The organism is candidate division WOR-3 bacterium, assembly GCA_029858255.1.
Lineage (GTDB): Bacteria > Hydrothermota > Tepidihabitantia > SM23-42 > SM23-42 > SM23-42.
Genome location: JAOUFJ010000020.1, coordinates 1 through 48,183 on the forward strand (window position 1 = coordinate 1; position 48,183 = coordinate 48,183).

The 48,183-nt window shown below is 46.0% G+C and carries 39 protein-coding genes and 1 tRNA gene; 14 read left to right on the forward strand and 26 right to left on the reverse strand.

The window, feature by feature from the left end:
* Positions 1-185: 185 nt before the first annotated feature.
* Entirely contained in the window at positions 186-923 is a 738-nt protein-coding gene (locus OEV79_08745) for an energy transducer TonB (GenBank protein ID MDH4211523.1), read from the reverse strand.
* 103 nt (positions 924-1,026) lie between these two features.
* Between OEV79_08745 and hisC the strand changes: the two genes are divergently transcribed.
* The 4 genes from hisC to OEV79_08765 all read left to right on the forward strand — a co-directional run bounded on the left by hisC (position 1,027) and on the right by OEV79_08765 (position 6,217).
* Positions 1,027-2,112: a histidinol-phosphate transaminase gene (gene hisC, locus OEV79_08750; protein MDH4211524.1), complete on the forward strand. Its 1,086-nt coding sequence runs from the start codon at positions 1,027-1,029 to the stop codon at positions 2,110-2,112.
* Entirely contained in the window at positions 2,113-3,009 is an 897-nt protein-coding gene (locus tag OEV79_08755) for a phosphate acyltransferase (GenBank protein ID MDH4211525.1), read from the forward strand.
* Between the two features lie 235 nt (positions 3,010-3,244).
* Positions 3,245-5,872 (forward strand): transcription-repair coupling factor, encoded by a 2,628-nt coding sequence (gene mfd, locus OEV79_08760; GenBank protein MDH4211526.1) that lies wholly within the window; start codon positions 3,245-3,247, stop codon positions 5,870-5,872.
* Positions 5,873-5,914: 42 nt separating this feature from the next.
* Positions 5,915-6,217: a hypothetical protein gene (locus OEV79_08765; protein MDH4211527.1), complete on the forward strand. Its 303-nt coding sequence runs from the start codon at positions 5,915-5,917 to the stop codon at positions 6,215-6,217.
* Positions 6,218-6,292: 75 nt separating this feature from the next.
* On the opposite strand, the gene OEV79_08770 is transcribed toward OEV79_08765, so the two are convergent.
* From OEV79_08770 to OEV79_08810, 9 genes are all read right to left on the reverse strand, one after another.
* Entirely contained in the window at positions 6,293-6,475 is a 183-nt protein-coding gene (locus OEV79_08770) for a hypothetical protein (protein MDH4211528.1), read from the reverse strand.
* A 43-nt stretch (positions 6,476-6,518) separates the two neighbouring features.
* Complete coding sequence (locus OEV79_08775) at positions 6,519-6,977, reverse strand: ACT domain-containing protein (GenBank protein MDH4211529.1); 459 nt, start codon at positions 6,975-6,977, stop codon at positions 6,519-6,521.
* A gap of 17 nt (positions 6,978-6,994) precedes the next feature.
* Positions 6,995-10,816: a C25 family cysteine peptidase gene (locus tag OEV79_08780; GenBank protein ID MDH4211530.1), complete on the reverse strand. Its 3,822-nt coding sequence runs from the start codon at positions 10,814-10,816 to the stop codon at positions 6,995-6,997.
* Positions 10,809-10,979 (reverse strand): Trm112 family protein, encoded by a 171-nt coding sequence (locus OEV79_08785; protein ID MDH4211531.1) that lies wholly within the window; start codon positions 10,977-10,979, stop codon positions 10,809-10,811. The genes OEV79_08780 and OEV79_08785 overlap by 8 nt, the downstream gene beginning before the upstream one ends.
* Entirely contained in the window at positions 10,958-12,427 is a 1,470-nt protein-coding gene (locus tag OEV79_08790; protein MDH4211532.1) for a glycosyltransferase, read from the reverse strand. Before OEV79_08790 ends, OEV79_08785 begins: the two co-directional genes overlap by 22 nt.
* Positions 12,424-13,632, reverse strand: coding sequence for a hypothetical protein (locus OEV79_08795; protein ID MDH4211533.1), 1,209 nt, complete (start codon positions 13,630-13,632; stop codon positions 12,424-12,426). The genes OEV79_08790 and OEV79_08795 overlap by 4 nt, the downstream gene beginning before the upstream one ends.
* 439 nt (positions 13,633-14,071) lie before the next feature.
* Positions 14,072-15,091, reverse strand: coding sequence for a tRNA epoxyqueuosine(34) reductase QueG (gene queG, locus OEV79_08800; protein ID MDH4211534.1), 1,020 nt, complete (start codon positions 15,089-15,091; stop codon positions 14,072-14,074).
* Positions 15,092-15,109: 18 nt separating this feature from the next.
* Positions 15,110-15,331, reverse strand: a complete 222-nt coding sequence (locus OEV79_08805) for a hypothetical protein (protein MDH4211535.1) — start codon at positions 15,329-15,331, stop codon at positions 15,110-15,112.
* A gap of 76 nt (positions 15,332-15,407) precedes the next feature.
* Positions 15,408-17,054: a penicillin-binding protein activator gene (locus OEV79_08810; GenBank protein MDH4211536.1), complete on the reverse strand. Its 1,647-nt coding sequence runs from the start codon at positions 17,052-17,054 to the stop codon at positions 15,408-15,410.
* Between the two features lie 298 nt (positions 17,055-17,352).
* Between OEV79_08810 and OEV79_08815 the strand changes: the two genes are divergently transcribed.
* The 3 genes from OEV79_08815 (at position 17,353) to arcC (ending at position 20,558) form a co-directional block, all read left to right on the forward strand.
* Positions 17,353-17,667 (forward strand): DUF1844 domain-containing protein, encoded by a 315-nt coding sequence (locus OEV79_08815; protein MDH4211537.1) that lies wholly within the window; start codon positions 17,353-17,355, stop codon positions 17,665-17,667.
* A complete protein-coding gene (locus tag OEV79_08820) occupies positions 17,654-19,375 on the forward strand; it encodes a DUF2723 domain-containing protein (GenBank protein MDH4211538.1) in 1,722 nt (573 codons plus the stop codon). Before OEV79_08815 ends, OEV79_08820 begins: the two co-directional genes overlap by 14 nt.
* Before the next feature lie 247 nt (positions 19,376-19,622).
* Positions 19,623-20,558, forward strand: coding sequence for a carbamate kinase (gene arcC / locus OEV79_08825; protein MDH4211539.1), 936 nt, complete (start codon positions 19,623-19,625; stop codon positions 20,556-20,558).
* A gap of 6 nt (positions 20,559-20,564) precedes the next feature.
* Here the strand turns inward: arcC and OEV79_08830 are convergent, their stop codons facing one another.
* The 8 genes from OEV79_08830 to smpB all read right to left on the reverse strand — a co-directional run bounded on the left by OEV79_08830 (position 20,565) and on the right by smpB (position 27,618).
* Positions 20,565-21,155 (reverse strand): YIP1 family protein, encoded by a 591-nt coding sequence (locus tag OEV79_08830; protein ID MDH4211540.1) that lies wholly within the window; start codon positions 21,153-21,155, stop codon positions 20,565-20,567.
* A 52-nt stretch (positions 21,156-21,207) separates the two neighbouring features.
* Entirely contained in the window at positions 21,208-21,531 is a 324-nt protein-coding gene (locus OEV79_08835) for a DUF4870 domain-containing protein (protein ID MDH4211541.1), read from the reverse strand.
* A 204-nt stretch (positions 21,532-21,735) separates the two neighbouring features.
* On the reverse strand, positions 21,736-23,190 hold the full coding sequence (locus OEV79_08840) for an NFACT RNA binding domain-containing protein (protein ID MDH4211542.1): 1,455 nt from the start codon (positions 23,188-23,190) through the stop codon (positions 21,736-21,738).
* 74 nt (positions 23,191-23,264) lie between these two features.
* Positions 23,265-24,248 (reverse strand): RluA family pseudouridine synthase, encoded by a 984-nt coding sequence (locus OEV79_08845; protein ID MDH4211543.1) that lies wholly within the window; start codon positions 24,246-24,248, stop codon positions 23,265-23,267.
* Positions 24,229-24,954, reverse strand: coding sequence for a ribonuclease PH (gene rph, locus OEV79_08850; GenBank protein MDH4211544.1), 726 nt, complete (start codon positions 24,952-24,954; stop codon positions 24,229-24,231). Before rph ends, OEV79_08845 begins: the two co-directional genes overlap by 20 nt.
* A gap of 65 nt (positions 24,955-25,019) precedes the next feature.
* Positions 25,020-25,823 carry a glutamate racemase gene (gene murI / locus OEV79_08855; protein ID MDH4211545.1) on the reverse strand — a complete coding sequence of 268 codons (804 nt, stop codon included), beginning with the start codon at positions 25,821-25,823 and terminating at the stop codon, positions 25,020-25,022.
* On the reverse strand, positions 25,823-27,172 hold the full coding sequence (locus OEV79_08860; GenBank protein ID MDH4211546.1) for an N-acetylmuramoyl-L-alanine amidase: 1,350 nt from the start codon (positions 27,170-27,172) through the stop codon (positions 25,823-25,825). The genes murI and OEV79_08860 overlap by 1 nt, the downstream gene beginning before the upstream one ends.
* Positions 27,169-27,618 carry an SsrA-binding protein SmpB gene (gene smpB / locus OEV79_08865; GenBank protein ID MDH4211547.1) on the reverse strand — a complete coding sequence of 150 codons (450 nt, stop codon included), beginning with the start codon at positions 27,616-27,618 and terminating at the stop codon, positions 27,169-27,171. The genes OEV79_08860 and smpB overlap by 4 nt, the downstream gene beginning before the upstream one ends.
* Positions 27,619-27,800: 182 nt before the next feature.
* Here smpB and ftsE point away from each other — a divergent pair, with 182 nt between their 5' ends.
* From ftsE to OEV79_08880, 3 genes are read left to right on the forward strand one after another with little or no spacing between them, the layout of a single operon-like run.
* Positions 27,801-28,460: a cell division ATP-binding protein FtsE gene (gene ftsE, locus OEV79_08870; GenBank protein ID MDH4211548.1), complete on the forward strand. Its 660-nt coding sequence runs from the start codon at positions 27,801-27,803 to the stop codon at positions 28,458-28,460.
* A 2-nt stretch (positions 28,461-28,462) separates the two neighbouring features.
* Complete coding sequence (locus OEV79_08875) at positions 28,463-29,311, forward strand: ABC transporter permease (GenBank protein ID MDH4211549.1); 849 nt, start codon at positions 28,463-28,465, stop codon at positions 29,309-29,311.
* A complete protein-coding gene (locus OEV79_08880) occupies positions 29,308-30,417 on the forward strand; it encodes a peptidoglycan DD-metalloendopeptidase family protein (protein ID MDH4211550.1) in 1,110 nt (369 codons plus the stop codon). The genes OEV79_08875 and OEV79_08880 overlap by 4 nt, the downstream gene beginning before the upstream one ends.
* Positions 30,418-30,745: 328 nt before the next feature.
* On the opposite strand, the gene OEV79_08885 is transcribed toward OEV79_08880, so the two are convergent.
* The 3 genes from OEV79_08885 to secA form a co-directional block, all read right to left on the reverse strand.
* Positions 30,746-31,549: a tRNA (adenine-N1)-methyltransferase gene (locus OEV79_08885; GenBank protein ID MDH4211551.1), complete on the reverse strand. Its 804-nt coding sequence runs from the start codon at positions 31,547-31,549 to the stop codon at positions 30,746-30,748.
* Positions 31,550-32,048: 499 nt separating this feature from the next.
* Positions 32,049-33,146, reverse strand: a complete 1,098-nt coding sequence (locus OEV79_08890; protein MDH4211552.1) for an aminotransferase class I/II-fold pyridoxal phosphate-dependent enzyme — start codon at positions 33,144-33,146, stop codon at positions 32,049-32,051.
* Positions 33,143-36,157 carry a preprotein translocase subunit SecA gene (gene secA, locus OEV79_08895; protein MDH4211553.1) on the reverse strand — a complete coding sequence of 1,005 codons (3,015 nt, stop codon included), beginning with the start codon at positions 36,155-36,157 and terminating at the stop codon, positions 33,143-33,145. Before secA ends, OEV79_08890 begins: the two co-directional genes overlap by 4 nt.
* A gap of 403 nt (positions 36,158-36,560) precedes the next feature.
* On the opposite strand from secA, the gene OEV79_08900 reads away from it, so the two are divergent.
* Both OEV79_08900 and OEV79_08905 read left to right on the forward strand, forming a co-directional pair.
* Positions 36,561-37,091, forward strand: a complete 531-nt coding sequence (locus tag OEV79_08900) for an NYN domain-containing protein (protein ID MDH4211554.1) — start codon at positions 36,561-36,563, stop codon at positions 37,089-37,091.
* Between the two features lie 316 nt (positions 37,092-37,407).
* Positions 37,408-37,480: transfer RNA gene (locus OEV79_08905), tRNA-Thr, on the forward strand.
* A 227-nt stretch (positions 37,481-37,707) separates the two neighbouring features.
* Here OEV79_08905 and OEV79_08910 read toward each other — a convergent pair.
* The 3 genes from OEV79_08910 to OEV79_08920 form a co-directional block, all read right to left on the reverse strand.
* Entirely contained in the window at positions 37,708-38,697 is a 990-nt protein-coding gene (locus OEV79_08910; protein ID MDH4211555.1) for a GNAT family N-acetyltransferase, read from the reverse strand.
* Between the two features lie 335 nt (positions 38,698-39,032).
* Positions 39,033-40,505: a T9SS type A sorting domain-containing protein gene (locus OEV79_08915; GenBank protein MDH4211556.1), complete on the reverse strand. Its 1,473-nt coding sequence runs from the start codon at positions 40,503-40,505 to the stop codon at positions 39,033-39,035.
* Between the two features lie 448 nt (positions 40,506-40,953).
* Positions 40,954-42,267, reverse strand: a complete 1,314-nt coding sequence (locus OEV79_08920) for an NTP transferase domain-containing protein (GenBank protein ID MDH4211557.1) — start codon at positions 42,265-42,267, stop codon at positions 40,954-40,956.
* A 741-nt stretch (positions 42,268-43,008) separates the two neighbouring features.
* On the opposite strand from OEV79_08920, the gene OEV79_08925 reads away from it, so the two are divergent.
* Positions 43,009-43,248: a KH domain-containing protein gene (locus OEV79_08925; protein MDH4211558.1), complete on the forward strand. Its 240-nt coding sequence runs from the start codon at positions 43,009-43,011 to the stop codon at positions 43,246-43,248.
* Between the two features lie 432 nt (positions 43,249-43,680).
* Positions 43,681-43,977 (forward strand): RNA-binding protein, encoded by a 297-nt coding sequence (locus OEV79_08930; protein ID MDH4211559.1) that lies wholly within the window; start codon positions 43,681-43,683, stop codon positions 43,975-43,977.
* A 428-nt stretch (positions 43,978-44,405) separates the two neighbouring features.
* Here the strand turns inward: OEV79_08930 and OEV79_08935 are convergent, their stop codons facing one another.
* Together OEV79_08935 and OEV79_08940 are read right to left on the reverse strand one after the other, a co-directional pair.
* Positions 44,406-45,857 carry a T9SS type A sorting domain-containing protein gene (locus OEV79_08935; GenBank protein ID MDH4211560.1) on the reverse strand — a complete coding sequence of 484 codons (1,452 nt, stop codon included), beginning with the start codon at positions 45,855-45,857 and terminating at the stop codon, positions 44,406-44,408.
* Positions 45,854-48,055, reverse strand: a complete 2,202-nt coding sequence (locus OEV79_08940) for a T9SS type A sorting domain-containing protein (protein MDH4211561.1) — start codon at positions 48,053-48,055, stop codon at positions 45,854-45,856. The genes OEV79_08935 and OEV79_08940 overlap by 4 nt, the downstream gene beginning before the upstream one ends.
* Between the last annotated feature and the right edge of the window lie 128 nt (positions 48,056-48,183).

Genomic DNA, 48,183 nt, shown 5'->3' on the forward strand with positions numbered 1-48,183 from the left:
CGGTTTGCTGCAGGTCGATACACCATGCCCATCGTTCTTCAATGACTCGCTGATAATATCGATGAGTCCCAAATCCTGGCTAATTACGAATATTTTGGCCACCGTACTATCCTGCGCAGTTCAAGCAACCGAGGTACGAGAACGCAAAAATCGGCAAATGGTTCTTGCTGCTGACTGTGTTCATACTATTGGTGATCGATTGCCCTTTTTATCCGACTCATAAGCGTGTCGGTCCGAACAGCACCGAGACTAAGCCGCATCTTGATCTTCTCCTGTTCGAGAAAACGGTTCAGATCAGCACGAGCTTTCAGCGCCGTGAACGAATCAGGATACCGGTTTATGATATCGACAAACAAAACAACGCGAGCCGGGTATACTGACCAATGGCTTTCCCACACAGCGACGGCCCGTTCAGCAACAATATCTTTGATGTATTGATTGAAATCCAAGTCATCAACATCCCACGGCGAAAATATCATCTGGCGATACAATTCATACAGCTCTTCGATAGCCTCCTGATCGCCCGTCTTTGCGATTCTCCGCTGCAATACTTCAACCTGCGCAAACCATTCGCCATAGTCAACCTCACGGAATTTGAATTCGATTGGGACCATGACCCATGTCTGCAACTTCTCTTCACCGACGACTGCAGGAGAAAAAACGAATGTTTTGGCGGTCCGCACGGCCGCAGAATCAAGCAGCATATTGTTTGATGACTTCGCAATGCTTACCTCTTCTGCTCTGCCACTCCGATTGACTAAAACCTTCACATGAACGGTACCCTCCATACCCTGCCGCCTGGCTTCGTCTGGATAATCCAACTGGTAATCAAGCAGGACAGGAACCAACAACGCCTTTTTTGCTGAACATGATACTAAGAGCACCCCTAAAAATGCGCAAATTGCGTAGCTTTTTATGCTCATTCATAAAATATAGCCATTTCGTGAGCGCTCGTCAATAGCAAACCTTGCGATACGCATCCCTTGAACTTTAGTGCGAACCGAATATAATTACGTCGGAGGTACCGTGATTGAACTGAGGAACTTTGTCAAGAATATCAGGCCATACAAACCCGGAAAACCTATAGAAGAAGTAACAAAGGAACTGGGGCTAAGCGGTGATATCCTGAAATTGGCTTCGAACGAGAACCCCCTGGGTGCTTCACCACACGCGATCAGGGCCATGAACGAGAAGATAAGCGACTCTTTTCTTTATCCTGATGACAATTGCTACTATCTGAAGCAGCGATTGAGTGAGAAATCCGGCATTCCTGTGTCAAATGTCATTGTTGGAAGCGGATCAGTTGAGCTGATCGAATTGATTTTCAAAGCATACGTAAATCCAAGAGATCAGGTCATAATGAGTGAACCTTCATTCATCATGTACAAGATCGCCTGTCAGATTTTTGGTGGCGAGCGTGTTGCCATACCGCTGAAGGATTATCAACATAACATAGAGGCCATGATCGAGAAAATCAACGCAAAAACCAAAATCATCATCGTTGACAATCCTATAAATCCAACCGGTACTATCATTAAAAAAGTGGAAATGGACCATTTTGTTGACTCGGTACCCGCGAATGTCATCCTGGTCATTGATGAGGCGTATCATGAGTATATCAAAGAAGCCGACTATCCGCACGGGCTGGATTATCTTAAGAAACACCAAAATATCATCGTCCTCCGTACGTTTTCAAAAATTTACGGACTGGCGGGACTGCGCGTCGGCTATGGGTTCGGCAGCGAAGAAATCATAGGTGCCATGATGAAAGTCAGACTACCATTCAACGTAAACCGCATCGGTCAAATTGCCGCCGGCGCAGCACTCGGCGACACCGATTTCGTCAGGGCCAGCATGGAAAGCAACGAAAACGGCAAGGCCTATCTGTATCGCGAATTCGCACGTCTGGACCTGAAGTACACACCATCGTTCGGGAATTTCATCCTCGTCGATTTCAAGAGGGACGCTAAAGAGGTATTCGAAGCAGCACAGAAAAAAGGTATCATTCTGAGAACAGTATACGAGTACGGTCTACCCACGTCACTACGCATCACGATAGGGTCAATGGGCCAAAACGAAAGGCTTGTCAAGGTTTTGCAGGAAATAGTATAGATGAAATCTTTCGATGATGTCTTAAACCTGGCACGGGACAAAGGCAAGAGGAGATGCGTGGTCGTCAAGGCGGAAGACGAAGCGGTTTTAGAGGGCATCAGGCTGGCCCAGGAACTGGAATTGATAACGCCGGTGCTGGTCGGCGATGCTCAGGCAATCACCACGATCGCAAAAAAAATACAGCTGCAAACGGCAGATTGTGAAATACACAATTGTCCAGACGAAGCTGAAGCCATCGTCGAAGCGAACACGCTGGTCCGGGAAAAAGGCGATTTTCTCATGAAGGGCATGTTGTCAACATCCTCGTTCCTGAAGGGTGTCTTAGATAAAGAGACGGGATTACGAAAAGGAAAGATCCTCAGCCATATCGCGGCACTCGAGATCCCAAGTTACCACAAGTTAATATTCATGTCGGATGGAGGAATGAATCCACGGCTAGATCTTAATATCCGCATCGAGATAATAAAAAACGCAATTGAGACATTGAATCTCATGGGTATTGAGCAACCGAAGATCGGCTTAGTTGCCGCAAGTGAAACCGTACACCCCGACATGCCTGAGACCGTAGATGCGGCCAGGATAGTCGAAATGAACCAGTCCGGACGGCTTACTGGCGCAACGATTGCCGGTCCTTTCGGATTCGATGTGGCGATCTCCAAGGAGGCTGCCGCGATAAAGAAAATTGACAGTCCTGTTGCTGGAGATGTTGATTTCATACTTATGCCCAACATCTCTGCAGCCAACATCTGGGCAAAAGGTTTGATCTACTTCGGCAAGACCAGGGCGGCGGGCTTGGTGGCTGGTGCGCTCCATCCCATTATTATGCTATCACGCGCTGATGAACCAGTAACCAAACTCAACTCAATTGCCCTGGGTGTAATAATAGCAGCGACCTAACATCACGATTCGTCGAGAAAAGAACACATACATTTCTGGCCAGGTAGGAAGCAATGTCGGAGACCTCCAGCTTTTTTCAGGCACCGAGATACTCAAAAGACTGTCCAAAGAAAAATCACTGCGAATTGGCGGTCTTTGTGGATCATCAACGACCATCTTCGTCCACGAATTGGCCCGACAAAGACCGATTGTGTTAGTACCTTCAGGAGAAAACACAGAACGATACCGACGTGAATTGAGAAAAATCGGGAATGATATCACTGCCGTCGATCCTGATCACCCATTCTTTCTGGATTCGAACATAATCGTCGTTGATCCGGTGATGCTTTCCAGGCAGATAACAAAAAAAGAAGTCATTAACCTCGCCGTGCACCGGAATATTAACGTCGAACAATTCATCGCACAACTTGAAACGACGGGATATTCACGAGAGGACAACGTTGAGGAAGAAAATGAATATGCCGTCCGCGGTGGCATCATTGATGTCTTCGAATCAGATGGATTCCCGGTTCGGATCGAGTTGTACGGCAATAAGGTGTTCTCGATCCGAAAATTCGACACACAAACCCAGAGATCAACGGAAAACATAGAACGCACCAGACTGAATCTCGCAAGTGTGGGAACCCAATCAAAATCACTCATCCACCTGATAACCGAAAATCACATAATGATAACTGAAGTCGATATCCAACCGACCGTACAATCAGTTTTCCTCGTTGACCGGGGTGACATTCAATACAACTTCAGTGCACCCAGACCGTATTTCGGTGATTTCAGAACGCTCGTTGATGAGATGAAACAAGAAAGACTTAGATTTAAATTCCTCGTCTCGGCTTCTCTGGGCAGAAAACTACGTTCATTGTTGGGAGAGATCGAGGTCTACCGTGCACCGTTGGAATGCGGCTTCGTCGACAACACCAATAGAATCGTCCACCTGACAGAAAAAGAGATATTCGGTTCGATAAGAAAACGCAAAGTTGTTTATAAAGGACCATTTGTTGACGATCTCATGGGGTTCAAGGAACTTGATTATGTTGTGCATAGCGATTTCGGCATTGGACAATACAAGGGACTCACGCTAGTGGACGTCGAAGGCAAGAAGATAGAATGCCTTGAAATTGCCTACGCAGGAAACGACAAACTATTTCTACCGGTCGAGCGCATGAACCTTCTGGAAAGGTTCGTAGCGACCGATGACCGGCCCCCGCGTCTATCCAAATTGGGAGGGGAATTATGGCTGCGCACAAAGAAGCGAGTAAGAAAAGCAACCGAGCGATTGGCCGTTGAATTATTGAAACTCTATGCACAGAGAATGCAGGAACCCGGTTTTGCATTCTCCGGTGACTCTTCAGAAATGAAAGCACTGGAAACAACCTTTCCATATGAAGAAACTGAAGATCAGCTTCAGGCCATCAATGATGTCAAAAGAGAGATGGAAACGAAAAAACCCATAGAGCGATTGATCTGCGGAGATGTCGGCTATGGAAAAACCGAGATCGCACTCCGCGCTTCATTCAAAGCAGCGCTCGACAGCAAACAGACAATGATCCTGTGTCCGACAACACTGCTTGCTTTTCAACATTACAACACATTTACGAGTAGACTTGACCCATTCCCCGTTCGTGTCGAAATGGTATCAAGATTCCGCAAAAAAAATGAGCTGCTAAGGATCATGCAAGAACTAGCAGATGGCAAAATCGATATTGTCATCGGTACCCACCGCCTGCTGCAACCCGATGTTCAATTCCACGACCTTGGTTTGTTGATCATCGATGAAGAACAAAGATTCGGCGTGGCTCAAAAGGAAAAGATCAAGAAAATAAAACCGGGTATCGATGTCATATATCTTTCGGCTACACCGATACCCCGTACGCTTTATATGGCGCTTTCCGGACTCAAGAACATATCAAATATATACACCCCGCCGCTTGGCCGGAAAGATGTGGCGACACATATAATCCATTTTGACGAAGATACGATCGAAGATATTATCCGCCGCGAACTCGAGCGGGGCGGCCAGATTTTTTTCGTACATAATCGAATACAGACGATCGAAACAGTACTAAACAAACTGCTGAGCATCATACCCGATCTTCGCGTTTGTCTGCTGCACGGCAGGATGCGAGAGGACATCACTGCAAAGAGGATGCTAGCATTCATCGATGGTGGATATGATATCCTTTTGTCAACTGCGATCGTGGAATCCGGGCTTGATATTCCCAGGGTCAACACGATCTTCGTGGATCAGTCACACAAGTTCGGCCTTGCAGACCTGCATCAATTACGGGGGCGTGTTGGAAGGGGCGAGCTTCAAGGCTACGCCTATTTCATAGTCCCATCTCACGGGAGAATAACCGCCGAAGCGAACAAAAGACTGGGTGCTTTGGTATCATACACATCTCTTGGTTCGGGTTTCCGCCTCGCACTCCGCGATATGGAAATAAGGGGAGTGGGCAACCTGCTTGGGCGCGAACAATCGGGTCACCTCAATGCCATTGGCTATCATCACTACATAAGACTCCTCAGTGAATCGGTAAATGAATTACAGGGAAAGAAGGTCGTACATGAACCGATTCTTGACCTCAAGCTGAACGCCTATTTCCCGAGCGAATATATTCCCAGTGCTTACGAAAGAACCGCTCTCTATAAGAGATTGCTTGAAATCGACTCACAACACGAACTGGATTCTATAAAGGATGAAATCGTCGATCGTTTCGGAAGATATCCCGGAGAAGTCGAGAATCTGTTCACCCTTTCTGCAGTGCGGCTCAAAGCCAGAACGCTCGGAGCTTCCGAAGTGACCCGCTACGGCAAACAGTATATCTTCTTTAAGGAAGGGACTGTAGTACACAAAACAGGTTGACTTGCCACTAATCCATATATATAATCAGCCAAAGGAGGAAAAGTGGAGAAGAAATTTCGAACATTGAGAACTGTTTCTCTGATCCTCAAGGTTGTCGCATGGGTAATCGCCGCCCTGACAGTCATTGGCTTTATTGCCCTGCTCGTTGGTGGCGCGGCTCTTGCGCAATTTGGTGGACGCTACGGAGGAATGGGATCGTTCGGTCCATTCGGAGCAGTCGGGGTTGCGTTCTACATCCTGATAATCGGTATAATCTGGTTTCTCAGCATACTGGCAGGTGCTGAGCTGATATTGGTAATCCTGGCAATCGAGGAAAATACGCGGGCCTGCAAGCCCACGACTTAAACAGCCGTTCAATCCGGAGCAGAGATTTTAGAGGGCAGTAAGTTCCGATCGGTCTGCTGAGCGCAATACTACTGCTTACCGTTCCGGAAAAAGAAAATGGAAAGTTAGAGCGAAGAGTAGCATGGTAACGGTAAGTCGCAGATAGGTTATACCTCCTAGCCCAAGAAGTACATTCCCCGGCGTCAGCACTCGAGAGACAACACCCATCACGATCATTACCAACGCTGCCGCTAGTGCGACATATTTGAATACCTTCATTACCTCCTCCTCTCACAGTACATGCGGGACGTCCTCGGCGAAATTATTTCGGGAATTCTTCTCTCAAAGCATCCACCGCGTTCGTAACCCTATCCTCCCCTACAACAATGCTAAGCACGGAAAGTGAGGCGCTGATCATATCTATATTAATACCGTTCTCGGACAAAACCTTGAATATTCTTCCCGCAATTCCCGGCGTTGTTGCCAACTTTGTGCCGTAAATCGTAATAAGAGCGCGATCCTTATCCACCGCAATCGTTCGGGCGCCGAAAGTGGTTTTTATCGCCTCTAGAAGCTTAACCACTTCATCAAGATCAGACTCAAGAACAGCAAATGATATATCAGCACGTCCGCGCCCCATTGAACTGGTCGAGATCAGTTCAACATTAAGACCATGCTCGCCGAGCGCACTGAAGATCTCAGCAGCCACGCCATAACGATCCGCAACACCCTGTAGTGTAACCTTGGCGATATTTTTGTTATGCTCAATGGATTCTATCACTTTTTGTACTCCTAGTATTATCTGGCAATTATGAATTTTTCTACCACATCATCTTGTGAATTATCAGCTTCAACAGACGCCTTCACAATATAGACCCCGTTACTGATCTCATCGCTGTAATTGTCAAGCCCACTCCAAAATATCTGATTGTAACCGGCAGCGCAAGGGACATTGTCGATAGTCTTGATCATACGGCCCGCGATAGTGAAAACCTTCAGCCGCACTGTACCCGAACGCGAAAGAATGAAAGTGAACCACAGACCGCCATCATCCCGTACTGGATTCGGGTAAATCAGAAAATCACTTATTTCTACATTGCCGTATAATTCAGTATTTAGGATCAATCTCCTTACGGTTTGGTTAAAATTATTGTCGACGACGTTGACTGTCAACGTATCGACCGCCTCAGGCAGTTCGATCCCCACAACAAACTCACCGCTCGTGAAAGAATTTTTATCATAGTAGAAACGATCCCTGAGATCGACCTTGCTATCAAGGTCACTGTTTATATAAGCGTAAAACCCATTCGTGCTCTCGACAGAATATAGAAGGTTTATTCCACTGCTATCTGCGACATGTCCTGTCAGCAGAAATTTGTTATCAACCCAATCACCATCGTTGAGCTCTCTGCCACCTTCGTAAAGGACAACTTCGGGTCCGGTCACATCCGTAGATGCAGGTGCTGTGCCGAAGACACGTATCGAATCAAGAACGCCGCTTTGGTCTCCATATATGCTGCTCAACTTGAGGACGGGCAGATTCACAGTGGAAACTCTTGGCGCAATGATCGTTGCCGTATCGGCGTCCCAATACCCCAAATAGACATCTTTTCCGTCGATATAGTAGCCGTAATCAACCCAAGCACTTGTACCCACCTGTACCGAACGGAACACATAGCCACTGATCCTGTCGGCCGTGCTCGCATCAAACTTCTCGATATGGGTCGTGTCACGAACGAAAGTCTTCAAATGGTACCGGTTGTTATCAGCAGTGACGGCCAGCCTTTCCACTGGTCTCACCGAATCCGGAACGGCGGTCAGGTGCATTGAACGATACATTTTGCGGAACTTCGTTGCCGGATCGCCAATAAGCAGATACTGCTGATACCAATAGCCATCACGGGCGATCACGCTACACTCTCCCATTGTCAACGTGGTGTCTGGACTGGTAATGTTGCGACACAAACGTTCGCCAATGATCTCGTTGCTGGTTGGATACGTGCCGGCCGTAGCCGCCATAGTACCGATGGCGCCGTCATGCATACGCACAAACTCTTCACCCAGACATTCGTAGTCCGAGTCATCGAAGCGGCCTACATTGCATGAGCCAAAATAAAAGAAAGGAAGCCTGCGGTCGTTGTTGAGACGGCCAATATAGGGACTGCTAAACAGCACCTCATGTGCGAGTTGATGCGTGTTGCCGTGGCCGTAGAAAAGGCCCAAAAGACCACCTCTGTTGAACTCCCGAATGAAAGCTTCACGGGCATTTGGCTTCTCAGCGGTGCCGGCACCGAGCGGTGGATAGCTGATCATATAAACTTTTGCGAAATCATACAGAGAATCAGGAATACGCTGGCTGTTACGTTCACAGGCGCCTGTATGTAATGTGGGGTTCTCAAAGCCATACGCATACTCATCATCTGCCGTCAGTATCACCCGTTTTGCCCAGTGTCCGATGTTATCCCCGGTTTCATATGTGATCAATTTGTCGATGAAATCCCTCACTTCCTGGCGGTTGCGGACCGTGATCCTGCCCAGACACATTGCCTCGCCCTGACCGAAGTTGACGTATTCGCCTTCATAAAGAAGATTATTAGAGAAGACCGGACTGCCCGAGAGGTAAGTACCATACTCGTACATGGGTACAAAGTCTGGTGGATTTTCCTTGCCCAGATTATTCCTGTAATCATATGTAGCATCACCGACGAGCAAGACGTATTTTGGATACGGGGACCAATTATTCGTCGTGTAGTGTAGGAAATGTTTTATCGCGAGAGGATCGAATCGGCCGAATGAGAAATCATCGTATATATCGTCAACGACGACAACTTTCGTCAAATATTCTCGGCTTCGGTACTCCGCAAGCGGCATGATCGCATTATAGAAATCCTCGTGTACGACAATGATATACTCGCAGCCGTCGATCTGCGTCCGAAGTCTGCCCGGATCCGTAGCAACGAGCTCGGCAGAACGGACAAAAGATAACTCGGAGAAATACACCATCTGGAAGGAATCAACCGCATTCGACAAACGCATTGTACTGCCATCGATCGTAAGATTCGAAAATAATATTGGCGCGTTCAAATCCGTTACATCTATCACAAACGGCTGTGCCCCGACGCCGCGGTATTGTATTGAATAGTCTTGCGGTGCACCGAACAAAACATGGTGTGGCGCATCAAGGGTAGCACTGCGCTGGTAGTTTATGTCTACCGCGTTGAGATAGGCACTAAGGCTACTCGATACACCATCCAGCCGTATGACGTCGAACACAAGCACCGACGAGTCCCCGGACAAAGAACCATTACCGGTCAGGTATGCCGGCGGCATGTTCGTGTACGCCGCGAGGGACAACGTATCGCTGAAAAACGTCATTCCGTCAACTGTGAAGCGGTACCAGAAATTTCCACTTTCCAGAGTGAATAGGCCAACTCTTGTCCTTCCAGCGCCAATAGCGCCGGGGTGTCCAACTTTAATCTGAGCAGTCCCAAGATTCCCGGTCAGTGGCGACACGTCAGCCCAATACCAATTTGTCCCGGAGCGACTGGGATTGCCATTATCGATCTCATTATGGGCGATGGCGTTGACTGTGGTGTCAGGCGCTGCGCCGTCCCATGATACATCTACTCCTGTCATGCGTTTGCCTTCATTGCCTCCGAACGTGAACCAGTAAATGTTCTCCACTGCGTAACCGTTTTCAGACCAGACCAAACCGGTATCCGCAACATAATGACTCGCTCCGTAACCGTAGAATATCAGATAATCTCCTGTGTCAAAAATGCCGTCCTGTTCACCACTCACATAGACCGGAACCTCGATCAATGAATCAAGCGAATCTGGTAACGGTACAGTGCGCGGCAGAATATCAAAGGGCGCGGTGAAAATCTTCATTGTCCTCGGGTCGAACTGATTCGGATCGAGACCCGCATCGGTGATTTCGGCGTGGCCGATCCTGTAGAGCCCTGTTTCGTCGACTGCTATCTTGAACCAGACAGAACCGTCAAAAGGATTGTTTCGTGTAGATTGTGGTATCCTCTGCCAATCCCTGCATTGCTCGTAGTTAGCGACAGTCCGGCTGTAGATAAGATCGTACGAATCGTCAAATGCACGCCTTATCCTGGGCTGTCCCCTGAATTCGATGCTGATTCTGATATTCTCTGATACTCTGAGCTCTCTGGTGACAGGATTGTAACGTACTGGATTCATCCTAACATCGACAGTGTAAAGATCACGGAAATAACCCGGTTCGGAAACGCTGATCAGGCTGTCCGGGAAGAACCTGTTCTGTTTGTACACATCCGCATGATATATATTGTGGTCTGAGACCGGCCGCTCGTCAACCGCGACATAATATGCCGGTTCAATGACAACATTCCTGTAAACAGTCTCGCGATGGCTAATAAGCCTCACTTCTACATCGCCATCTTGAGGAATCCCGATCTTGTAGAGTAATGACGGGACATTCGGCTCTCCCAACTTACTGAGCCACACGGCATCGGCGATCGAGTAATCATCACGACTTATCAATTCGGCTGAAAAGCTGATCTCGACGCCGTTTGTTCCTAACTGCTTGATTGTCGTCGAGCCGACGACAACAAACAGCAATAAAAAGCTAACCATCTAACTTCCTCGCTTCTTCAATTAACATAACTGGTATATCATCCTTTATTTGATACGCCAGACCACAATTGTGGCATATCAATTCCTCATTCTTTTTGTCGTACTCCAGTTCACCCCGGCACTTGGGGCACACCAGAATATCTAGGAGCTCTCTCTTGAGCATAAAACCTCCCGAGGTTCCAGAGCAACGATCTTATCCTTGATGGATAGGAAACCCAGGCTAAGAAACCCGAAACTATAGAACAGCAAAAACGGTATAAGTATCAATTGGAGATTGACGATCACATATACAAGAGCCGTGAATACATAAATACCGATAAGAATTTCGATGAATGGAACAATTGATTTCGAATCTACCCTGTATCCTCTTAACTCGCCACCCGATTTTGGTGTTCTTCGGAAAACATTCTTGCGGTTGAGCCAGCCTTCAAAGAGGGCGAGCGAATTCGACACAGAAAGACCCATGCTGTAAGCCACCACACCGGCGATAAAAGGTATGCGGCGTCGATAATCCGGGTATAATTCGCGCTGCGAAAGAAAATACAAATACGGATATCCTACTGCTCCGATCGTAAAAAACGATGCGAAAACAAAGTATCCGTTCGCGACTATATTCTCGACTTTGAAGTAAACAATGATGGGTGAGAACAATGCCAGTCCAAGCAACGCTAGAAAATTAACGTGACAAGTCAGATGGACAAATGCTTCATACTTCGCAAGCTTCCCCATTCTTGCACGGAGAACCTGTGATAATAACTTGCGCGCAACCTGAATAGTGCCTTTTGCCCATCGGTTCTGCTGTATCTTGAAACTTTCTGCACTGGCCGGCAGTTCACCAAGAACCGAGAAATCATCCCGGAATCTTATCTTCCAACCTTTCAGCTGTACCCGGTAGGACAGATCGAGATCCTCGGCGAGCGTGTCGCTATGCCATCCGCCCGCATCCGCTATCGCTTCCTTACGCCATATACCGCATGTCCCGTTGAAATTTATGAAGAAACCGGCGTTGAAACGCAGCGTCTGCTCCATCGCAAAATGATTGTCGAGGCCAATTGCCTGGGCACGAGTAAGTAGCGAATCATCGTGATTGAGATGTGCCCAGCGGGACTGGACACCAGCAACCATTGGTGAATCAAACTCCGGCAGCAATTCCTTAAGGAAATTTGGCGACGGCACAAAATCTGCATCGAATATCGCAATGAAATCACCTTTTGCCCTGGACAAACCATACTGTAGCGCACCGGCTTTGTATCCTTCACGCGAGCCACGTCGTATGTGGTGAATATTGAAACGCTGCTTGCGGTACTCGCTCACCAGGCGCGCCACTATATCACAGGTTTCATCGTTCGAATCGTCGAGCACTTGAATCTCAAGCTTACTCTTGGGATAGTCGAGTTCGATAACGCTCTTGAGAAGTCGGTGCACGACGAATTTCTCATTATATATGGGTAGCTGCACCGTGACATTCGGGTATTTGACCAGTCTTTTAACCTTTCTCTCCGGGCGGTGCCTGAATTTGTAGTATAAATAAAGGAGCACGAATGAATGTAAAGAATAAAAAAAGAGTACTACCAGCAGGATGGTATATAACGTCAATATTATATTAATCAACGCCGCGCTCCGCCTGAAGCTTTCACTTCATAGCCCCCCAACGGCTGCAGAATATAAGCCCGCAGGATTTCCATTTCGGTATATTGCATTTCGGGATATAAATCTATTCTATCCGACTTTACCAGGGTGTCAAGAGTGGCGGTAGCCACCAGGGTACTGTCAACCTCGAGGGCAACCATGCGAGGCAGTAAACGCTTCCCCCGTAGCTTCAGAGACATATAGAGAGCCGAACTCCTGTCAAACCGTATTTTCACGTCCTTTATATCGCGATCAGCCGCCAGCCGTTCAGTCAGAAAAAGAGGCTTCTGCACATCGCCCTTCAAATAGCCGATTCTACCGGCATCTTTTCGCTCGTCGGTCACTGCGTAAAGTGCCATTCCACCCGGCTTTAGAAATTTTGCGGCATCTTCGAGCCCATAGTGAAGAGGAAGTTGCAGCAGAAATCCTTCACCATTCTCTCGAAGCCGATAGTCCAGCGAGAGTAATTCCAGCCTCCTCTCCAATGACCCCATACCTTCACGTTTTTCGATCTCTGGCCTGATCAGATATTCACGTTTATCCTTTGTTGGCGCCTTTATCTCTTTCGTTGAGTTATAGTCGAAGATTTGAGCAGTCCAGTAGGTCGAGGAATCCGGTAGACCCGCCCAGATAAAATCGGGCAGAAAATTATCGGGAGATATTGTGATCTTGCCAACCATTTCCTTACGCCGTTCAGGGTCGAGAAACGGGATATTTGCCTTGAATACGTACTCGTAGCCTTTACCTTTGCCCTCATAGTCGAACTTGCTGGTAGACAGGATACGTGTGATCTGAGTGAAAATATCTGATTCTTCTCCGCGTGAGACCTGCTCCCAGGCCCTGTCCTTTTTAGAATACTCGATATCCCCCAAACCAATATATTCAAATTCCTGCTCACCGCCTTCACCGTACCACGTACCTGAAAGCTTTTCCCCCTCACCAATTACGCAAAAGCCTATCCCTTCCACACGTATGAATCTCAGCTTCGCTTCGTATTCATAGTTGAAAGAAATCTGGTGCGTGAAATTCGAGAGCCACTGATTGATATCATTTTCGGGATCTGGTATATACTTAACATATCTTGCACAAGTCACAGAAACTAACAGCCATGAACCCGTGCAAAATGCAAAAACCAGAACTCGCGAACATGCAAGCAGTTTATTGCTCAGGTATCGCATGTGAAGCACTACCAATATTAGCTGGATTCGAATGAAAATCAAGAGCCACACCGACTCACGGCACACAATACAACGTTGGTTTTGTTAGTGTCGTTATTTTCGTTAATATCGTTAATTTCGGTACGGAATATTTCGAATTGCGAAATGCGAATTGCGAATTTACAAAGACAGTCCTCGATGCGTTCATCTCATCACTTACTCAAACCACAACGCTCGTACCGTGTCATTGCGAGGGGTCGGCCGTAGCTTCAGCGATGGCGGACGACGCGGCAATCTCCGACAGTAAAGGATCGTTAATTCCGTTACTATCGTTGTTCCCGTTTGAACTGGATGCGAACTTCTGCATCATCTTGCATAGCAAGAAGTTATACGAATACGATCTACGAATCACGAGTACGAACCCGTATCCTAACCTCAATCATTAGTCGATTTTGTACCTGGGTTCTTGTCAGAAACGATCCATCGCCCACCGGGCGGTTTGTGCAAGTACTGTGTCACTGTCTCTGCAATACTTGTTGAGCAGCGGTATTGTGGTCTTTTCACGGATATTACCAAGGGCGATCAGTGCGTTTCTCTTAATCGCCTGGAAGTTGACCCAGCGCGCTGCCATCTGGTTACGCGCATACCTCTGCCGGTACTCTCTCTCAGACATCGACAGTATCTGCTGGAGTGATGCCGAAGGTCCGACATGTCCGACCTTCGCACGAACAGGCTGTGCCTCGACTTTTTGATTGACTGGGCACTTGTCCTGGCAATCAGTACAGCCGTACAGTCGGTTGCCCCATACCCTGGCGATGTCATCGGGTAACACGCCATGCCAGTTAGTCAGTGCCTGGATGCATCTGCGGCGATCAATAACATACGGCTCTATGATTGCCTGGGTCGGGCATGTATCAATACAAATGGAACAATCTGCGCAGTCACCCCTGTTCGGTGGATCTGGATGGATTTCGATATCGGTGATTATCTCGCCGAGCACGATCAAGGAACCAAAGCGACGATTTATGATAAGACTGTTTTTCCCGTAATATCCGATACCGCTACGTTGGGCAATTGGTTTTTCTGCAATGTGCTCGTTTGAGAGTACTACAGACGTTGCCATGTATCTACTTTTCAAAACGCTGGCGAACTTCTGCAGGCGTTCCTTCAGGTCGGCATAATGATTACGCCAGGTATAGCGGGCAATCAACCCGTGTGGTTCACCTGCTGCATTACTCTCAGCTCGCTCGTTGGTGAGGTAGCACTGGCAAGCTGCGATGATCGATCTTGCTTGGGGTAAAACCGTTCTAACATCGCAGAAATCATCGATATTCCTCAAGTGCCAGTGTTCGCTGTCGAGGTATAACCCATCCTCAATTTGTTGCTTGATACGGAAGGCGGCATCAATGAACGGGTCCGGGGTTGTGATCTTAATTGCATCGATGCCAAAGTCAGACCCAATCGTTCGGATTATCTGGGCATCGATCACAGCAGAGAAATTTTGAATCTACTTAAGTAGTATTCCCAGAGGAAAGAATACGAGATAACCAACGATAAGAAGAATTGGAGCGAACACGATGTCTCCGGCCGCGAGCAAAATGAATCCCACAACGACCAGAATCAGTCCGACCCCAAAGAAAATCATGTTCTTCTGTGAGAACTTGACGGTGGCAATAATTCCTTCCCGTTTTGCCGGTTTATCTTTCTTGATCTTCTGTTTTTTCGCCATTTCTTACTCCTTCGCTACCCCGATGTCTGGATTTTTCGGGGTCGCCCGAGAAATTTAATACGCGCATGACTAGCCTTCACTCTTTTCTGACATCTGCCAGCTTGATGAATTCTCCGTCTTCTATCTTATAGACGCCGAGAATTTCCGTGCCGCGCAAGGTCTCACCAATCAAACGCGGAAGATTTGACCGTTCATAACTGCTAATAGATCTTAACTGTAGAAGCACCGTATAGAAACGCGCCGTGAATTCGTTAATTGGAAGGCCCGAGGATGTCAGTTGTTTTGATATCGTTTCATCAATTGCAGATGGTGCAACGAATACCGAACCTTCCACATACTTCTCACCAAGACGCGGTACCCTCTCACTCTGAAAAGCTTCGGTGCCGAGGAGAGTTATTTCCTCAAGACCATAGTAAGCCACCTGGGGTGCCGCATTGATGATCATATCTGTATCCATGGCTAAGAAAAGCGCCCCGGGTTCCTTCTTCTTGATCGCCTCCAATTCCTTTTGCATGGTTATCGAATCCGCAGGGAAACTGACCATAGCGACGACCTCGCGGTTGTTTCGCACCACCTCCTGCGCAAATGCGTTGGCAATAACGCGGTGGCGGCTTTCTTCAGGAAAGAGAACCGCGAATCTGTTCAATCCCATATCATACATGCTGTACCGGGCTAACATCCGCGCCTGATTCTCATAGGATTGCCCACGCGTGAAAACGAGCGGGAGCGCTTCAAAACGCCCTTCAGTGCTCATGGGCAGTATGATCGGAATGGCTTTCCCGAAGGCGAAACCACATAATGTGAATGCCTCGAAAGAACTGACTGGCGCGATCAGGAAATCGACACCTACTTCCTCGACAAGTCTTGCCGCGGCCAGGGCTGCATCTATGGGATCAGATTTCGTGTCCAGAACATGGAGTGAAAAAGGAAGCATCTTGTTCTTTTCGAATGCCCTGACAACAGTGAGCAAATTCTGTCCGATATTCGAATATTTCCCCGTAAGCGGCAGCAGAATACCTGCTCTGCCAGTGGCTTCTCCAAGGCTGATAAATCTCTTGTATTCTTCTGCTTCATACAAATACCGGGTCTCTGGAAAGCGTCTGACCAGCAGGTTGAAATCACGTTCTGCTTCTTCTTTCTTACCTTTTTGTGCCTCGGCTTGACCAAGGTGATACAGTATGTGTTCATCGATATCTTCAGCCATGAAGATCCGGTGTAACTTTTCGAGTTCGGCAATCGAAAGGTCCGGAAGCATCTCAAGAATCCGTTCGAATGCCTTCTGTCTACCCGACGAATCTTCGGCCTGAACGTAGTACTTGCTCAGGTAGTATGCTGCCTCATAGTCTTCGGCAAGGTGGAAATACGATTCACCGACCAGAGACATCGCGTTGAGGTAGTACTTGGAATTAGGAAATTCCTTTAGGTATTTTTCTCCAAAGGAAACTGCATTCTTGAACCGGGCCAATTTGTACTGGCAGAATGACCCGAGGTACAGTGCCGGTTCATACGATTCAGTCCCGCTGTATTTTTCGACAACCTCCTCGAAGGCAACAAGCGCATTACTGTAATCCTTGCGCTTGAAATAATCATTGCCTCTTTCAAAAGTGACCGCAGCTATTTCCGCTACTCTTTGTGAATCCATATCGGCTGCACCTTTGGGTCTTATGTAAGCGCAACCAAGCAGCAGAAGGAAGATCAGTGGAAGGAATATTGTTCTTTTCATTTTCTCAATATTAATCAAAAAAATTGCCATGTCAACGGGCAAAACCACGATTGCGAAACTCACAAAAGACGTTAATTCCGTTGGGTCCGTTATTTTCGTTAATACCGCTATGACGACGAAGCGAATTGCGAAATGATCTCGTTCCTCGTGCTTCGTAGGTCGTATTCGTATCTTGCATCGAGTGCCAAGTGCCAAACGCGAATAACGAGAATAACGGAATTAGCGGGAGTAACGAAAGTAGCGATCGTGCCGATGAACGAATTCTTGACTTCTCGCAGTTATATTCATATAATCCAACATGCTTGAAGATAACAATGCAAAAGAAAAAGACACTGGACAGCAGGAAGCGCCAAAACTACTCGACGAGCCGATCAAGATGAAAGAAATCGTCTATATGATGATACTATCGCTGGAAGGAAAAGCATGGGCATATCTCGATAAAGTAGCACATCCAGAAACTCAGAAACATCTAAAAGACGCCGGAGAAGCAAAGGTAGCGATAGATGCCATCGATGCACTCTACAAGGTCATCGAACCCGTGCTTGAACAGGCTGACAAAAAAGATATTCAGGTTCGCCTTGCCAACCTGAGACTGAATTTTGCCAAAGATTAGAATCTCTGCCTCGCCGCGCCGATATCTGATTGCTGTTGGATCGCTTTCAATAATACTTGCGATCTATCTCTACACACTCTGCCCTGATGTCTATTTGATAGATTCAGGCGAATTGGCTGCGGTTTCCTTCACCCTGGGCATTGCCCATCCCACTGGCTATCCATTATACACGCTGATATCGTACTTCTTTGCTCACTTGCCTGGAGAACCTATATCGTACCTTAACCTGCTTTCAGGCTTGTTCTCAGTCGCAGCTGCCGCATTCCTTTACGCACTCGCACGTCGTGTAACGGGCAGCAAAATTGCGCCGGTTCTCACCGTCTCAGTATTCGCTTTTTCTCCCATGATCTGGCGCACATCCATCACAAATGAGGTACACGCGCTTACAGGATTGTTTGCTGTTCTGCTGCTTTTTCTCGCCTACCGGTGCGACAATGACCGAATACTATACCTCATCATGTATCTAATCGGTTTGAGTCTGACAAACCACATGATGATCGTATCCCTCGCTGCGCCAATCTTCGTTTACATTCTTATCATTCATCGCCCAAGCCTCGCCAGGATATCGATCGGAATCATGTTTCTGTTACTGGGTCTTACCCTGTACTATTACCTCGTAGCGCGTACGAATGGGGGGGCAAAACTGGCATGGGGGAATACCATGAATCTTGAGCGTCTGTTCTGGCATGTAAGCGGAAAACAATACCGCGTGTGGATGTTTACACTCTCGCCGGCAGAAGTAATCAAGAACCTTATTAACGGCGGCCGGATCCTTGCCCGTAACTTCTTGTATCTTTTCACCATACCTTCCCTTGTCGGCTTTTACGTATTATACAGGGAAAACCGCCGGATATTCTGGCTGTTATTGATTATTCTCACACTCAACGTACTGTACACCATCAATTATTCTATTCCAGACATTGAATCCTACTACATACCAACATTCATTGTGTTAGTAATCAGCTTCACCTACGGGATAAAGCAACTAGGCAAGTATCTGAAGAATGCTGTCGTCCTGACATTGGCTCTGGCGATTCCGGTCATTAATTTCGATTCCTGTACGCTCAGAGGTAATACCTTCGGCATGGACTTCGGTCAGGCCCACACTCTGATGCTCCCTTATTCCAGCCTTTTGATCACACCTTACTGGGATATATACGCGCCTCTCATGTATTCCCGAGAGATCAACCGAACAAGAGAAGATCTCGTGGTCATTGACAAGGAATTACTTCGACGCACATGGTATCTTATATACCTTGAGCGTGAGTATCCCGTTTTCTACGCAAAAGTGGAATCATCTATTGATGCCTATCGTCTTGAACTTGAGAAATTCGAATACGGACGGTTGTATAAACCACAGACAATACAAGCGAGATACGTCGAAATGCTTGAGAGCTTTATCGATGCCAAAATAGAGGAAGGTGTATACTTCTGTTCCCCGTGGCCTGATTATGACTTTGATGCTGTCAAACCGCAATACCTAAGAATACCGTTCGGGCTCGTCCACAGAATCGTACGCGGCACGCCGTCAGTGCATTTCGATTTCGACGAATTTGACCTCAAGCGCCCGCCAATAGTAAATGATGAACGGGTTCGATATAACTTGTTAATAGTACGTAATATGCTGCGCCAAAACCTTGGATACTTCCAGGCAACCGGTAACCAAGAACAAGAAGCAAAAGTACGTCAACTCTTGAAATCTTTCTAGACGTAACGTTAATTTCATTAATCTCGTTACTATCGTTATTACGGCTGGATACTTGATTCTCGACTCAAGGTACGAATACGATTTACGAAACACGAATACAAGATATCCAAGTTCGCTCTGTCGGTATAGCGGTATCAACGAAAATAACGGACCTAACGGGAATAACGAGATTAACGTCTTTTGTCAATTTCGCATTTACCATATCGTTCATGTCTTGACAATCCTACGCTCAAGTCTATAATTTGAGATGAAAAAGGCGGTCGTTGCGCTCGGCGGCAATGCAATCTCTTCCACTGGCAAAGAGGATATTCATGAACAATTCGCCAATACACGCAGTAGTCTTGAAGGGATTGTCGAACTAATACAGGAAGAATACAAACTCGCAATAACCCACGGCAATGGTCCCCAGGTCGGCAATGCTTTGCTCCGTGTTGAAAGAACAAAACAGGACATCCCTGCACTGCCGTTAGGCGTTATAGTTGCAGACACTGAAGGCGGCATGGGTTATATGATCGAACAGAGTCTGCAGAACAGGCTCATGGCCCTTGGCATAAAGCGCGATGTTGTAACAATTGTCACTCAGGTCATTGTGGACCCTGATGACCCGTCAATCATAAACCCAACAAAGTACATTGGCCCTTTCTATACGAAGAAACAGGCCGAGAGTCTCGCAGAAATGTTCAATTGGGTAGTTAAAGAAGATTCAGGACGCGGTCATCGCCGGGTTGTACCGTCTCCAATACCCAAAAGAATTGTCAATCGGACCACAATTCAAACACTGGTTGATCTGGGAACAATTGTCATCGCGGCTGGCGGCGGTGGCATACCTGTGTACATCGAGAACGACGGGTCCTACGAGGGTGTCGATGCGGTTGTAGACAAAGACCGTGCCTCGGCTGTTCTCGCACACGATATAGACGCCAGAACCCTGCTTTTTCTTACGAATGTTGAATGCGTATATATCAATTACAAGAGAGATGACCAGCGGCCACTGACGGTCATCAGCGCCGGCGAAGCAAGAGATTATCTAAAGAATGGTCAATTTCCGCCGGGAAGTATGGGGCCGAAAATTGAGGCCGCAACCAGCTTCCTGGAAAGCGGCGGAAAGGAAGTAATCATCACCTCACTTGGCAAAGCCAAGGAGGCGATTTTAGGTGACGCCGGTACTAAGATCGTGAGATAGTTTATTCTATAACAGAACAGGCCGCCACATCGCGGTCATCACGGCACTCGAAATACCGCCTACAATAAAGTAGATTACGATCATCACAATAAGGGTTACGACAAAATAACCGACCAGCTTATCCCTGGGAGTCTCCATCATAACCGGCATACCGATGTACAACAAATAAAAGGAATAGAGACTTATAAGGAAAACGAGTATGCCCAATGCAGGCAGTATATTGAGGATACCAGCTATGAACATCGGTGTTGAAGAATAGACGGCCAGTTTATATGCATTGACACCGCTCTGTTTGGAACCGAATGATGGTGCTAACGCGTTAATGACCAGACCCTCGATGTAAAGAGCCACGAGTATCAGTACATACCACACGATTGCCCAGACAAGCGCGTAGGTGAATGGTATCCTAAAGAGCCCGGTGATTGGCCCAAAACTCTGACCAATCAGAGTGAACCCTAGGAAACCGGCAAGTGCAGGGAGCGCAGCCAGAATCATTGCATAACCAGTAAAGACTTGCCCGATTGTCGTGGATTCTGCCTTGATCTGAGGCCATGCATCCTTTGGTTTGAAGATTATATCTTTAATACGTTGAATCATACTACCTCCTTTTCCCACCTTACTTTTTGCGAATAGAAGTGCTGACCAAGAACTATATTTTGATCTTCTCGGCTATGTCACCCAATACTGGTATCTTCCAGTATTGTCCCTGAAGTGACTTCACCATCCCAATTATTGCCAGAATAATCCATACAATGCTGCCGACCGGTCCGATGATGAACCAACCTATAACAGGTATATAGCTCAGCAACCAGACGAGCACTGCAAAGGCGAAAAGCACCAATCCCTGTTTCCCGTGAAACAGGGCGAATTTGTTATCTTTCTTACCGAGCAGAGGTACTAAGAATAGAATCCACCAGTATCCAATAAATGCCCATATCTTGCCGTCTTCAATCTCTTTGTTGGCCTCTGGCATATCTCCTCCTTTGTCTTAAGTATAACACTAATATTGCGAAAGTCAATAATCCGTTCAACATGCTGGATTGATACTCGATCCTTGATCCTGGATACTCGATTCGAAACAGGACCGTGATTGCAGCGTAGCGTGTCTTCAGGAGCGAAGCGACATGACTCCAGCGTGAGCATGTCTTCAATCCGCGCGGCGGATGTGTCTTCAGTTCTACGTGGGTAGTCCCGGATCCACAAATACTACCTCTTCTCTCATCAACATAACAGCTCCTGGTTTCCCTTTTTTGTCTTTCTTCAAATACTTGCGCTGCGTGTAGGATACAGGCACATTCCGTTGTGTTCTTGCCTTGCTGAAATAAGCCGCAATGGCTGCTGCTATTCTTATCTCGTCCTTCCCGGGACGCTGCCTTTTTGGTATATTCGGTCGTAGTATCGTATGCGCGCCCTCTACACCCCGTGCATGGAAGAAATAATCACCGGAACGCGCTTGTTGAAAGGTCAATTGATCATTGCTTCTTGCACTCTTACCAACAAATACCACTGATCCAGAATCAAGATTGAATTTGTGAAACGGTTCGCGCTTGAGTGTCGTTTTGCCGGTTTCTTTCTTCTCACGCACTATCACACCCGGTTTTTTTCCTACGGCAGCCATTTCCTTTTCCAAGCTGACGAGCTGCTCCCGAAGCCTGGGCTGTCCCCTTTTTTCCTTCTTATACTTCAAGAAATATTTCTGCGCGTTTGCCTGCGGAGTCAGGCGCGGGTCGAGTTTCACGGTTATACTTTTTCGCGTATATGGACTCTGGAGTTCGACCGATAAATGTCCCTTTTTGACCTCTGCCATATTCGCCAGGATCAGTTCGCCACACTCACGAAAAAACTCTATCTCCTTCATCGGAAGCAGTTTCTTCTGTAGCCGACTGATACGTCTTTTCAGCCTTCTTATCTGCAGACGCCGCTCCTGCTCAGCATGTTTGTCATCAGTCTCCTCAGAGAATTGCATGATAGCATGTTTGAAGAGTTCATCGAGACTGCTGAATTCTGTCGCACCATCGTCTGCAAAAAGACTTATGCAAAGAGGTTGAGAAGAAACCAATCTAGGACACGCAGCCTTCCCCCGCACAATGGATTGCAGTATTTTAAGGTTCTTTGCATCCAGGAATTTGGCCATTCTTATGTCAATCCCCTCGATATTCTTCACCATACTTTCAACATTCATATTTGCGATATCTTCCTCACCGAAATCAAGGATAGAAGATTTGGGTTCTTTCTCAATGAAGCGCGTGAAAATATTTTTCTGCCAGGACCCAACCCTTACGCTGAAATTCGGCGCTTCATGGTAAAAGGACACGATGATTTCCATACTTTCCCTGCCCGGAAAAGGTTTTTCCAGGATCATCCTCATGACGGGCGCGAAACTATCCTGTAAGACATCAACAACCCTGCATGCCTTCACGACATCGGCGACGGCCTTCAGTGGTTCGTAGCCACTTACTACATTCTTAGCCAGAAACATACCGAGCGTAGTAGGATGCAGCGATACAACAAGAGAGTGCTGATTGAATATTATCTGGATGATCCTACGTCTTATCTGTATGTCTTCGATGTGCTTACCGATTAATTTGTCTCGGATTTCTCTAAGCAGCAAGTAAAGATATATCCCGTTCATATCATGCGACAAAGGTTGCGTTAGTTTGCCTGACAGACATATTTTTTGTCAATGCAGCGATCCCCGCAATTGTATTATCGCGCCGAGTATTCCCGCAGGTAATCCAATACTGCTTGCATGTCTTCAGGAAGAGGTGCCTCGAGGTGCATCTTACGTTTGCTGCCAGGATGTACGAAATCAAGTTCGGCAGCATGTAGTGCCTGCCGGTCAATCAAACCCAAGATGCCCTTGAAAACGGGCAGCTCTTCACTTTTTCGAATAACACCGGGGCTGCGACCACCGTAATCCTTGTCACCAACTATCGGACATCCTATATGCTTAAAATGAACCCTGATCTGATGGGTCCGGCCGGTTATGAGGACAACACTCAAGTGGGTTGCGATTCGAAAACGTTGCTCCACGGTAAATTTCGTCGTGGCGAGCTTTGAGGATAGAGGTGTTACCGTCATTTTCTTTCTGTCCAAACCACTGCGCCCGATCGGTGCTTCGATCACTCCTTCTGGCAAACCCGGGTAGTTCCAGCAAATGACTTCGTACTTCTTCCTTACCTCCCGCCGCTCAATCGCACGGCTCAACGAAGTCAACGCGCTGTCGGTCTTGGCGAATATTATCAAACCAGTAGTATCCTTATCCAAACGATGCAGTACACCCGGACGAATTTTGTCACCGAGGGTGGGCAACTGGCCACAATGATGGAGTAAGGCATTGACCATTGTGTGTTGAAAATTGCCTCGCGCGGGATGCACGACAATACCTTTGTGTTTGTTAACAATGATAATCTCACTGTCTTCATGGACAATATCCAGGGCAATCTCCTCGGGCTGCATCTGAGGTACCACGTGAACCTGAAAATGCACGCTGATCTCATCACCGGTCTTCACCCGGTACGAACTTTTCACCGGACTATTGTTGACGAGCACTTTACCGGTGCTGATGAGTTTCTGGGTGAGGCTTCGTGACAGACCTATGCCTGCGCTGATCAGGTACTGATCGATGCGCCGCCCCTTCTGCTTCTCGGCGACGACACGGGAGAATTCCTTAGATTCTTCTTGACTCAAGGACTTCTTTCTCCATAGCTATTATCTTCTGAACCCCGTAATAACCAAGATCCATCAACTCATCAAAACGCTTTCGTGCAGCCGGCATCTTCTCCGCGGTCGCCTGCACCTCGATGATTTTACCGCGGCCTGTCATCACCAAATTCATATCGACTTCAGCGCTACTATCTTCCTCGTAATCAAGATCCAGCATGGACTGACCTTTGACAATACCCAAACTCACGGCGGCGACATAATCGAGAATTGGCGACTTGGTGAATTGCCTGTTGACCATCATCTTGGCGACCGCGCTGTACAATGCAACAAAAGCGCCGTTAACCGCCGCTGTCCTCGTTCCACCGTCTGCTTGTATCACATCACAGTCAATAATGAACGTCCGCTCCCCTGCGAGACGTAGATCGAAAATCGGGCGCAGCGAACGTCCTATGAAACGACGAATCTCCTGTGTCCTTCCGCTTAACCGACCGGTATGCGCTTCGCGGAGTGTCCGCTCATGTGTCGCAAAAGGCAGCAGAGAATACTCGGCCGTCAACCAACCACTGCCCCTGCCGATCAAGAAGGGAGGCACCCGATTATCTATGCTGACCGCACACAAGACACGCGTGCGACCGGCCGAAACCAAACATGAGCCAGCGGGATATTCGAGATAGTCAAGTTCAAAAGTCATTTTACGCAACGCATCAACACTCCGGTCGTCACGTCTCATTTCTTCTCCTTTCACTCATTGTCCAGTGAACGCCAGCAAACTCTGACTCACGACAATAAGCGAATTCACTTTGCACGACTCCTCAGGGAAACACGAGAGAAGTTCTTCATTGGCTCACCCAAAAAGCGTTCACCTATTTCTTTGTAATTCATTGAAAGGTCGGTCAGGTAAATGGCTGTGCTGCCCGTACCCCTGGGGTTCTCCATATCCAATTCCTTCAAACTCTTCGCCAGTTCTGAACCTACTTCAGCCGATGCATCCACGTAGTTGATATCGCCCATAATTGCTTTGATTGCCTTAAGCAAGAGCGGATAATGGGTGCATCCCAGGAGTAATGTATCAACATTATCTTTCTTGAGCGGCTCAAGGTATTCCTGAGCAACAAGCCTCGTGACCTCATGATCGAGCCATCCTTCTTCTACCAAGGGCACGAACAGCGGACATGATCGGCCCAATATCTCAGCCTGTGCGCCTTCCTCCTTGAAAGCCTTCTCATAAGCACCGCTATAAATGGTCAGCGATGTTCCAATTACACCGATCTTGCCGGTCTTCGCCACGTGCATTGCCCTGCGAACGCCTGGACGTATTACACCGATCACGGGTATTGAGAATTCCTTTCTGATCATATCGAGCGCTACTGAAGCAGACGAATAGCACGCTATGACTACATACTTTGCACCGCGATCAACCAGGAATTGAGTGTCCTCAAGTGAAAATTGAATTATAGCGTCGATTGATTTGGTTCCATATGGCAAGCGCGCCGTATCTCCCAGATAGATAATGTCTTCACGGGGTAGGATCTTTCTTACTGCTTTCACTACGGTCAATCCGCCAATACCTGAATCAAAAATTCCAATGGGACTTTCCATCAATTGTTCAACCTCCTCTCGTAATCTTCGATATAACTCTTTATGCCTCGATATATGCAGAAAGCCAGTTCTTTCTGGAAATTCTTCTGTCGCAGCATTTTCTCTTCGGCAGGATTAGAAATGAATGCGCATTCAACCAATACAGCCGGCATGAAGGCACCATTAAGAACATAGAAACCTGCCTGTTTCACTCCTCTTGAAGGTATTTTCAGGTGTTTCTCTGCAGAGATCTGGATATTCTCGGCAAGATGATTCGATTCGTCCAGGAAGGCGCTTTGTGCAAGGTCGTATAGGATGAAGCTAAGGTCACCATTGGGCATCACAAGGTTATCGAATTTGAGCGAAGCATTCTCCAGTGCGGCGACTGCTCGTTCCTCGCTGGTTTTCGCGTCCGACAGGAAGTACGTTTCGAAGCCACTTCGCGGTGCGCCCTTCAAATGCGCATTGCAGTGTATGCTCACAAAGATATCTGCAGCGTTGCGATTTGCTATGTTGGTGCGTTCCTTCAGCGAAAGATAGACATCCCGGTCGCGGCTCAGAATGACTCGTATCTTAAGAGAATCTTCAACGACATCTCTCAGCATTTTGCATATTGCCAGGTTGACATCCTTTTCGTACAAACCCTTCTTACCCACCGCCCCAGGATCAATGCCTCCATGACCCGCGTCGAGGACGATCAACGCCACCTTCTTACTCACCTTGTTGAAGAATACGACTTCATCGTCCCTCTCGATAACCGAATTGACGCCCTCCAGGGCCATCTCTATAGAAGTGTACGTGTTGTGCGGCGTGAGTTTCGCGTCAGTCACTGCGCCCTTTGGTTTGAGCGTTGGCTTTTCTTTGTAGATCCCGTCGATCTCTATTATTGCCAGTCGTGTCGAGAAACGAACATCAAAATCGATATATCCAGTCCAGGTAAACTTAACAACGGTCGAATCAGCCCGGGAAAGCAATGAAATCTTGTTGATTATTGGTATTTCGGTCACACTTTTGATAAAAATCAGTTTCTCGAAGGCGCTGCCCAGCGTCGTGGTGATCAATTGTACGGGGAAATAGACCTCGCCGTTTCGGTAGACCGGGGCAAAAGGCAAATGATAGTAGTGATTGCCATATTCTATTGTCCTTATGTCCGGAATGAGCAAAAACCTGCGGCCTCCTTGGGTAAGATGAAGCTGCTGGGTGGTATTATCCATGATATAGCCAAGACCCAATAATTCGGCAACAGACTTAAGAGAAACGTAATCATGCAGCTCGAATCTCTCGGGCTCGAGTACTATGCTTGTTTCTTCATACGTAAGCCTGTACTTATTCGGGACAAAACATAACAATGAAAGCAGCAGCAATGTCATCGCAGCACTTTCCTGGCTTTGGCAATCTTTCTTTCTTCTTCTTTTCTGAGTATCTTCTCTTTCTTGTCATACAGGCGTTTGCGCCGGCACACGCCAATCTGCATTTTGGCATATCCCCTATCTGTAAAATATATCTTAAGCGGGATCAACGTATTTCCGCGCTGCTGCACCAAACCGTACAGCTTCTTGATCTCCTTCTTATTCAGAAGAACCTTCCGCTTTCGTTTTGGGTCTAACTTGCCTGTACTGCTATACTTGTAATTCGTAATGTGCAAATTGAATACGTATACTTCACCATCGCTGATATGACCATACGCATCACTTATCGACACCATTCCCTGGCGTAGAGATTTCACTTCACTGCCAGAAAGCACCAGTCCTGCCTCGTATGATTCAAGAACGTGGAAATCATGCAGTGCCTTGCGATTATTAGCCACAATTTTCACGGACGATTATAACGACAACCAATCGCTAAGTCAAGGGAATGCGGCAACGGTGAGCACGGTACCGGATGAGCTTGTGAAATGTCGCCTCCGATTTATGAATTCAACGGGTGTTGATGCCCAAACGAGGAAATATTGACAACCGCATTGTTGACAAAAAAAGAATTCTGGTTATATTAAACTTAATGATTTCCTTTGATAAGGTATCAAAGATCTATCAAAAGGATTGGGTCGCGCTTCAGGACATCACTTTCGATGTTGGAAAAGGTGAATTCGTCTTCATTTGCGGTTCAACCGGCGCCGGTAAAACCACGCTTCTTAAGATGATATACAAAGATGAAGAGCCGACTCGCGGTGCCATTAAGGTATTAAACCAGAATCTCAAGGATTTAAGAAAAAGAGAAATTCCTAAATTTCGTCGAAAAATCGGCGTTGTTTTCCAGGATTTTAAACTACTGCAGGACCGTACCCTTGAGGAAAATGTTGCTTTCTCCCTTGAGGTCACGGACACACCACCCCGCGAGATAAGAAAGAAACTCATGGAAACCCTTACTTACCTTCGGCTCAGCCATAAGAAGTACGCTTTTCCTTACCAATTATCGGGCGGCGAACAGCAAAAAGTCGCCATCGCACGTGCTCTGGTCAGGGACCCGTACATATTGCTGGCTGATGAACCTACTGGCAATCTCGACGCAAGAAGCTCCGAAGATATAACAAACATCCTTCTCGATATCAATTACAGAGGCACAACGGTTCTCATGGCGACCCATAGCATCAGTCTCGTGAAGAAAATGAAGAAAAGAATGCTCAGGATCGAAGATTGCCGTCTTGTTCAGGATAAATAGAGATGTCTCTACGCATTGGCATAAGAGAAGGTGTCCGGACAATAACGCGCAACGCTTCTCTCTTCTTGTTATCGCTGCTGGTTGCCGCCATATCGCTATTCTTGTTGGCACTATTTTCGCTGGTTACGGTAAATCTATACAAATCGATCGAACTCCTCGATGAAAAGATCGAGATAATTGTTTTTCTCGACAGAACCGCCAATGCACAGAGCCTTAAAGAAAATATCGAAAAGATAAATGGTGTCGATCAGGTAATTTATGTCTCCTCAGAACAAGCGCTTGCGGATCTGAAAAACGAGCTGGAGGATACCGAAGAGATATTGAACGTCTTCGAGGAAAATCCTCTGCCTGCATCATTTCGCGTAAAATTAAAAAGCAGTTTTCGTAATGCTCAAGGGCTAGAAGAGATTAGCGACAAGATCATGCTGCTATCAGGTATAGAAGAAACACTGTATGGTGGTGAGCTCGTGGACCAGTTGAAAAAAGTCACCAGGATTATCGTCATGTTTGACCTCGGATTGCTACTCATCATCATATTCTCGGTCATCTTTGTCATTTTCCAGACAATAAAACTTACAATATTCGCCCGTTCCACCGAGATTGAAATAATGAAGCTAGTAGGGGCTTCCAATGGATTCATCGCCGTACCGTTCACGTTTGAAGGCATAGTCCAGGGTTTCGTCGGTGGCATAATTGCCTTCCTGCTGACCTTAGTCACTTATCGCGTAGCAGGATTTTTCTTTGGTAATCTCTATTTTCCGCACTGGTGGTTCTTGCTTGGTACTATAGTAGGTGGAATATTGTTCGGAATCATCGGTTCCGGTATTGCCGTAAGGAGATTTCTAAAATGAAAATACTAATAATTCTCATTTGTTTGTTCTCACAACTTGCCGAGAAACAAGAAGAACTCAATCAACTGAAAACCAAATTGAATACTGTCCGGCAGGAAATCAAGGAACTGGAAAAACAAAAAGTCGGCACACTGACACACATAGATAAAATCGACGAGGGCATCAACCTCACGATTAAATACATCGATGAATTGAACGCCCAGGAAGCTCTCGAAAAATCAAAGGTTGCCGAGTTGGAGATGGAGATCGCGCGCCTCGAATCAAAAATGCGTCTGAAAAAAAGCGATATGCAGACGCGCATTGTCCGCCTCTACAAATGGAAACCGTTCTACAAAATGAACCTTCTCTTCTCCACAAAATCACTGCCCCAGATCCTCTCCTCCTCTTACTATCTGCAGCTTCTCGCAAAGGAAGACCAGCGTGCATTTTTTGAATTCGAACAAGACTGGAAGCGCTACCTCCTGGATAAAGAATTGCGAAAAGAATTGATCCTGACACTCGAGGGAAGGAAACGCGACAAGGAAGACGAACTGTCGAAATTGAACGACGAACGTAATAAGAAAAACCAGATCCTCACCGAAGTGGCAAAGAAAGAAGACAAGAAACGCGCGCTCGAAAAGGAATTGAAGAGCGCACAGCGCAAGCTCGAAGAATTGATCGTCTCCCTCGAACGACAGCGCGAAAAAATCAGCACCGGTACAAATTATCTCGAAACGAACCGTGGAAAATTGTCCTGGCCTTGCCGGGGCAATATCGTGACGAACTTCGGGAAGGTCATACACCCGAAGTACAACACAACAACCAAGAATAACGGAATCGATATCAGCACCAACTACGGTGACAACGTCTACGCCGTGGCACCCGGTAAGGTCGTCTACGCAGATCGCTTCATGGGATACGGAAATCTCGTGCTCGTTGATCATCTCGACGGCTATTACTCACTATACGGGCATCTGGCGGAAATGCTGGTCAACACCGGTGACGAAATTACCGGAGGACGTATAATCGGCCGCGTGGGCGAAAGCGGCTCATTATCCGGTCCGATACTACACTTTGAGTTGCGTAAAGACGGCAAGCCTGTCGACCCGATAGCATATTTAGACTAATAGAGCGTTAATTTCGTTAATCTCGTTATTACCGTTATTCCCGTTAACGACAGCGTAGAAAAACTGTCATTGCCAGATTGTAGGGCAGGGCTTTAGCCCTGCGAAAACATACCGCAAACCTGAAGGTTTACCCTACGTCGTGTTGGTATCATCACACGCATAATGGTCTCGATGGACGATACTGTAGTCCGATTCGTTTTTCGAAACCGTCTCTCGCAATCGTATCACTTTTCGTAACCGTAAAACGAACAACGAATCACGGTGTCGTCACAGCGGGATTAGCGAAAATAACGAAACTAACGTCTGATGTTAATTTCGCATTTCGAAATTACTCTTGATGCTTAACATCAAGAATCTTCTGTGCTCGTATAAGGTATGCCGTGTGTGTAATGCCGCGTTCACGCGGTCTCACGCCCTGCAAGCGAACGAGCATTTCGCGCTCGATAATCTCCTTGGCTCGAATGCATTTGAAATTACATGCTGTAAGGGCATCAATTGTTCTTTTAACCTGTTCTACGTTAGGACTCCAGCTGACCAGATGATGGCCGCCCTTCAGTGCCTCGTAAGCCTTAGGCACTATATCCCACGGTTCAGGCACATCTATGAATACCGCGTCCACTTCGGTCTGTGAAAATCCTACCTGGGCAACATCGGCACACGTAAATTCGACATTCCTCTCGTAACCGACATGGGTCAGATTCCTCTTCGCGTTATCGATGAAATCATCACGCCGGTCATAGCTATACACGATACCATCCGGGGCGACCAATTTTGCCAGAACAAGGGTGAGCGCGCCACTGCCCGTTCCCAGTTCTATGACCCGGGACCCGGGACCAACCGAGGTTTCCAGCAGCAAATAGCCAAGGTCTTTTGGATATACAATTGTGGTCGTTCTCTTCACTTTCATCATCAGGTCAGCCGTGCTCGGTTTCAAACAATAGAAATCCCTGCCGAGATGTGTTTTTCCTACAAAGCCAAATGGCTGGCCAATGATTTGATTTAGATGCAGATCTCCGTGATCGGTCGACACTCTCAATCCCGACACGACCTGTACCAAAAACTGCCTGCGGTCGTCGAGATACAACATGACCAGGTCCTTTTCCTTGATGAGGTTCTTCGCTTGCTCGTCCATACTCAGCACAGTATACCGTAAAACAACAAGAAGTCAATTGCTGCAGAAGGTTAATTTCGTTATTCCCGTTGATTCCGTTAATATCGCTACTATCGTTATTCTCGCTATTACCGTTAGTTTCGTTGGGAACCTGACAAACGATACGCAATGCGTGACACGAAATCCGGAACTCGAAACAAGCACAAATGAACAAAATTCAAAACAACAAGGGTAGGGCAGGGACTTAGCCCCGTGGAAACGCTGAGACTGCTTCGTATGCGCTCGCAGTGACAGTTGCCAGCTTATCATTGCGAGGAGCGAAGCGACACGGTTCCGCTTACGGGATCTTCCGCTTTAGCAAGAATTCGCGCTATAGAATGGCGGAACTCGATTTCTCCCTATTAGAATTGTTCGACATGAAAAATCGGGACAATCTCAGTTTTAAACATTCGTGTTTTGAATTTTATATTTGTTTAGAGTTTAGTATTTAGGATTTAGAATTTGGGGTATTGTCAAAACATCAGGTTTTGACAATACCAAGTGCATTTCCTATGATTTCAAACTTGTGCAGACAAAAATCAAGATCCTCTTTGCTGTGTTCAACTGACAGACATAGCCTGATACGTTCTTTTTTCTGCGCCGCAATGACCTGCTCGTCGATCAGTTTTTTGGTGAATTCACCGGCTTCTTCATTGTTACCGAAAACAACGACAGCAAGCGGTGTCTCGCTCACCGTCTTAAATCCCATCTGTTTCAAATTCGTAATGAAATACCGGCTATTCTTCCATATTTTGTTGTACCTCTCCTTGTTTCTGCCAGTCTCCTTTATCATTTCCAGACCCGCAAGATTCACCGCAAGCATGAACTGAGGAGCGAAATCAGTAATGTGTCCAACATTCTCTCTTATTTTGTTGATCATATACTTCTTCGACCCGAGATAGCAGCCGAAGCCTCCCAGGTATTTACTGAAGCTACCAATGTCGATATTGATATCTTCGTATGCATTACATAGATCTACAAAACCCCTGCCCTCACGGCCGAGGAGTCCAAAAGAACTCAACTCATTGGCGACAATTACACACTCATTCTCGTGGGCTATCCTCACTAATTCATTTGCCGGACTGATGTTGCCCAGCCAATCGTATATCCCGTCTACGAACATAACTTTTTCGGCGTGAGCACCGAGCAACCTGCGGAGCTGATCAAGATCTCGGAAATCGTAGTATTCGATATTTCGATACTGTAGTACATTAAGCAAGCTCGATGAACTTTCGTAGTCGACAAAGAACGTGGTTTTCGGGCCAAAAATCGAGACAAGTGCGAACATCATCGAAACCTCGTCCGGGAAAAAGAGCAAAGACTCAAGTCTCTTCACCTCGCGCATGACGCCTTGTAGATTTGCCATTATCTCGGCCCGCGAATCAGTGGGTACAATGCCCCTGGCTTCGATATTCATTCGCGCGGTTTCTCGCAGATATTCACTATTCTTCATATGCAAACAATCCATATGGAGGAAATTTAGATACCGCTTGTTTCCGTACACAAACGACGGTTCAGGCGGAACCGACTCTGGAATCCTGCCTTCCTCACTGAATAGATGTACTTGAAATGGTTTCATGTTACATTCCTACCACAACATTTTTTATACTTCTTCCCGCTCCCGCAGGGACAGGGATCGTTTCTACCGACTTTTTTTGTCACTGTAACTGGTGCAGAACCCTTCTGTCCCGGTGCTGCGGCACCGGCATGAGCTGCCGCCACCTGCGCGCCGACCGGCTCTGGCGCAGCTTGTGGCCCTATGCTGGGTTTATATTCGCGTGTTGGCGTAGGTTGCCGTCTCCTTGCTGCGCCCGGCCTGGGCTGTGCCCGGAACACAAGACCCGACAAATCCCTGGCAAGATCGCGCTGCAATTCATCAAACATCTTGAAAGATTCATGTTTGTATTCGATCAGAGGATCTTTCTGTCCGTATGCACGTAGACTGATACCCTCCCTGAGCGCGTCGAGCGAATACAAATGGTCACGCCATTTTCCGTCAACCGTTCCCAGTATCACAAACTTCAACAATTCATTGAATATCTCAGGATCAAACTCCTGCTCACGCCAGTTCAGTTTTTCTTTCGCCTTATCCAGAAGCATGTCGAGCAGTTCTTCCTGTTTCATCTTCGGGATCTTCTCCCGTGGGATCGTGATATCGGTCACGAATATCAAATTGAACTCGCCTCTGATAGCCTCCCAATCCCACTCTTCTGGATTAGTCTTCGCATCGGTATATTTGTATATGATATCTTCTATCGCGTCATCAAAAAATTTGATTACCCTGTCCTTGAGATTCTTGCCCAAAAGCACGTCATCCCGTATCCTGTATATTACCTCGCGCTGTTTGTTCATCACATCGTCGTATTCCAACAGGTGTTTTCTGACCTCAAAATGGTTTTCTTCAACGCGCTTCTGGGCATTCGCTATGGCTCGCGTCACCAGTGGATGCGTCAACGGCTTCTGCTCCTCTCCTCCGAAACGGTCCATTATCTCGGCAACCCGATCTGAACCAAAAATTCTCATGAGATTATCTTCCAATGAAAGATAGAAGCGGGATGAACCAGGGTCTCCCTGACGTCCACTCCTACCCCGCAACTGGTTGTCAATACGGCGGGATTCGTGACGCTCAGTACCGATGATATAAAGCCCGCAAGGCAAATCCTCCAAACATTCCTTCTTTTCTTCATGCGAGCAGTTAGCACAGTCCTCGTCAAGACACTCGAAACAACACTTTTTGCACTCGACAACACCCTTGCCCAATTTTATGTCGGTCCCGCGGCCAGCCATGTTCGTGGCGATCGTTACCGAGCCAGGTTGCCCAGCCCTGGAAACGATCACTGCCTCACGCTGGTGATGCTTGGCGTTGAGAACTTCGTGTGAAATACCCTTGCGCTGGAGCAATCTGGACAAAACCTCGGAGACATCTACCGAAGTTGTGCCCACAAGGGTCGGTCGCTTCTTCTCGTTCCAGCGGGCGATCTCCTCAACGATCGCATTGTACTTCTCACGCTTGGAGCGGTAAACGATATCTTCGTAGTCTATCCTGCGGACGGGTTCCTTGGTAGGGATCTCGACAACATCCAACTTGTAGATCTGCCAGAACTCGTTGGCCTCGGTCGCTGCAGTACCAGTCATGCCCGCGAGCTTTTCATACATACGGAAATAATTCTGAATGGTGATCGTGGCAAATGTCTGCGTTTCTTCCTGCACTCGCACTCTTTCCTTTGCCTCGATGGCCTGATGCAATCCGTCAGAGTAGCGCCTGCCCGGCATCAACCGGCCGGTGAACTGGTCAACGATTATTACCCGGTCGTCCTGTACTACATACTCAACATCCTTTTCAAAAAGCGAGTATGCTTTGAGCAAGGCCCGGAGGTTCGCCAGGGTCTCGTTCTTCCTGGCATAGTCCTGATAAGCTTTTTCTTTCTCAAATATTTTTTCCTTCGCGGTCAGATGTGTATCCTTATCTACCCCGCCAATCGCCTCGCTCAGATCAGGCAAAACGAACATGCTCGGATCCTTCGGAGAGATAAATTGACGGCCTTTCTCTGTCAGATCCACGATGTTTGACTTTTCATCGATAACAAAGTACAATTCGTCGTCGACCTCAGCAAAGCTCTTGTCCCGCAAATAGCCCAATTCAACCTGCTCAATAAGTTTCTTCACACCCGTTTCCTGTTCGAGCTTCAGCAGCTGTTTATTCTTCGGCGAACCACGGCGTGCCTGCAGCAATTTTACAGCCGCTTCTTTCTCTTCTCCTTCGTCGAGCAGTTTCTTCGCTTCGGCAACCACGCGATTGACAAAAACGGTTTGCGTCGAGTTCAAACGCTGCACGATCGGATTGAGCTCATTGTATGCCTTTGTTTCATGCTCGACCGGACCGGATATTATGAGCGGCGTCCGCGCCTCATCAACAAGAATACTGTCAACCTCGTCGACGATCGCATAGTGATGGCCGCGCTGAACCTTGTCCTCAAACCGCCAGACCATGTTGTCACGCAGATAATCAAACCCGAACTCGTTATTGGTGCCGTATGTAATATCGCACTTATATGCGTTGATCCTTTCCTCCTGCTCAATACCCTGCTGGAGAACACCCACGGTCATACCCAGCGACTCGTACACAGGACCCATCCACTCGCGGTCGCGGCGTGCAAGATAATCGTTGACCGTGATCAAATGCGCGCCCTTGCCGGTCAAGCCGTTCAAATACAACGGCATGGTTGCGACCAAGGTCTTGCCCTCACCTGTCTTCATCTCCGCGATCTTACCCTGATGAAGAACAATTGCACCGATCAACTGGACATCAAAAGGCAGCATATTCCATTCGGTCTCTATATCCACAACCTGCCATTTCTTACCTAGTAGACGTCGGCAGGATTCTTTGACCAGCGCAAACGCCTCAGGCATGACATCATCCAGGGGTTCGCCATCCTGTATGCGTTTTTTGAATTCTTCGGTCTTTTCTGTCAGGTCAACGTCTTTGTATTGCTCGTAAAACGCGTTGATTTTATCAACCGTAGGCCAGAGCTCTTTTAGCTCACGCGTGGTCTTAGTGCCGAATATTTTTCCAAGGACTTTTTGTATCATATTTTCAAGTTAATTATATGGATTAATCCCATATTGTCAACAAACTCCATGAAATTCCTAATGTTTAGACAAAAGAACCGTTAATATCGTTAATCCCGCTAATCCCGTTGGTTTCGTTAATCTCGTTACTACCGTTAATATCGCTAATTTCGGTACGGAATATTTCGAATTGCGAATTGCGAATTTAAGAAACGTTGGTTTAGTTTTGAACGTCTATAATATTATTGTTCGAGCAGGGTCGAGAACTTCATTCCCTCTGAACCTCTGCCGTATGATCTGTCTCCGGCTCTCCGACTCCTCGGTTCTCCGTGTCTTGTAACATCCCAGGCACATCATTGACAACAAACTATCTCTGCATATACTCGAATGTGGATATAAATTTGAAGTAATACGCAATTGCATCATGAAGAAGAAAACAAGAAAGCGCAGAAAAACAACAAAGAACTATGCCTTCATCGACAGCCAGAATCTTAATCTTGCCATTCGCGAGCAGGGGTGGATCCTCGATTTCCGGAAATTCAGGAAGTATCTGCAAGATAAATACAGTATCATGAAGGCGTACTTGTTCATAGGCTATGTTGCAGAAAACCAAGACATGTACACACAACTACAGAAGAGCGGCTACATATTAGTGTTCAAACCGACCTTGACTTTGCCGAGCGGAACGCCTAAAGGCAATGTTGACGCTGAACTTGTGCTGCACGCCATGATTGAATATAGGAACTTCTCTAAAGCACTTATTGTTACGGGCGATGGAGATTTTCATTGCCTTGTAGACTTTCTATCTAAAAACCGGAAACTAATGAAATTGATGATACCGAATAAGCGTAAATTCTCATCGTTATATCGGAAAATGATGGATAATATTGTGTTTATGAATGGCTTACGCCGAAAACTTGCGTACGTTCCGAAGAAGAAAAAGAAACAAAAATAAAAAGGGAGGCATTACCGCGGGACAGAACCCTTTGGATGGCCTCCCATCGTGATTCTTTAATATTATAACAATAAAATCCTCGTCGTCAAGGGGCAAACCGCATCAGTCTCATTCTAGTCTCCCCATCATTCCCCGGTTTATCTGTCTTCTGGTTCAAGCAAGGGAACCGGGAATCCAGTTTATTCGTCCATCATTGTAATCAATATTTCAATCGCCGTAATCATGCTGCGAAGCAGGGTCATTGCGAGGAGCGCAGCGACGCGGCAATCTCTGACAAATGATTGACATAACGTAGTGTTTTGCTATAATAGAGCGCGCCAGCGTAGCTCAGTTGGTAGAGCAGCGGTTTCGTAAACCGCAGGTCAGCAGTTCGATTCTGCTCGCTGGCTTTCCGCCTTCGGCGGAACAGATTACACCGATACCAAACTTGATTACAGTGATGTAAAAAAGAGGACGATTCTGCACCTCCCTACGTTCGGCACTTTCACCTCGCTGGCTGTTAGTCTCGCCGAAGGTATCGAGTTCAGCGAGATCAGAGAACCATGTGCTCTCGAGAGGCTGTTAGTCCCGTCGGAGGTATCGAGTTCGGTCGAAAACTAAAAGTCCTATGAATCGACTACCAGAAATGCCTGTCTTCACGCCCTTTGTGTGCCCACGCAATTTGCTTGTCGATATGGCGGACTAATGAAAAACATATTGGTCTAAAATATCTTAGCCAGAACGCACCCGCTAAAATATTCTCTCCTTCGAAATCAACTGCACATCGTTCGTAGTCCTGTGATTGAATCCATTCTAGTGACTGTTTTAAAAGAGCAGTACCTATTCCTTTTCCGCGCATGTGTTCTTTTGTATATGCACCTTGTATCCACACTGTTTTTTCATCAGTAATTAGATAATCTTCATTGATCGGGCAGATTTTCATATATGCTACTGCCTGTCCATGGTCTAAGGCTAGCCAAATCGAGTGCAACGGGTCTGAAAGCCATTTTTCATGATATTCTTTGCTTCTTTTTTCTGTCATCGCAACAAAAATCGGCGGCCCAGCCAAATATCGCGCTAGTTCGTGATCCAGTGACACAATCACGTCCAAATCATCGAGGGTAGCGAGCCGAATCTCGACGTCTATGGCAGGACATTGGATGTTTCCAAGATCACGCATCGCGTCAACTACTGCCATTCCGAAACCAAGCCAAAACAGTGTATCAATCACTTCCTTATCGTGCGCAAGCCCGGTTATAAGATGTGTAAAACAACCATTGACGATCCATTCGGACGAGATATACGCATACATCTGTTGATAAATCTTTTTTCGGCTTTCGCCTTCTCCAGAGTGCGCCCAGAAAGGAACAAAAACACCCCGTCTTCCTCTCCATGAAAGAAATAATTGTCCAATAAGATATCCGGAGATTCTTCCATTCTCTATTGCAACTACACCAGGTGTTTTTTTAATTTGGTCACGGAGCAAAGGTACTACTGCACTACAATCCTCGTACCTTGGCGGTAGAAGGTGCATATGTTCTCGTTCCAATCTATAACGCTTTGCGAACAGTATTGCTGCACCTTCGATATGTTTCTCTTCAAATGGTTCTATGTTACAGAATGACATTTTTACTCCTTTTATTATGGTTGAAACAGCTTACTTCAATCACCCAATTGACGATTTAAGCAACAAAAAACCGCCCTTGCAGGCGGCATTGATGGCATATCAAATAACTACTTCAATATCTAATCCGCCTGAGGTATAAATTCAGGGCTATTCCTTTTATCGCATCTTCCATAACTATACCTCCTTCCAAGGCGAATTAGCTCATACCCCTTGATTAAGTACATTATATGGCAAGCCAACAAAATGTCAAGGCAGTTACACCTTGCCCCCAGCTGGCTATCCGCAACATCTTGGTGAAGTGGATGAAAAACGTATGACGATCTATGAATTTCTATTTATTCTAATTTTACGATTTTCTTTGTTATACTTTTATTCGATGTTACAAAACATAGAAAATAGACACCGGCAGGCACCAGGTGACCTTGCTGGTCATCACCATTCCAGATTACGACTGACGACGGATGACTGATACCAGAAAACAATTGAGAAAAATCTTTAATCACTCTACCTGCAACATCATGAATTTTTGCACTGACTACTGACTGCTGTCTGCTGTTCCCTTGAAATTGAAGTTTAATTTCGGTTTTCTCGCTACATGGATTAGGATATATGTCGCAAAAAATCGCATTATCACTAAAGACTTTAGAATATTCATCTTCAGAGACACCGGTAACAGGAGCATACTTCACCGTTAAATAATCAAAATTGCCGCCTATGTAGGATTTCCCTGTTACGATGATGTTATTATCATTATCGACCGCGACACCGTGAGCAATATCGTCGTCACCATTATCGAGTGTACCTTGCCAGAGAATTGTTCCACTGGAATCATACTCTACTACGAAATAATCATAATCGCCACCCATAGCAGCAGAATAACCTGCCACGATGATATTATTGGTATTATTGACTGCCACGCTGTAAGCAACATCATCGTTGTTATTATTATCGAGTGTATCTTGCCAGAGAATTATTCCACTGGAATCGTACTTCAATGTGAAATAATCATAATCGCTGAATGGTCCTCCAGAGCACCCTGTCACGATGATATTATTTGAATTATCAACTGCTACGCCATAGGCCTGGTCAAATTGGTATTTGTCTATTATATCTTGCCAGAGGATTGTTCCACTGGAATCGTACTTCACTGTGAAATAATCATTATTGACGCCGTCTGAAGTATATCCTGTTACTATGATATTATTGGCATTATCGACTGCTACGCCCAAAGCAGAATCCCACAAACCATTGCTGAGTGTATCTGCCCAGACAATTGTACCATCGGAGTCATACTTAACTGTGAGATAAACACAGTCGTTGCCTATATCACAATAACCCGTTACGATAATGTTATTAGCATTGTCGACCGCGACACCACGAGCAATATCATAGAGGCCATTATTATCGAGCGCAGCTTGCCAGAGAATTGTTCCGGTGGAATCATACTTGATGATGAAATAATCATAATCGCCACCTATAGAAGAATAGCCTGTCATGATGATATTATTTGAATTATCAACCGCCACGCACTCAGCATTATCTGCTGCTCCATTGTCTATGGTATCTTGCCAAAGAACCGTGCCATTGGAATCATATCTCACGATAAAATAATCGTTGTTGCCACCAATGTACGATATTCCTGCTACGATGATGTTATTTGAATTATCGACGGCTACGCTGAAGGCGCCATCCCAGTCGCCATTATCGAGTGTATCTGCCCATTCGATCTTATAATTATCCGCAACCAGAACACGTGGAAATACAAGAAAAGAGAAAAATAAGGCTACAGGTACGCATCTTAGCTTCATAATACCTCCTTACACCTCCTTTTCGAATGATCCCCAATTAAATATAGTCCAAGGAAAGAAAATGTCAACCACAGGACCGCAATCACACCCCAGAGGCATATTCATGTATGTCCAAACCATCTGATTATGTTCAGCTATGACACACTATATAAGAGCCGATTGGATCGAACAGTCCAAGAAGTACGAATCAACACCCAACCTGTCGTAGATCCTGTTAAGGGCTATATTCTGTTAACTCTCAGCAAAGTAACAAGACGAGATACCATAACAATTATTACTCCATACAGTTTTTCGCTATCTGCCGTTGACTTTTAATGAAACTCGAAACCGGACGGAGTTAATAGAGCGAGAATGTCAAAAAGTCAACCTCCGTCCCCCGAACTAAGATAGTTAGTGTAGGTGGCAATACCGCAGCGTTGTGGTAGATACGTTGAAACATATGCTAAGCTCATGCCCGTGCCAGAACTACCACCCTTCGTGCATTTTCAATGTTCATTAACGCTGCTATGGCAATTAGGGCCAACGCGGGCTGATTAAGTACACCACCAAGGAAAATAATGAAAATTCTCAGATCACGACCAATCCTAAAATGTCGATTCCCTTCACTTCTCATCAGGCTGTCATATTTATCTGCAGTATAACTGTTGATTAATGAACCGATTACTGCCATAAATCCAATAATCATAATCACGGGATTGCTGATGACCTGATATGTGTGATAAGTTAGACTGAATAATAAAAAGGCATCGGCGTATCTGTCAAGTACAGCATCAAACCAGCCGCCGAACTCTGTTTCCAGGAATTTTAGTCGCGCAACCTCACCATCGCAACCATCAATGATTGAGGCGACCTGAGCAAGAATTGCTCCGATTAGGAGGTTCAAGTATCCCTTATGAAAAAAGAAGAATGCACCAATGATGGAAAGGAAGAAACAAGTTAGCGTAATGGTATTGGGCTGAATTTTGGTTTTCAAAAGAATTTTTGTAATTTGACCAGATATCGGTCTGTTTATGTATCTTGATACGAATCCATCAGACTTTTTATTTACAAAAACATTTACCAGATGTCTCTTGGCCTGTTTCAGTTTTACCTCATTATCTACATCAATCCAGTAATTCCCACTAACGTCACAAACTCTAACCTTACCCTTTTTGGCTAATATCTCAATACCGCCTGATAGGGATGTGTCACCCCTCTTGGAACTTTGTTCAATTGCGTTGAAGATTGCGGGCGTACAGAGGAATATTCCTGTATCATAGGCATCATACTCTTTAAGATTTTTGCCGATATGCAAAATCCTTTTGTTTTTGATAAACACTTTCGTGACATCTTCTTCGTCAACAAAATAATTTACTTTAATATTAGAATCTATTGCTAAAATGACTTCATTATTATTTATCCTCTTGTTCTTCAGTTTTGCGATAATTTTCTCATCGAAAATATGATCACTCATCAGGAGAATGAAATTACCATTTATAATATCCTTTGCCTTCAGCACTGATATTCCATTTTCCTTTCTCCATTCATCATTATGCAGACAAGTAATTTTTATGTTTCTTTTTTTACTGAAGGTTTCTAAATAGTCGCGGAGTATTTGGCCGCGATAGCCAGTCACCACATAAAATTCTTTTAAGCCGACCTTTCTGGCGCGTAGTATAACCCTCGCGATAAGCGGCATTCCCATTAATGAAGTCAGTGGTTTTGATCTTGATTTTGAAGCAAGTCTTGCACCTCGTCCTGATGCAATTATGAGACATTTCATTTACATACGCCCCTTTTTTACACAGATTTCTATCAATCTCTTTTTGGTAAATTCTTTGCCTCTGATATATAAGCAAGAAGATTTTGAAAAATTAATACAGTCGTTTTTCTTGCACTTGATTATATCAAATTTTCTGGGGAAGTCAAGTTGTTAACAGCAGTCAAATAAATGGTCGACTTTCACCGATCCTTGTTATTATATTGTTATATTGTACGGCATTTGTGCGGTCCATCTGCCAAAATAGCCCGCATTGTTCTGTTTTCAGCATATGCGGGACACTCTAGCTGAAATCTAAACGGCACATTCATCAATCTTTTGACTGTTTGTTATCCATAACTTCCCAATAAGTTGGACTACATTCATAAGGTTAGAGGAACGGAGTGCTCGTCCGTAGGTTACTGTGTACATCAAATAGCTATTATTTTAATCTTAGGTTCAACAGTGTGCCGATGTAATAACTCCTCACTGTTAAATCCTCTCCATTGACACACATCTTGATGTATATATAATTATAAGTAGATTTATGATAAATTAACTGGAGGAGATAAAAATCTATTTGTGGCGTTGTAGTAACAGATTCGAAAAAGGCAAGGGTAGTAATTAGGTAGAAGAAGTGGGTCATTAAGATTCCCGAAGTAAAGAATTAGAATTAAACTGGGATCTCATTGAGTATTGGCTTTCTCAAGGCACTTAACCTACCTATACTGTGATTTAACCGATTACATAAGAAGGAGGTAAATCATGAACAATCTTAGAGAGCTTATCGAATACATTGAAAAAGCATTAGTAGATAATCCGGAAAAAGTTGAGGTAAAGGAAATCGCCGGAGAAAAGAGCATTATATATGAGCTTAAAGTCGGTGAAGGTGATCTGGGTAAAGTAATTGGTAAAGAAGGCAGAACAGCAAAGGCTGTCAGAACAATCATTACCGCTGCGGCAATGAAACAAGGGAAACGCGTAGTATTAGAGATTATCGAATAATGATGTCTTGTATATCTTGTCTTTTTCATCCTGTTTTACACACGTCTAACCCTGTATCTATTTCATTGAAATTGATGGTATCATTACAAGGAAAGTAGTCAAGGTTAGATAAAAAACCACAAATTGTAGCACGCGGGGAAATTCCGCAATTTTAAAAAAGTGCGGGGCCACTTCCTTTTTTGTGCCATATTTCAGGTGTCTCTTAGCCATATGTTGATAACAGTGAGATAAGGCCGATTACGGTGATATAATTTCAGATCTATTGATGCCACTAAATAATAGAATAATAGACAGAAAATCCAAATGTGCTTAGCACATTTTTGATTGCAGTAATAATATTTAGATATCAGTGATGATTATAAGGAACCTCTCGAAATAAAAATTGACATTCCACTGAATTTGGATATACTTATTCTAAATCAAGGAGGTTTTATGAATATATACGTAGGTAATTTGTCGCGTGATACTACTGACAACGATTTACAGAAGGCTTTTGAAGCCTTTGGACAGGTTCTATCTGTAAGAATTGTCAAAGATAAGTTCGGTGGACAACCAAGAGGATTCGGGTTCGTAGATATGCCGAACAACAAAGAAGCCCAGGCTGCCATCGACGGTTTGAATGGCAAGGTGTTCATGGGCCAAGCACTCAATGTTAACGAAGCACGTCCTCGTCCAGATCATCGAGGCGGCGGAAAACGAGAAGGCGGTGGTAGAGGTCGCTCCTGGTAGAATATATTCAAACAATATAAATCCGTTGCAGAACTCTGCAAACCCACATGATTTTAACAGTGTCGCAGAAGGTATTTGACATAACGGGAAGAGTTGTATTACCCAACAAGATGAAACTAGGTATCTATTTCATAGATGTTGACAGTAAGACCACAAAGAAGGTAGTTAAGGTCAGATAGAAATCAAAGTTGTAGCACAAGGGGAGTGATTCAGACTGTCACTTCCCTTGTTCCCTGTGCCAGATTTGTGCCAAGTCTAGGCCAAATGACACAGCACAATTCAGACTTCTGCCGTTTCTTCATCATACAGATTATATAAGAAGGAAACGGTATCCTCGTGAATTCAGTTGCATCTCTTGAAGCAATAATTCACGGGACCAGCAATGGCCAGAATAACGAAAAGCGTTATCTGTATTACATCAGTTCAGCTCACTCCAATTTTACGATCTTCTTTGTTACACTCTGGCCAAGTGCCTCCAATCGCACAAAATACACACCGCTGGGCACAATTTTGCCAGAATCGTCCGTGCCGTCCCACGTAACCTTAGTCAAACCAGACGCACACTCTCCATCGACCAGCCGCCGCAACCTCCTCCCCGCCACATCACAAACCGTGACATTCAAGTATTGAGGGTTCTGCAGATCAAAAGTAATACTACAATCATTGCCAAACGGATTGGGAAACGGAGCATAAAGCTTTACTCCACTTACCCTAAATGGGATCAGACTCTGTTCAGCCACCGCACCCTGCTCATCATATTTTACTGTGAGAAAGTCAGCGTTACCGCCGTCAATCCGAAAGCCGGTAACAATAATCCCTCCTGAATTATCACATGCGACACCCCGCGCGTAATCGTCAATGCCATTCCCGCTGTCATAATCAGTAGTCCATAATTCATCGCCGGCCGCAGAATACTTGAGTGTATGATAGACAAACGCGGGAATAAGTATATTGTCTTTGTAGTATTCGCCGGTGACAATGATATCGTTGTCATTGTCAATTGCTATATCCTGCGCCGTCCAGCTGGGATTGGGTAAGATATGAATACGAATCCAGACTGAGTCACCCTGACTGTCGTATTTAACCGTAATAAACCGCGCCGGATAGAATGGATGACCGCAGACAGCTATGTTACCTGCAGCATCGGCTGCAACGCCGCGCCCAAAACTGTCATAACTACCGTAATGATATCTCCTTGTCCACAGGGTCTCACCAGCAGGATTGTATTTAACCGTCAGATAGGTGTGCATACTAATACTAGTATCAACTGAAGCCCCAGTAACAATGATATTGCCCGTTGGATCAGCAGTTATGTCATGAGCAATGTCGTTGAGTCCCGCATCTAATCGGCGGCTCCAAATCGTATCACCATTGGCATCGTATTTTATTGTTAGATAATCGTAATCAAGGCCGTTGAATGAATAGCCGGTCACCATGACGTTGCGCGCTGAATCGGTCACGACGCTCGTGCCGATATTATCCATACCTGTTACATACCCGGCTTGCCAGATGAAATCGCCCGAGGCATCATATTTTACGGTAATGTAATCATAAATCGTATCCATCCGCGAAGAGCCAAAAACTACTATGTCGCCATAGCCATCAACAACCACGCCGTGCGCAAGATCGCTGCCGCCAGTATCAAAAAACCGGATCCAGATAGTATCGCCGGTCGACGTATATTTGATGATGCAAAAATCATAATCTGTGCCGTTGTACGAACTTCCAGCGACGACGATATTGTTTTGATTATCTGTGGTGACGCCAAAAGCGTAATCGGCCATACTGCCATCATAAACACGGGTCCAAACAAGCGGCGGTTGTGCCAAGGCAAAACAGAATATGCCAAAGGCTATTATAATAACGATATATCTTTTCATCGTATCAGGATGATTTTTCTGGTCTCAACCCACTCATCAGTCTCCACCCGTAAGAAATAGACACCAGCAGCACCAGGCTGCAGTCCCGCATTATGCATTCCAGGACCAACCCTATCCTCAAATTTATCTACGACCCGGCCGCAAACGTCGAGCAGACTGATCGTTACGGCTGAACTCACGTCAAGCAAATAGGACAATTCCACCTTTCGGCCGATCGTGGAAACCTTCAAGCGCGAGGTAATGGAAAGATTGCCAGTTTCCGCAATACCGATGCCATAAGGGTCCAGAATCCACAAGCCGCAATCGCCGGCTGCGGTATAGATAAGTCCTCCTTGCACCGAGACGCCACTATGCCTGACCCCGCGACCACAGACTTTGTATCTATAATATCCTACTTCCTGGGGAGTAACCGGGTTTGAGACGTCGAAAATTCTTACTCCACCGCCAGTAAGATCATCCGAGAGATAGGCATAAATCCCCTCCACATATATGTCATTGACCCGCATGGGATAGTAATAACTCACCGGCAAAGGATTGTACGGATCAGATACATCAATGATCCAAAGGTACGACGGGTCATAACCAACATTAAGATATACGTAATTATCAGATACATAGATAGCCCCACCAAGTGACTGTAAATCGCATCCCGCAATGACAGTCGGTGCATAGGGATTGGATATGTTAACTATTCTTAGACCGTCGTCTGAGCTACAATATGCAAAGTCACCAGCAACAACCACATTCCATACCGTCAGCGTTTCCCCATAAGGAATCCCGGTAACGAGGTACGGATTTGCCGGATCTGCAATATCACAGACGGCAAACCCGTATCCACCTGCGCCAGAGGAACCAGAGCAGCCTAAATACGCATAGTTGCCCTGAACACAAACGCTTCTAACCCAACTATAATATGGCGGGAGGCCTGGTATATAACAATGTCCGATTTCATGAGGATTCGCTAAATCCGAAATGTCAATTACGCGCATACCACTGTCATGTGCCGCAACGTAAAGGTTATTCCCCGCCATCGTAAATCCGCTAAAACGATAGTTGATATCGCACTTACCCAATTCGAAACAATTTTGAGGATCAGTGACGTCGATAATGCGGAAAAGCCCCGCTGGATCACAGAACACCGCAAAATTGTCCGAAACCTCAATACGATGTGATCTATACATTATTTCGTACTCGCTAATCTGAAATGGCAAAAAAGGTTCGGTAATATCCAGCACCTCGATTCGGTCTATTGCCATACTGTAGAGGTAGTCATGCAAAACCGTAATCTGAGTTGTCTGACATGGAATGCAATTCATCAATATTGGATCATCCGGGACAATGATGTCAAACACGTATAGAAACATTCCACCAACATATAGGCAATCACCCTTCAGCTGCGGGTTGCCAACCGGGAAATCAACCAGATAGTCCCGCACAACGTAAGGATTAGCGGGATCAGAAATATCAACGACCCGCAACCCCCATCCGGTAACATAGGCATAGTCACCTTCGACAATAACCTCCATGAATTGACCCAGGTAACACCGGCCTAATTCGTAAGGCAGCGCAGGGTCTGACACATCCAAGATTAACATAGCATCATTCATCCCCATTGCACAGGCGGCGCAAACATAGACACGGTTATCCTTAACGTATACATAGTAGGAAAGAATACTGTCTGGTGTCCATTCGCCTTGGACTACAAGAGTATGGGGATCGGATACATCAAGAATCGTCATGCGCGTGTAAGAAACGACGTAGGCAGAATTTTGACATACGTACACCTGAACAATCGAATCATTGGGCTGCCAACGATTGATCATTACTGGATTTGAAGGATCAGCAACATTGTAGATCCACAGTCCTTGTTTCTGAGCCGCAATATAGAGCAAAGTATCGTGGAGAAATGGCACCAACGCCTTTATCGGGCTGATTATCTGGCCAACCTTTGCCGGATTTGCCGGATCGTCCACGTCGAATACCAGAATACCGGAACCTGACGATACAACTACATAGTCAGTGCCGTTTATCACCCCGCTGACGATGCCGCCCGTGGCGCTCCCAAATGGATAGCCTCCCACAAACCGTACGTTCAACGAATCCTGAGCAGAAAGAAGGATGGGACAGAATGAAATCATGATCAACGTGATGAGTAAAGCCAGTCTACGATTGAACCGTTTACTAATATCGAAAACCATTCTACTCTTCCTTAACACATCTTACTCGTAAAAGAAAACCTGTCAAGGCGAATGGCCAGTATACAAAGAGCACAGTAAATCGAAATCCAAGGGGGGATGGACATCCATCCCCCCTTGAAAGCAATACC

Excerpts from the sequence above, each read along its gene's own strand:
- OEV79_08810 (MDH4211536.1), bottom strand. The coding sequence starts at position 17,054 with ATGAAAAGAACAATATTCCTTCCACTGATCTTCCTTCTGCTGCTTGGT.
- OEV79_08770 (MDH4211528.1), bottom strand. The coding sequence starts at position 6,475 with ATGAAGGTATTCAAATATGTCGCACTAGCGGCAGCGTTGGTAATGATC.
- OEV79_08860 (MDH4211546.1), bottom strand. The coding sequence starts at position 27,172 with ATGACATTGCTGCTGCTTTCATTGTTATGTTTTGTCCCGAATAAGTAC.
- rph (MDH4211544.1), bottom strand. The coding sequence starts at position 24,954 with ATGAGACGTGACGACCGGAGTGTTGATGCGTTGCGTAAAATGACTTTT.
- OEV79_08780 (MDH4211530.1), bottom strand. The coding sequence starts at position 10,816 with ATGGTTAGCTTTTTATTGCTGTTTGTTGTCGTCGGCTCGACGACAATC.
- OEV79_08885 (MDH4211551.1), bottom strand. The coding sequence starts at position 31,549 with ATGGACGAGCAAGCGAAGAACCTCATCAAGGAAAAGGACCTGGTCATG.
- OEV79_08940 (MDH4211561.1), bottom strand. The coding sequence starts at position 48,055 with ATGGTTTTCGATATTAGTAAACGGTTCAATCGTAGACTGGCTTTACTC.
- OEV79_08925 (MDH4211558.1), top strand. The coding sequence starts at position 43,009 with ATGAACAATCTTAGAGAGCTTATCGAATACATTGAAAAAGCATTAGTA.
- OEV79_08920 (MDH4211557.1), bottom strand. The coding sequence starts at position 42,267 with ATGAAATGTCTCATAATTGCATCAGGACGAGGTGCAAGACTTGCTTCA.
- OEV79_08815 (MDH4211537.1), top strand. The coding sequence starts at position 17,353 with ATGCTTGAAGATAACAATGCAAAAGAAAAAGACACTGGACAGCAGGAA.
- ftsE (MDH4211548.1), top strand. The coding sequence starts at position 27,801 with ATGATTTCCTTTGATAAGGTATCAAAGATCTATCAAAAGGATTGGGTC.
- OEV79_08835 (MDH4211541.1), bottom strand. The coding sequence starts at position 21,531 with ATGCCAGAGGCCAACAAAGAGATTGAAGACGGCAAGATATGGGCATTT.
- OEV79_08745 (MDH4211523.1), bottom strand. The coding sequence starts at position 923 with ATGAGCATAAAAAGCTACGCAATTTGCGCATTTTTAGGGGTGCTCTTA.
- OEV79_08875 (MDH4211549.1), top strand. The coding sequence starts at position 28,463 with ATGTCTCTACGCATTGGCATAAGAGAAGGTGTCCGGACAATAACGCGC.
- OEV79_08900 (MDH4211554.1), top strand. The coding sequence starts at position 36,561 with ATGAAGAAGAAAACAAGAAAGCGCAGAAAAACAACAAAGAACTATGCC.
- arcC (MDH4211539.1), top strand. The coding sequence starts at position 19,623 with ATGAAAAAGGCGGTCGTTGCGCTCGGCGGCAATGCAATCTCTTCCACT.
- OEV79_08910 (MDH4211555.1), bottom strand. The coding sequence starts at position 38,697 with ATGTCATTCTGTAACATAGAACCATTTGAAGAGAAACATATCGAAGGT.
- murI (MDH4211545.1), bottom strand. The coding sequence starts at position 25,823 with ATGGAAAGTCCCATTGGAATTTTTGATTCAGGTATTGGCGGATTGACC.
- secA (MDH4211553.1), bottom strand. The coding sequence starts at position 36,157 with ATGATACAAAAAGTCCTTGGAAAAATATTCGGCACTAAGACCACGCGT.
- OEV79_08930 (MDH4211559.1), top strand. The coding sequence starts at position 43,681 with ATGAATATATACGTAGGTAATTTGTCGCGTGATACTACTGACAACGAT.
- OEV79_08830 (MDH4211540.1), bottom strand. The coding sequence starts at position 21,155 with ATGATTCAACGTATTAAAGATATAATCTTCAAACCAAAGGATGCATGG.
- OEV79_08840 (MDH4211542.1), bottom strand. The coding sequence starts at position 23,190 with ATGAACGGGATATATCTTTACTTGCTGCTTAGAGAAATCCGAGACAAA.
- OEV79_08805 (MDH4211535.1), bottom strand. The coding sequence starts at position 15,331 with ATGGCGAAAAAACAGAAGATCAAGAAAGATAAACCGGCAAAACGGGAA.
- OEV79_08890 (MDH4211552.1), bottom strand. The coding sequence starts at position 33,146 with ATGAAACCATTTCAAGTACATCTATTCAGTGAGGAAGGCAGGATTCCA.
- OEV79_08880 (MDH4211550.1), top strand. The coding sequence starts at position 29,308 with ATGAAAATACTAATAATTCTCATTTGTTTGTTCTCACAACTTGCCGAG.
- OEV79_08935 (MDH4211560.1), bottom strand. The coding sequence starts at position 45,857 with ATGAAAAGATATATCGTTATTATAATAGCCTTTGGCATATTCTGTTTT.
- OEV79_08915 (MDH4211556.1), bottom strand. The coding sequence starts at position 40,505 with ATGAAGCTAAGATGCGTACCTGTAGCCTTATTTTTCTCTTTTCTTGTA.
- OEV79_08755 (MDH4211525.1), top strand. The coding sequence starts at position 2,113 with ATGAAATCTTTCGATGATGTCTTAAACCTGGCACGGGACAAAGGCAAG.
- OEV79_08785 (MDH4211531.1), bottom strand. The coding sequence starts at position 10,979 with ATGCTCAAGAGAGAGCTCCTAGATATTCTGGTGTGCCCCAAGTGCCGG.